The organism is Aneurinibacillus tyrosinisolvens (assembly GCF_001015055.1).
In the GTDB taxonomy this organism is placed as follows: domain Bacteria; phylum Bacillota; class Bacilli; order Aneurinibacillales; family Aneurinibacillaceae; genus Aneurinibacillus_A; species Aneurinibacillus_A tyrosinisolvens.
The window spans coordinates 1-51123 of record NZ_BBWZ01000037.1 but is presented as its reverse complement, the minus strand read 5'-3'; the positions used below and the strand labels follow the sequence as shown (position 1 = coordinate 51123).

Annotated in this window: 56 protein-coding genes and 4 pseudogenes; 47 read left to right on the top strand and 13 right to left on the bottom strand. The window is 38.9% G+C overall.

What is annotated here, in order from left to right; all coding sequences use genetic code 11:
• Positions 1 to 275: pseudogene (locus MBEAL2_RS33160) on the top strand (IS110 family transposase); the annotation flags it as partial.
• 504 nt (positions 276 to 779) lie between these two features.
• Here MBEAL2_RS33160 and MBEAL2_RS29630 read toward each other — a convergent pair.
• Positions 780 to 1205: a hypothetical protein gene (locus MBEAL2_RS29630; RefSeq protein ID WP_052947928.1), complete on the bottom strand. Its 426-nt coding sequence runs from the start codon at positions 1203 to 1205 to the stop codon at positions 780 to 782.
• A gap of 25 nt (positions 1206 to 1230) precedes the next feature.
• The gene (locus MBEAL2_RS32005; RefSeq protein ID WP_161798274.1) at positions 1231 to 1407 is read right to left on the bottom strand and encodes a hypothetical protein; all 177 of its coding nucleotides are present in this window, start codon (positions 1405 to 1407) and stop codon (positions 1231 to 1233) included.
• Positions 1408 to 1828: 421 nt separating this feature from the next.
• Here MBEAL2_RS32005 and MBEAL2_RS22655 point away from each other — a divergent pair, with 421 nt between their 5' ends.
• From MBEAL2_RS22655 to MBEAL2_RS22645, 3 genes are all read left to right on the top strand, one after another.
• On the top strand, positions 1829 to 2380 hold the full coding sequence (locus tag MBEAL2_RS22655) for a cupin domain-containing protein (protein WP_047154510.1): 552 nt from the start codon (positions 1829 to 1831) through the stop codon (positions 2378 to 2380).
• A gap of 231 nt (positions 2381 to 2611) precedes the next feature.
• Positions 2612 to 3082 carry a hypothetical protein gene (locus MBEAL2_RS22650; protein ID WP_047154509.1) on the top strand — a complete coding sequence of 157 codons (471 nt, stop codon included), beginning with the start codon at positions 2612 to 2614 and terminating at the stop codon, positions 3080 to 3082.
• Between the two features lie 184 nt (positions 3083 to 3266).
• The gene (locus MBEAL2_RS22645; RefSeq protein WP_047154508.1) at positions 3267 to 3728 is read left to right on the top strand and encodes a hypothetical protein; all 462 of its coding nucleotides are present in this window, start codon (positions 3267 to 3269) and stop codon (positions 3726 to 3728) included.
• A gap of 149 nt (positions 3729 to 3877) precedes the next feature.
• Here the strand turns inward: MBEAL2_RS22645 and MBEAL2_RS22640 are convergent.
• Positions 3878 to 5079: pseudogene (locus MBEAL2_RS22640) on the bottom strand (IS110 family RNA-guided transposase).
• Positions 5080 to 5645: 566 nt separating this feature from the next.
• Positions 5646 to 6458 carry a hypothetical protein gene (locus tag MBEAL2_RS22635; RefSeq protein WP_047154507.1) on the bottom strand — a complete coding sequence of 271 codons (813 nt, stop codon included), beginning with the start codon at positions 6456 to 6458 and terminating at the stop codon, positions 5646 to 5648.
• A gap of 312 nt (positions 6459 to 6770) precedes the next feature.
• Here MBEAL2_RS22635 and MBEAL2_RS22630 point away from each other — a divergent pair, with 312 nt between their 5' ends.
• The gene (locus tag MBEAL2_RS22630; protein ID WP_047154506.1) at positions 6771 to 7931 is read left to right on the top strand and encodes a cation:proton antiporter; all 1161 of its coding nucleotides are present in this window, start codon (positions 6771 to 6773) and stop codon (positions 7929 to 7931) included.
• 574 nt (positions 7932 to 8505) lie between these two features.
• Here the strand turns inward: MBEAL2_RS22630 and MBEAL2_RS22620 are convergent.
• Positions 8506 to 9618 (bottom strand): RNA-guided endonuclease TnpB family protein, encoded by a 1113-nt coding sequence (locus MBEAL2_RS22620; RefSeq protein WP_047154504.1) that lies wholly within the window; start codon positions 9616 to 9618, stop codon positions 8506 to 8508.
• 296 nt (positions 9619 to 9914) lie between these two features.
• Here MBEAL2_RS22620 and MBEAL2_RS22610 point away from each other — a divergent pair.
• The 8 genes and pseudogenes from MBEAL2_RS22610 (at position 9915) to MBEAL2_RS22585 (ending at position 15357) form a co-directional block, all read left to right on the top strand.
• A protein-coding gene (locus tag MBEAL2_RS22610) for an IS3 family transposase (RefSeq protein WP_152667892.1) occupies positions 9915 to 11065 on the top strand; the annotation gives its coding sequence in 2 pieces (ribosomal slippage) (positions 9915 to 10164 and positions 10164 to 11065; 1152 coding nt in all).
• Between the two features lie 100 nt (positions 11066 to 11165).
• The gene (locus MBEAL2_RS22605) at positions 11166 to 12392 is read left to right on the top strand and encodes a nucleotide sugar dehydrogenase (RefSeq protein WP_047154502.1); all 1227 of its coding nucleotides are present in this window, start codon (positions 11166 to 11168) and stop codon (positions 12390 to 12392) included.
• 207 nt (positions 12393 to 12599) lie between these two features.
• On the top strand, positions 12600 to 12842 hold the full coding sequence (locus tag MBEAL2_RS22600; protein ID WP_047154501.1) for a transposase: 243 nt from the start codon (positions 12600 to 12602) through the stop codon (positions 12840 to 12842).
• Between the two features lie 110 nt (positions 12843 to 12952).
• Positions 12953 to 13096 carry a transposase gene (locus MBEAL2_RS32000; RefSeq protein ID WP_161798273.1) on the top strand — a complete coding sequence of 48 codons (144 nt, stop codon included), beginning with the start codon at positions 12953 to 12955 and terminating at the stop codon, positions 13094 to 13096.
• Positions 13093 to 13242, top strand: a pseudogene (locus tag MBEAL2_RS34100) (IS3-like element ISCb3 family transposase); the annotation flags it as partial. The gene MBEAL2_RS32000 and the pseudogene MBEAL2_RS34100, both read left to right, overlap by 4 nt.
• 282 nt (positions 13243 to 13524) lie before the next feature.
• Positions 13525 to 13752 (top strand): hypothetical protein, encoded by a 228-nt coding sequence (locus MBEAL2_RS22595; protein ID WP_047154500.1) that lies wholly within the window; start codon positions 13525 to 13527, stop codon positions 13750 to 13752.
• A 29-nt stretch (positions 13753 to 13781) separates the two neighbouring features.
• Positions 13782 to 15062, top strand: a complete 1281-nt coding sequence (locus MBEAL2_RS22590; RefSeq protein ID WP_047154499.1) for an ArsB/NhaD family transporter — start codon at positions 13782 to 13784, stop codon at positions 15060 to 15062.
• Between the two features lie 16 nt (positions 15063 to 15078).
• Complete coding sequence (locus MBEAL2_RS22585) at positions 15079 to 15357, top strand: hypothetical protein (protein ID WP_047154498.1); 279 nt, start codon at positions 15079 to 15081, stop codon at positions 15355 to 15357.
• Positions 15358 to 15470: 113 nt separating this feature from the next.
• Here MBEAL2_RS22585 and MBEAL2_RS22580 read toward each other — a convergent pair whose 3' ends face one another.
• Positions 15471 to 16952, bottom strand: coding sequence for an alanine/glycine:cation symporter family protein (locus MBEAL2_RS22580; protein ID WP_173427735.1), 1482 nt, complete (start codon positions 16950 to 16952; stop codon positions 15471 to 15473).
• A gap of 320 nt (positions 16953 to 17272) precedes the next feature.
• Between MBEAL2_RS22580 and MBEAL2_RS22575 the strand changes: the two genes are divergently transcribed.
• Together MBEAL2_RS22575 and MBEAL2_RS33155 are read left to right on the top strand one after the other, a co-directional pair.
• Complete coding sequence (locus tag MBEAL2_RS22575; RefSeq protein ID WP_047154496.1) at positions 17273 to 18454, top strand: cation:proton antiporter; 1182 nt, start codon at positions 17273 to 17275, stop codon at positions 18452 to 18454.
• A gap of 92 nt (positions 18455 to 18546) precedes the next feature.
• Entirely contained in the window at positions 18547 to 18807 is a 261-nt protein-coding gene (locus MBEAL2_RS33155) for a DUF72 domain-containing protein (protein WP_082130103.1), read from the top strand.
• An 826-nt stretch (positions 18808 to 19633) separates the two neighbouring features.
• Here the strand turns inward: MBEAL2_RS33155 and MBEAL2_RS29625 are convergent.
• The gene (locus MBEAL2_RS29625; protein WP_052947927.1) at positions 19634 to 21469 is read right to left on the bottom strand and encodes a PAS domain S-box protein; all 1836 of its coding nucleotides are present in this window, start codon (positions 21467 to 21469) and stop codon (positions 19634 to 19636) included.
• 14 nt (positions 21470 to 21483) lie between these two features.
• Positions 21484 to 22644 (bottom strand): tyrosine-type recombinase/integrase, encoded by a 1161-nt coding sequence (locus MBEAL2_RS22560; RefSeq protein ID WP_052947926.1) that lies wholly within the window; start codon positions 22642 to 22644, stop codon positions 21484 to 21486.
• A gap of 431 nt (positions 22645 to 23075) precedes the next feature.
• Between MBEAL2_RS22560 and MBEAL2_RS22555 the strand changes: the two genes are divergently transcribed.
• The 13 genes from MBEAL2_RS22555 to MBEAL2_RS22495 all read left to right on the top strand — a co-directional run bounded on the left by MBEAL2_RS22555 (position 23076) and on the right by MBEAL2_RS22495 (position 29090).
• Entirely contained in the window at positions 23076 to 23600 is a 525-nt protein-coding gene (locus MBEAL2_RS22555) for a hypothetical protein (protein WP_047154494.1), read from the top strand.
• Between the two features lie 14 nt (positions 23601 to 23614).
• On the top strand, positions 23615 to 23854 hold the full coding sequence (locus MBEAL2_RS22550; RefSeq protein WP_047154493.1) for a hypothetical protein: 240 nt from the start codon (positions 23615 to 23617) through the stop codon (positions 23852 to 23854).
• Between the two features lie 6 nt (positions 23855 to 23860).
• Positions 23861 to 24082, top strand: a complete 222-nt coding sequence (locus MBEAL2_RS22545; protein ID WP_047154492.1) for a hypothetical protein — start codon at positions 23861 to 23863, stop codon at positions 24080 to 24082.
• A gap of 18 nt (positions 24083 to 24100) precedes the next feature.
• Positions 24101 to 24421: a hypothetical protein gene (locus MBEAL2_RS22540; protein ID WP_047154491.1), complete on the top strand. Its 321-nt coding sequence runs from the start codon at positions 24101 to 24103 to the stop codon at positions 24419 to 24421.
• Complete coding sequence (locus MBEAL2_RS22535) at positions 24399 to 24803, top strand: hypothetical protein (protein WP_047154490.1); 405 nt, start codon at positions 24399 to 24401, stop codon at positions 24801 to 24803. Before MBEAL2_RS22540 ends, MBEAL2_RS22535 begins: the two co-directional genes overlap by 23 nt.
• 68 nt (positions 24804 to 24871) lie before the next feature.
• Complete coding sequence (locus tag MBEAL2_RS22530) at positions 24872 to 25138, top strand: hypothetical protein (protein ID WP_047154489.1); 267 nt, start codon at positions 24872 to 24874, stop codon at positions 25136 to 25138.
• Positions 25139 to 25216: 78 nt separating this feature from the next.
• The gene (locus MBEAL2_RS29620; RefSeq protein WP_052947925.1) at positions 25217 to 26230 is read left to right on the top strand and encodes a helix-turn-helix domain-containing protein; all 1014 of its coding nucleotides are present in this window, start codon (positions 25217 to 25219) and stop codon (positions 26228 to 26230) included.
• Positions 26230 to 26634, top strand: coding sequence for a hypothetical protein (locus tag MBEAL2_RS22520; protein ID WP_047154488.1), 405 nt, complete (start codon positions 26230 to 26232; stop codon positions 26632 to 26634). Before MBEAL2_RS29620 ends, MBEAL2_RS22520 begins: the two co-directional genes overlap by 1 nt.
• 52 nt (positions 26635 to 26686) lie before the next feature.
• Entirely contained in the window at positions 26687 to 26914 is a 228-nt protein-coding gene (gene hfq, locus MBEAL2_RS22515) for an RNA chaperone Hfq (protein ID WP_047154487.1), read from the top strand.
• 31 nt (positions 26915 to 26945) lie between these two features.
• Entirely contained in the window at positions 26946 to 27191 is a 246-nt protein-coding gene (locus MBEAL2_RS22510; RefSeq protein WP_047154486.1) for a hypothetical protein, read from the top strand.
• 70 nt (positions 27192 to 27261) lie between these two features.
• Positions 27262 to 27579: a hypothetical protein gene (locus MBEAL2_RS22505; protein WP_047154485.1), complete on the top strand. Its 318-nt coding sequence runs from the start codon at positions 27262 to 27264 to the stop codon at positions 27577 to 27579.
• A gap of 299 nt (positions 27580 to 27878) precedes the next feature.
• Positions 27879 to 28355 carry a hypothetical protein gene (locus tag MBEAL2_RS22500; RefSeq protein ID WP_047154484.1) on the top strand — a complete coding sequence of 159 codons (477 nt, stop codon included), beginning with the start codon at positions 27879 to 27881 and terminating at the stop codon, positions 28353 to 28355.
• Between the two features lie 435 nt (positions 28356 to 28790).
• Complete coding sequence (locus tag MBEAL2_RS22495; RefSeq protein ID WP_047154483.1) at positions 28791 to 29090, top strand: hypothetical protein; 300 nt, start codon at positions 28791 to 28793, stop codon at positions 29088 to 29090.
• A 126-nt stretch (positions 29091 to 29216) separates the two neighbouring features.
• On the opposite strand, the gene MBEAL2_RS22490 is transcribed toward MBEAL2_RS22495, so the two are convergent.
• Positions 29217 to 29453: a hypothetical protein gene (locus MBEAL2_RS22490; RefSeq protein WP_047154482.1), complete on the bottom strand. Its 237-nt coding sequence runs from the start codon at positions 29451 to 29453 to the stop codon at positions 29217 to 29219.
• Positions 29454 to 29668: 215 nt separating this feature from the next.
• On the opposite strand from MBEAL2_RS22490, the gene MBEAL2_RS29615 reads away from it, so the two are divergent.
• Positions 29669 to 30550 carry a 3'-5' exonuclease gene (locus MBEAL2_RS29615; RefSeq protein ID WP_052947924.1) on the top strand — a complete coding sequence of 294 codons (882 nt, stop codon included), beginning with the start codon at positions 29669 to 29671 and terminating at the stop codon, positions 30548 to 30550.
• 231 nt (positions 30551 to 30781) lie between these two features.
• Positions 30782 to 31021, top strand: a complete 240-nt coding sequence (locus MBEAL2_RS22480; RefSeq protein WP_047154481.1) for a hypothetical protein — start codon at positions 30782 to 30784, stop codon at positions 31019 to 31021.
• A gap of 243 nt (positions 31022 to 31264) precedes the next feature.
• Here MBEAL2_RS22480 and MBEAL2_RS34095 read toward each other — a convergent pair whose 3' ends face one another.
• Positions 31265 to 31864, bottom strand: coding sequence for a recombinase family protein (locus tag MBEAL2_RS34095; protein ID WP_082130102.1), 600 nt, complete (start codon positions 31862 to 31864; stop codon positions 31265 to 31267).
• A gap of 12 nt (positions 31865 to 31876) precedes the next feature.
• Positions 31877 to 32536 carry a recombinase family protein gene (locus MBEAL2_RS22470; RefSeq protein ID WP_047154479.1) on the bottom strand — a complete coding sequence of 220 codons (660 nt, stop codon included), beginning with the start codon at positions 32534 to 32536 and terminating at the stop codon, positions 31877 to 31879.
• A gap of 1142 nt (positions 32537 to 33678) precedes the next feature.
• On the opposite strand from MBEAL2_RS22470, the gene MBEAL2_RS32485 reads away from it, so the two are divergent.
• Genes MBEAL2_RS32485 through MBEAL2_RS33150 form a run of 3 tightly spaced genes read left to right on the top strand, consistent with a single transcriptional unit; the run spans position 33679 to position 34257 of the window.
• Positions 33679 to 33858: a hypothetical protein gene (locus tag MBEAL2_RS32485; RefSeq protein ID WP_047154477.1), complete on the top strand. Its 180-nt coding sequence runs from the start codon at positions 33679 to 33681 to the stop codon at positions 33856 to 33858.
• On the top strand, positions 33830 to 34078 hold the full coding sequence (locus MBEAL2_RS34090; protein WP_369405522.1) for an N-6 DNA methylase: 249 nt from the start codon (positions 33830 to 33832) through the stop codon (positions 34076 to 34078). The genes MBEAL2_RS32485 and MBEAL2_RS34090 overlap by 29 nt, the downstream gene beginning before the upstream one ends.
• A complete protein-coding gene (locus tag MBEAL2_RS33150; protein ID WP_269082507.1) occupies positions 34030 to 34257 on the top strand; it encodes an N-6 DNA methylase in 228 nt (75 codons plus the stop codon). Before MBEAL2_RS34090 ends, MBEAL2_RS33150 begins: the two co-directional genes overlap by 49 nt.
• Here the strand turns inward: MBEAL2_RS33150 and MBEAL2_RS33145 are convergent.
• A pseudogene (locus MBEAL2_RS33145) lies at positions 34254 to 34433 on the bottom strand (IS110 family transposase); the annotation flags it as partial. The gene MBEAL2_RS33150 and the pseudogene MBEAL2_RS33145 sit on opposite strands and share 4 nt — an antisense overlap.
• A 179-nt stretch (positions 34434 to 34612) precedes the next feature.
• Here MBEAL2_RS33145 and MBEAL2_RS22455 point away from each other — a divergent pair.
• The 13 genes from MBEAL2_RS22455 to MBEAL2_RS22405 all read left to right on the top strand — a co-directional run bounded on the left by MBEAL2_RS22455 (position 34613) and on the right by MBEAL2_RS22405 (position 48287).
• On the top strand, positions 34613 to 37681 hold the full coding sequence (locus MBEAL2_RS22455; RefSeq protein WP_047154476.1) for an anti-phage-associated DUF499 domain-containing protein: 3069 nt from the start codon (positions 34613 to 34615) through the stop codon (positions 37679 to 37681).
• Positions 37678 to 38268, top strand: coding sequence for an anti-phage-associated DUF3780 domain-containing protein (locus MBEAL2_RS22450; RefSeq protein WP_047154475.1), 591 nt, complete (start codon positions 37678 to 37680; stop codon positions 38266 to 38268). Before MBEAL2_RS22455 ends, MBEAL2_RS22450 begins: the two co-directional genes overlap by 4 nt.
• A complete protein-coding gene (locus tag MBEAL2_RS22445) occupies positions 38268 to 41135 on the top strand; it encodes an anti-phage-associated DUF1156 domain-containing protein (RefSeq protein ID WP_047154474.1) in 2868 nt (955 codons plus the stop codon). The genes MBEAL2_RS22450 and MBEAL2_RS22445 overlap by 1 nt, the downstream gene beginning before the upstream one ends.
• Before the next feature lie 3 nt (positions 41136 to 41138).
• Positions 41139 to 43856: a phospholipase D-like domain-containing anti-phage protein gene (locus tag MBEAL2_RS22440; RefSeq protein WP_047154473.1), complete on the top strand. Its 2718-nt coding sequence runs from the start codon at positions 41139 to 41141 to the stop codon at positions 43854 to 43856.
• 549 nt (positions 43857 to 44405) lie between these two features.
• Positions 44406 to 44603, top strand: a complete 198-nt coding sequence (locus MBEAL2_RS22435) for a hypothetical protein (RefSeq protein ID WP_201780838.1) — start codon at positions 44406 to 44408, stop codon at positions 44601 to 44603.
• Between the two features lie 107 nt (positions 44604 to 44710).
• The gene (locus tag MBEAL2_RS22430; protein WP_047154471.1) at positions 44711 to 44983 is read left to right on the top strand and encodes a hypothetical protein; all 273 of its coding nucleotides are present in this window, start codon (positions 44711 to 44713) and stop codon (positions 44981 to 44983) included.
• A gap of 264 nt (positions 44984 to 45247) precedes the next feature.
• The gene (locus tag MBEAL2_RS32320; protein WP_173427734.1) at positions 45248 to 45406 is read left to right on the top strand and encodes a hypothetical protein; all 159 of its coding nucleotides are present in this window, start codon (positions 45248 to 45250) and stop codon (positions 45404 to 45406) included.
• A 29-nt stretch (positions 45407 to 45435) separates the two neighbouring features.
• A complete protein-coding gene (locus MBEAL2_RS22425) occupies positions 45436 to 45987 on the top strand; it encodes a hypothetical protein (RefSeq protein WP_047154470.1) in 552 nt (183 codons plus the stop codon).
• 41 nt (positions 45988 to 46028) lie between these two features.
• Positions 46029 to 46316, top strand: coding sequence for a hypothetical protein (locus MBEAL2_RS22420; protein WP_047154469.1), 288 nt, complete (start codon positions 46029 to 46031; stop codon positions 46314 to 46316).
• Between the two features lie 41 nt (positions 46317 to 46357).
• On the top strand, positions 46358 to 46507 hold the full coding sequence (locus tag MBEAL2_RS31995) for a hypothetical protein (RefSeq protein ID WP_161798272.1): 150 nt from the start codon (positions 46358 to 46360) through the stop codon (positions 46505 to 46507).
• A gap of 6 nt (positions 46508 to 46513) precedes the next feature.
• On the top strand, positions 46514 to 47125 hold the full coding sequence (locus MBEAL2_RS22415; protein ID WP_047154468.1) for an HI_0983 family protein: 612 nt from the start codon (positions 46514 to 46516) through the stop codon (positions 47123 to 47125).
• A 12-nt stretch (positions 47126 to 47137) separates the two neighbouring features.
• Complete coding sequence (locus MBEAL2_RS22410) at positions 47138 to 47467, top strand: hypothetical protein (RefSeq protein ID WP_047154467.1); 330 nt, start codon at positions 47138 to 47140, stop codon at positions 47465 to 47467.
• A 136-nt stretch (positions 47468 to 47603) separates the two neighbouring features.
• Complete coding sequence (locus MBEAL2_RS22405; RefSeq protein ID WP_047154466.1) at positions 47604 to 48287, top strand: hypothetical protein; 684 nt, start codon at positions 47604 to 47606, stop codon at positions 48285 to 48287.
• 358 nt (positions 48288 to 48645) lie between these two features.
• Here MBEAL2_RS22405 and MBEAL2_RS29610 read toward each other — a convergent pair whose 3' ends face one another.
• Complete coding sequence (locus MBEAL2_RS29610; RefSeq protein WP_052947923.1) at positions 48646 to 50145, bottom strand: hypothetical protein; 1500 nt, start codon at positions 50143 to 50145, stop codon at positions 48646 to 48648.
• A gap of 209 nt (positions 50146 to 50354) precedes the next feature.
• Between MBEAL2_RS29610 and MBEAL2_RS22395 the strand changes: the two genes are divergently transcribed.
• On the top strand, positions 50355 to 51029 hold the full coding sequence (locus tag MBEAL2_RS22395; RefSeq protein ID WP_047154465.1) for an RsfA family transcriptional regulator: 675 nt from the start codon (positions 50355 to 50357) through the stop codon (positions 51027 to 51029).
• Positions 51030 to 51123: the final 94 nt, after the last annotated feature.

Sequence of the window (51123 nt, the reverse complement as noted above, 5' to 3'; positions counted from 1 at the left end):
AAACTAAGATAACGAAGAGAGGTCGCAAGACCTTGAGAGCGCTCCTCTTCCGCGTCATTATGCCTTTGGTCGGCAAGAACACTGCTTTTAAAGCTCTTCACGCGTACTATACAACACGACCCAATAATCCTTTGAAAAAGATGCAGTCTCTCATCGCTTTGTGTAACAAGTTGATACGTGTGTTGTTTACCGTCGGTAAAAAGCAGTGTGAGTTTAGTGAAGAAAGAATGTTAAGGGACATCCCTCACATGGCACTCGCAAAGAGTGCAGCTTAACTTTTTTGTTTTCTGTCAGGTAATCAGACATTTGGAAGGTTTATAGATTTAGAAGACATTTGAAGCACGGATTAGTCAGTCATTAAACTATATTGCGGGCATAGACCCTGTCGGGCAGCATTACTGACATCCACCTCATGGAAAGGTTGGACGAAGGAATTTTGGAGCGAAGACTCTGTGAGACATGGGAGGGTTGACCTCCATGAGAAATGTGGACATCCATCATGCGACCATATATTAACTAATTATACATTTTTTGGATGAGAGTGGATAGGTAGGTGTGGCTTTTTTTGTCCTCCTCCTCCAATAATATCCTAATCTAACTTATAATTCCGATTAAAGATGGCCTTCTAAATCTGTATCACCTTAAAATCGTGAGAAAACAGAAGAAAATAAGAGAAATTCGTTTTTATATAGAGGGAGGATAGCGTAACAATATTAACAAAATGAACCTAATGTATACAAATAAAGCCACCCCTAAAGTTGGGCGGCTTTATTTGTGTGTTATTTCACTTTATTTTCATGTTTTTGTTTAAGCTGTAACTTTAGCTCGTCAACTGTAATTCCTTTTTCTTTAGCTTTCTGTTCAAGTTTTGCTTGTTGCTCTGACTTTTTTGCTTTCGCCTGGGCCTTTAATTGTGTTTTTAATTCATCAATTGAAATTCCTTTTTCTTTAGCAAGAGCTGTTAGCTTTGCAAGACGTTCCGCTTTCTTTGCTGTTATCTTTTCTTTTACTAATTGCTTCACTTGTTCAGGAGTTTTACCTGTTGTGTCAATTCCAAGTTTTTGAGCTAATTCAGCAACCATTTCATTATTTTTTTGCTGGTTTTCTTGCTTTTTAGCTGCTAACTTCTCTTTAATTTGAGCTTTAATCTGTTCAGGAGTTTTGCCTGTTACTTCGATACCGAGCTTTGCAGCTACCGCATTCAATTTAGCAAGTTGTTCTTTCTGTTTCTCAGCTTTTTTTAGCCTCGCGTTCTGCCTTGGCTTTTGCTTTTTGCTCTATTTTAACTTGTTTTTGATTTGCTTGTGCTGATGTTTGCTCCGCTGCGTATGCTCCAGAAGCTAAGGATACAAGAGCAATGCTCGTAGCAAGGGTTGTCCCGATGATTTTTTTAGAAATACTTTTCATGTTGAATTTACCTCCAATGGAATAGTTTTCTTGTGTAGTATACATCTTAATTATGTCAGTTTTATTACAAAGAAATATGAAATCTAAGAAATGGTATAAAAAATAAAGAGTTATTTATTTTGAGATGAAAAACAGGCATAGATCTCTGTAAAAAAGATAATTAGGATTTTTCAACGTATCAAGGCTATTCCATAAGGGAGCGACTTTATTGTTTTTGTGCCTTCTTGCTGAACTAACGGGCAGTTATCGCCAATAACTATAAATACATATGAGGGAAAATTGGATATCAATTGTTTGTATTTTTGTATTGTCGTCGTTTTATTAGGACACAGGCTCTTGTCCATTATTGCGCTTTTTGCATTCCTTTAAATAGGCAACTGCATAGGATAAAACGGTAAACAATTATGAGAGGAGAATGCATATGTACAATAATTCTTGCTATCACTATCAATGGCATAATCCAATGCATCACCACTGGAATAACAGTTGGAGTTATAATTGGAACCCTTATTATCACAATTGGAACAATAATAACTGGAATCCTTATTATGGAAACATCATATTAAAAGATTATGGAACAAGACCATTTGTAGTGAATATTGACCAAGCTACTAAGCAAAACAATACTTACCGTACTGCTTTATGGACAGGGAAAAACTTACAAGTGACTCTGATGAGTATTAATGTTGGAGATGACATCGGTTTAGAAGTCCACCCGACAACTGATCAATTCATACGGATTGAAGAAGGTCAGGGACTTGTTCAAATGGGTAATAGAAAAGATAATTTAGATTTTCAAGAAATGGCGTATGATGGGTATGCAATTATGATACCTGCTGGAAAATGGCACAATGTAACCAATACGGGTAATCAATCACTTAAAATTTACGTTATCTATGCACCGCCTGAGCATCCATATGGTACAGTTCACGAAACGAAAGCAATTGCAATGGCTTCTGAAAGAAACTACTAACATTAATCGAATGAAAAATGTATATAAGGATAGGTAAAAAGCTGTATTGTTTTACAGTCTTTGATATTCAGCTAAAGGGAATCGTTAAGGAAATATGGCTGTTTCGGCAGTCGTTTTTTATTTGCTGTGTTAACAGACATTTTAATTAAATAAGGGATACTATTTACGTTTTATCCCTTGCTAAAATTTGGTATTATTTTCTTGAGAATAAACGAAAAGAGGGTGAAGAAGGTGAAGGAAGCTAGGTTAATAAAAAATAACACATATCTACTCTTTGCAGTTGTACCACTCTCTATAGTTGGTTATCTCTTTGCTGTCTACGAGGAATCCCTGTTTTTTTTGTATGAGTGGTTTCTAACTTTACTCCTTGCTGGTTCCGTTATCTTATCAATAGTTAGCATTATTAAAATTAAAAGTGCATTAAAATGGATATCCATTTCATTTTTGGCTTTTCTTATTCAATTTTCTACATTGAGTCTATTTTTAGGGCCATTTACTTTTCGTGCCTTGTTTCCTTTGTTTTATGTTGTTGCTTTGTTATCTATTCTTATCTTTGTTATCACCCATAAAAAAGTTGATAAATTTAAGTCGTTACCTATAATCTTTATATTTCTCTCGATAATATTCTTATTTTATATGGTTACATTAAACAGTTTGTGGGGAGCAAATTTATCTTTAGGTTTGATTTTCCTAATAGAATGAAGATGATTCAATAAGGCTGTTTGGCCGCCTTTTATTTAATTATCGGGAGTTTAGTTAGAGAAAAGCTTATGAAGATAATCAAATATCTCAAACAAAGGAAGTATAAGATAAATAATCGCATAAGGAAATTATTGTAAAATGATTTGTTTTTATATAGAGTAAGAAATAAAAAGGGTGAGATAAGATGCAATGGAAACGTTTTGCCTTTCACTTTGTTTATTTGGTTGTCATAATCCTTGTGGTTTTTCAGGGACTAAAATTCGATGATCTACTTGACCAAAGAGCAAGAGAAACAATGGATAGGGACACTTTGTATTGGATTTATTTCACGCTATTTCCAATTCTGAACGGCTTATTACTTAAAATTGGTGGATTGGTTATAAAGGCAAAAAGAAAAGGAAAGTGGAGGATAGACTGGATAAAGGTAATTGTAATTGGAATACCAATGCTCTATATAACGTTGATACCCATGCTTTCTTTCACTTTATTTCTAGGAATTAATTTACCGTTTTCTGGATATATCATGACGATTGGAGGAGGTAAACTCACATTTATTAGTGGAACAATCGTTGGTTACGTTTTATTAGATAGTCTTTATAAGGAACTGATTACAACAGAGATACAAGAGAACCACATTACAAATTAATTGTATTTGTTAAGCTAAAACCAGCTAATAGTTTGTCAATATTTATCTCTAAAATTCTTAAAAAGTAATGCTATACTAAAAATGGGTATGCCAAATAACCTTTCCATCATTGAGTGGAAGGTTTTTCTTTTATTGATTTAATTTGGGATTTAAATTAAATCAAGGAAAGGTTCTTTGCTTTTTAGAATGGCATAAATCCAGTGAAGGAGCTTATTTATGCAGGCCACAACTGCGACTCTGTATGGTTTTCCTTCTTCACGTTTCTTGTCATAGAATTCTCGCAGCTTCTTACAGCCGGAACGTCGTAGACCGCACAGTACCGCAAGGTACAGTGTGTGCCGAAGGCGTTTGGAGCCTCGTTTTGTAATTCGATTGGCTGTGGAAGTGAATTTTCCTGACGAATAGACACTCGGATCGATGCCCGCATACGCCACTAATTTCTTCGCGTGGGTAAACCGATCGATTTCTCCGATTTCAGATAAAATCGTGGCCGCGATTTTCTTGCCGATGCCGGGAATCGATTGGATTATTTTATATTCTTCTACTTCTTCAGCCAGGGCATCAATCTGCTCGGTTAAGTTGGATAGGTGCTCCTGGTATTGGAGAAGTAGGTCGATGTAAAGTTTCAGGCTGATAAGGTGGCTTTGATAGGCCGTCTTCTGAAAAGGATTACGGTCTGCTGCAGCCATGATGAGATGTCCTTTTTCCTTAGCCCAACGCTCTGAACGGCTTGTACATAGGCAAGCGATTTTCTCTGTTATTTTTGTTTCTCCCGTATCCAAGATAGAGTGGAGGTAGGAAACGCTTGTAAGAAGAGAAGAGAAATCCGCGAAAACAAATCTCCAAACACCCCACAATATTCAGGGAATACTTGATCTAACACCGCATGGAACTGCAGTTTTGCTTGAACGTACATGGCCGTCAAGGACTCGAATTGTCTCGTCAAATGGCGAAGATTCAAGAGCCTTTCGCCTCTTTGTTTATGAATTTCGAATTCCTCTTTATAATACAGTTCACAGAGCTGATAAGCATCGACGGCGTCGGTCTTTACTTTACGCAGCGAAGACTTTTTGGCCTGGTTAGAAATCAATGGGTTCACCACAATATAGAAAATATCTTGTTCCGTAAGGAACTGAATAACAGCAGCCTGATAGTGTCCTGTTGACTCCAGGATGACAGTAGGTGATTGCCCTGTATGTGCTGTCACCTCCTGAATGAGACTCAAAAACTCACTAAGCCCTTCTTGTGTATGGAAAAATGAAAAGCTTTTACCGTAAGGTTTTCCTTTATTTAAAAAAGTTTGTCCCTGACTTTGTCCTTTGGATATATCCAGACCAATCACTGGATTCATCGATTTTCCCCCTTATGAAAAGATTTTTATTTGCCGGTACCCCTGTGCATTGCTTGCAGTTCCACAGCATCGCTAGTGATGCGAGATCATTGTCCCAACCAGCCTAAACATGGTTTCTACAAGTAGGGGGTGAACAGTTTTAGCGACGGGATGATATTCCCAGGGAATCGGTCGTCCTCCCCCGGCTACCGATATTTAGACCATGTAAATAAAAAATGGTCAACCAGAAAAAATTGGCTGACCTCATAATACGACGGGAATCGTTAGTTCAATAAAGCATAAAAAGCCACCCTGGGTGGCTTTTTATTATTTGGTCCCAAAATAAACAACGAACAATAACAGAGCCTAAAAATAAAAATTAGGTAAAGAAAAACGAGCCTTAGAAGCAATTTTAGAGGCTCGTTTAACGTATAGGGTGACACTTTTATACGCCCTAAAATAACTCATTTTTCCCAAACACTCGCTATTGTAGGACTCTCAGACAGAAGCGGCTTTTTCTAAAGAACACTTTCAATGTAGAACCATAGTAAATTAACGAACATATGCCTAACCTTCACATATTCCACTTAATTAATTTCAACCAAATTATCTCCAATAGGAATAGCTTTTTCCGCTAGTGAACGTCCAAAAATAATTTTCCATCCATCCTTATCTTTATATACAGGCAAAGTTTCTGTCATTGTTGCAGATGCAGATTTATTTTCAGTGGATACCAAAACTAAATTGTTTCCAACAACAGCTATACCCCGAATTTTCCCTTCACTAAAAAAGTCTTCTTTTTTAGATAGGTATTTTTTCAATTCAGCAGTATTGCTAAATAATACATCCCTACGGTATTTTGCCATTTCATCTATATTACCTTCTTCTCGAGCCTCAATATAATTTTTTACCGCTTGTTTTGCACTCTGTATAGGTTCATCCAACCTGCTTGTATTAAGTGGTCTAATATCCAATACAGATGGTATTCCAGTCACAAGTTTCCATTCGTTCTTTTCTTTGTATACAGGCGATGTGGTAATTAAAATTTTATCCTTGTATCTTGATTCATAGGATACGAATGCTAATGTATCGTCTATAACTTTGATATCTGTAATGATTGCATTAACCAACGGCTGTTTTTTACAAAGACTGCTATAAACCTCCCTTAGATTATTAATGGGGACAGCATATTTCGAATTCCTTATCATCCCATTTACGTCACCCAACTTTTGGGCGTGAAAAAAACGTACAACGGCTTCTTTTGCACTTTCTGTATCAACGCTGTTGCTACTTGAAGCACTTGATACAGAAGGTGTGGATTGATTTTTGTTGAAAAGAGTAAGCCCATTTATTAGTAAAACCAAGACAAACAAGAATACAGTATATTTGATTTTATTCATTGAATTAACCTCTCTTTTTTAGCAAATATTTACTTCCTTATTGTGTGGAAAAGAAAGGATGTTATTCACATTTTTAAGGATAACTTCATATGTTAAAAGAGATTTTTGTTTTTAGTAAAAACACATTGAAACCTTTTACGCTTTAAACCGTAGATAAAGGTAAGAAATCAATCTATGGATGATACTATTAGGAATCACTTTGCTTTTGGAGGAGCCTGTCACCAAGGGATACGTATGTCCCTTGGTGACAGGCTCTTTTTGCATTTTTTTAACATGCAAACAAATAATAGGGTGAAAAAAGGTGGTATTTGTGTGTTAATACTTCAATTAGCTATTATTTTAATTGCAGCAAAAATCGCGGGGGATATAAGCGTAAGATTAGGTCAGCCTTCTGTTCTTGGTAAGCTCTTAATTGGGATTGTGTTGGGACCCTCCGTTTTAGGAGTAGTGAATGATACAGAGATATTAGCAGAGTTTAGTCAAATTGGCGTGATTCTGCTGATGTTTATTGCAGGGTTAGAAACAGACGTTGATGAATTTAAACGGACCGGAAAATCCTCTACCTATGTAGGTGTCGCTGGGATTGTTGTTCCTCTTGCTTTTGGATATTTGGCTGGCATGATGCTGGGTCTTGCCTCGATAGAGTCTTGGTTTTTAGGATTATTGCTTTCAGCGACAAGTGTAAGTATTTCTGTTCAAGCCCTTAAGGAGATGGGAAAACTACAATCACGTGAAGGGGCAACCATTTTAGGAGCAGCTGTTATTGATGATGTTTTGGTCATCCTTGCCTTGGCATTTTTAATGAGCCTTGCGGGTGGAGATGTTAACCTGGGCATGGTGATACTAAAGAAAATCTTATTCTTCGCAGGAGCCATCCTTGTAGGCTGGAAAGTTGTACCTTGGTTTTTAAAAAAGTTTGCACCATTACAAGTAACAGAAGCGGTAATTTCATCTGCTTTAATTATCTGTTTTGTTTATGCATACGCAGCAGAATATACAGGGGTCGCTGCGATTATTGGAGCCTATATAGCAGGAGTCGCTATCAGTTTAACAGGTTATAAACATGAAGTTTTTGAAAAGGTTGAAACGATTAGTTACTCAATTTTTGTTCCTGTTTTCTTTACATCCATTGGTATCACTGCTGAGTTTAGTGGTATTACTGAAAATTTAAGTCTAATTGTGATATTGAGTGTTTTAGCTGTCTTAACCAAATTAATCGGTGGAACCATCGGTGCAAAAGCAGCTGGATTCCCCTGGAACAGCTCGCTGGGAATAGGTTCGGCTATGGTCTCCCGTGGTGAAGTTGCTCTCATTATCGCAGCGATTGGCTTGGAATCTAAGCTGTTGAGTCAGGATATGTTTGCTGTTATTGTTGTGGTGGTTCTTATTACAACCATTGTAACCCCACCCATGATGAAATGTTTTTTTGCAGGGAAAGGGGAAAAACCACATCTTTCTGAAAAACAGGCTTAATGTATTTATAACAAAAGGAAGGGGGGTTGAAAGGTTAGACCCAACTCTTCCTCCCCTCTTTTTTATAAGCCTTATTCTGGATTTTAAATTTCTGAACCATAAGTCGTTTAAGTGAACCCTTCGGGAATAAAATGTAGTTTAATACAATTAATCATTCTGATGAAATAACTAAGGTATAAGTTCATAAGAAAAAGTGGATTCTTAGGAGGTTTATGGGAAAGGAATTACCCTAATGCCCCTTTTTAATAAGAATTATCCCTAAAAGAAAAAAGAAAAGAGTTAACCAAAAACTTAACATAAGTAAGCTTCTTGGAACCAACGATTCTCCCATCATTACATGGTAGCTCATAAAAAACATTCGGCAAAGTAAGAGAATAAAGGAAAGTCCGAGAAGGATATAAGATTTGCGCATTCGATTCCTCCCATAGTATTTGATTTCATTATAGACTTTTGTGAACTACCCAGCACTTAAAACCTCACGGTTTTTGAATTGGGGGCTTCTCGACTTAGCGTTGCTTTTAGTAGCCAACGAAAACTGACCGAGCTATCCCTCTTGTTCCAAGAGTTCTTTCTGCTATGCTAACGCTAATAAGCGTAATCCTTCATATTTGATATTGATAGAAGCATTCCAGTCCCTGTCTGACACAAAACCACAATCACAGTGGAATATACGTTCGGAAAGGGATAAGGATTCCTTCACTTGAAGGCAACATGAACAAGTCTTGGATGATGGAAACCACTTATCTATCTTGATAAGCTTCTTCTCTTGCTCATCTAACTTGTATTGGAGAAGTGTCGTGAACATGCCCCATGCATGATCAGCAACGCTTTTGCCGAAATGGAAGGCTTGTGACATTCCCTTCATGTTGAGGTCTTCAATAACCACGCAATCATACCGTTTCGCTAATTTGTGCGATTCCTTATGTAGAAAGTCTTTTCGTTGGTTTGTAACTCTTTCATGTAGCTTCGCTACTTTCTGACGCTGTTTATGCCAACGATCAGATCCTTTCTTTCTGCGCGATAGAATACGTTGTTCCTTCGCCAATTTTTCCAAGGCTTGGCGATAGAAACGAGGGTAATTGGCTGTCTCACCTTCTTCGCTATCGACAAATAAGCCATTCATGGAAAAATCCAAACCAACAACAGCCTGTATTTCTTTTTGTATCGGTTGATGTTCGTATTCGGTGAGAATAGAAACATCGTATTTTCCTGTTTTTGTTCGAGAAACCGTACAAGACTTGATGATGTGGTGTGACGGAATTTCACGATGTTGTTTCATTTTTACAAGTTTCAGTTTCGGTAATTTGATATAGCCATCTAAAAGCATGATGTTTCCATTGACCACATGGGTTGTGTAGGATTGTCTCGCCTTACGGCTTTTGAACTTCGGAAATTTAGCACGACCAGAAAAGAAATTTTTGTATGATTTCTGCAAGTTGAGTTGAGCATTGGCCAACGCAAGGCTATCTACTTCTTTGAGCCATACAAACTCCTTTTTATACTTGGCAGGAGTAGGCGATTTTTGCTTCTTTAGCGTTTCTTTATTATCCTTAAATTGCTCATACGTTTCCTTTCGTTCCGAAAGCATTTTGTTGTAGACGAAACGGACACAACCGAAGGTTTTAGCAAGAAGTTGCTCTTGTTCTTGCGTTGGGTATAGGCGGAACTTATAGGCTTTGTTTGCCATATTGGATCCCCTCATTTCATCCCTTGATTTTCTATATACTGCTTTATCACTTCAATGGGCGAAAAAAAGAGACAGCTTTAGGCTACGCCTAACCGAAATTCATCTCCAACTTTCACTGGTGCTGTCGCACCTTCACGTTTAGAAGTGGGAGACTTCTTTCAGAGGGAAGTTAAAATTAAGTGAAAAACATAGGTGATTAGTATGCTAATTTTGGCTAATTAAATTGGAGCTAGTATAGTTTCATGGACACGTCTTAGTTAAGTCCTTAGAATACTACTTGAGAGGATGTGTCCGACTTGAAACAGAAGAACCCAGGTAAAAAGTATAATGAAGACTTTAAGAAAACGATTGTGGACCTCTATCATGCTGGTAGCTCGGCAAAGGAATTAAGCAGCGAATATGGCGTATCTGAAGTAACGATTTATAAGTGGATAAAAGAATTCACTCCTGTGGGAGGAGGGGAAGACTCGCTCACTCCGAAGGAAGTGGCTGCCATCCAAAAGGAAAACCTTCGGTTAAAACAGGAACTTGAAATCTTAAAAAAGGCTATGGCCATATTCGCCAAAAAGTAAAAGACGCAGAGCTTACCGTTTTTATTGAGGAGCATAAGAATCAGTATCCCATCCAGATGATGTGTGGGATATTAAAGATGCCAAGAAGTACTTACTATCAATCCTTACGGAAAACAGAATCCCCTCGTGAGAGGAAAAACAAAAAACTGACGAAGAAAATCCGACAAATCCATCTAGACAGTAATGAACGTTATGGCGCTCCCAAAATTCACCTGTCGTTAATTAATGATGGTTTCAAAGTCAGTCTAAAACGTGTGCAGCGTTTAATGAAGAAGGCGGACATCCGTTCCATCACAAAGAAGAAATATCGGCCCTATCCTTCAAAAGAAAAAGTTATACAATTGGGCAATCTGTTAAAGAGAGACTTTTCCACTCAGACCATCAATGAGAAATGGGTGACGGATATTACTTATATTCATACATTGAAGGATGGATGGTGCTATTTAGCTTCTGTTTTAGACCTGCACTCCAAGAAAATCGTGGGGTATTCTTTTTCTCGTTCTATGACGACCAATTTGGTGATTAAGGCAGTAGAAAACGCCTATCATACACAAAAGCCCGCTAAGGGCTTACTTCTTCACTCTGACTTAGGTTCGCAGTATACAAGCTGTGAGTTTATGAACTTCGTTCAATCGCTTGGGATGGTACAGTCCTTTAGCCAAAAGGGCTGCCCTTATGACAATGCCTGTATTGAGTCTTTTCATGCCATTTTAAAGAAGGAAGAAGTGAATCATATCCAGTACGCAGATTATACTTCTGCCAAACTCGCCATGTTTCAATTCATTGAAAGCTGGTACAACCGAAAAAGGATCCATAGCAGTTTAGGGTACCAAACACCACAGATGATAGAAAATCAAATCAAACAATCAGCCTAAAGCTTAACTCTTTTGTATCCAAGATATTGACTCAAATCCATACGCAAGATAACATATTATCCTGACTTATATTAAGTTGAATAAAATGGAGGAGAAAAACATGTCTTTAATTAATGTAATTGGTCTTGGGTATATAGGTTTACCCACAGCTTTAATGTTTGCAAAAAATGGGATTAAGGTAGTAGGAACTGATTATAATGTTAGTTTAGTAAATTCACTAAGAGAAGGTAAACTTACTTTTGAAGAGGAAGGATTAAAAGAATTATTTAATGACGCTCTTTTAAATGGAATTGAATTTACAACTGAATATCAAAAAACTCATACTTACATCATTGCAGTTCCAACTCCTTATCTCAAGGACAGTAAGAAACTCGATCCAAAGTATGTTATTTCAGCCGTAAATAGTGTTCTAGATGTCTGTGAAAAAGGTGCAGCATTAATTATAGAATCCACTATATCACCAGGGACAATTGATAAATATGTGCGCCCTGAAATTGAAAATAGAGGATTTGTCATTGGGGAAGAGATACATCTATTACATGCACCTGAAAGAATAATACCAGGTAACATGATCTATGAGCTTGAGCACAACTCAAGAACAATTGGAGCGGATAACCCTGAAATTGGTGAGAAAGTTAAAGGGCTATATTCTAATTTTTGTAAGGCGGAAATCGTTGTTACTGATATAAGATCAGCAGAAATGTCTAAGGTTGTAGAAAATACTTATCGAGATATTAACATTGCCTTTGCTAATGAATTAGCCAAGATTTGTCGAACTGATAATATGGATGTTTATGAGATTATTAGAATTGCAAATAAGCATCCACGAGTTAATATTTTACAACCAGGTCCAGGTGTTGGGGGGCATTGTATTTCAGTAGATCCATGGTTTTTAGTAGGGGATTATCCAGATTTGACAAACTTAATACTGACAGCTAGAAAAACAAATGATTCCATGCCTAGACATGTACTAGGTCGTATTAGAGATATTATGAGAGAGCATAATATTAAAGATATATCAAAAGTGGGGCTATATGGATTAGCATATAAAGAAAACGTTGACGATACAAGAGAAAGTCCTACCCTTCAATTGTTAGAAAGAATGGACGAGCATTTAGCATTTGGGGTGAAAATATTTGATCCTTTCGTAAAAAGTCGAATTGTAGATCATCAGTTTATGAACTTTGAGGACTTTCTAAATGAAATAGAAATTTTGGTGATTATGGTAGGACATAATCATATAAAAGAAAATATGGACTTAATTAAGAACAAGCTGGTTCTTGATACTAAAAACATTTGTACATTTAAGGGTTTATATAAACTATAAAAGTAAAATTGGTAGATAAGATGAAAAAAAATAATGGATTGTTTTAAAGTAATAAGAATTTCTGGATAGAAATAACAAATTAAGTATTCCTTTATATTACATAAATCTATGACAAGGGATATAAGGAAGAACTTCTGGAGTTAGTATAGTTTCATGGACACGTCTTAGTTAAGTCCTTACAATACTATTTGAGAGGATGTGTCCGACTTGAAACAGAAGAATCCAGGTAAAAAGTACAATGATGATTTTAAGAAAACGATTGTGGACCTCTACCATGCGGGTAGCTCAGCGAAAGAATTAAGCAGCGAATATGGCGTATCTGAAGTAACGATTTATAAATGGATAAAAGAATTCACTCCTGTGGGAGAAGGGGAAGACTCGCTCACCCCGAAGGAAGTAGCTGCCATCCAAAAGGAAAACCTTCGGTTAAAACAGGAACTTGAAATCTAAAAAAAGGCTATGGCCATATTCGCAAAAAAGTAAAGGACACAGAGCTTACCGTTTTTATTGAGGAACACAAGAATCAGTACCCCATCCAGATCATGTGTGGGGTATTGAGGATGCCAAGAAGCACCTACTATCAATCCTTACAGCAAACACAATCCCACCGTGAACGGGAAAACAAAAAACTGACGAAGAAAATCCGACAAATCCATCTAGACAGTAAGGAACGATATGGCACTCCCAAAATTCACCTGTCGTGAATCATATCCAGTACGCAGATTATACTTCTGCCAAACTCGCCATGTTTCAATTCATTGAAAGCTGGTACAATCGAAAAAGGATCCATAGCAGTTTAGGGTACCAAACACCACAAATGATAGAAAATCAAATCAAGCAATCAGCTTAAAACTTAACTTTTTTGTGTCCAAGATATTGACTCAAATCCAAATTTACCGGTAGAGGGTGTTAAGAGATAAAGAGATCGGGGAAAATTACTAAATATTTAGTTAAATTTATGTTTACAAATACTTTTTTGATTGTTATACTATTTAAAAGTAAATTGAATACACTTTCAAATTAGGAGGAGCCTGTCACCAGGGGCTCCTCTTTGCCATTTTTCCCGAATTTCCGGAGAAGGAGCCTGTGGTTGCAGGCTCCTTCTGTCATTTTATAGGGAAGGAGGGATTTTATGAAAGCCTTTAAAGTCATCGTTATTTCCATTGTTTTATTGCTATATTCATCACTTTCTATTTACAGCATCGGGGTGATGGACAGAGCAAACTCAAATACAATAACGCTTTTACTTGTGTTAGCGATTGTTTTGGGTGGATTTTTAGTTTCTTATTTTGTGCATTTCATAGCGGACTTAAAAGGAAAAAGCAGCACATCAAACAGAAGCATCGATAGAGACCAATGATAAAGATAAAAATGGAGTGAAATGCCCGTATGACGAATCAAGCTATGGTAGCGATTGGGATTTTCCTAATCACATATGCGTTTATCATCACTGAAAAAATACATCGAACGATTGTCGCTATGATAGGCGGCATTCTAATGGTAGGACTAGGGGTTGTTAGCCAGGAAACAGCGCTTCATCATATCGATTTTAATACACTGGGGCTATTAACCGGAATGATGATTATCGTCTCGATTACTGCGGAAACCGGACTTTTTAAATATATCGCCATCTGGTCAGCAAAAAAAGTAAAAGGTGACCCTCTAAGAGTTCTTATTGCTTTAGGGTTAATTACAGCCATTGGCTCTGCCTTCCTCGATAATGTGACGACGGTTCTCCTTATGGTTCCAGTGACATTCAGTATTACGAGACGGTTAAGTGTTTCACCGATGCCGTATTTACTCACCGAAATCTTTGCTTCTAACATCGGAGGGACCTCAACGCTTATTGGCGACCCGCCTAATATTATGATTGGAAGTGCTGTACCTGAACTTTCTTTTATGGCGTTTATTTATAATTTATCTGCGATTTCATTCCTCATTATGTTTGTGACCCTGGCTATTCTTGCTTTTTGGTACCGCAAAGAATTAAGGACAACGGAAGAATTAAAAGCAAACATTATGAATTTGAACGAAAAAGATGAAATTACGGATGTAAAGCTTTTGAAGAAGTCCTTGCTTGCCCTTGGTTTAACCATTATAGGCTTTTTCATTCATCAGATTATACATGTGGAGTCTGCAACCATCGCGCTGGCGGGTGCATTCTTTTTGCTTTTATTAACAGGGGAACATTATTTAGAAGATGCACTTACGAAGGTTGAATGGACCACGATTTTCTTCTTTATCGGTTTGTTTGTTTTGGTTTCCGGATTGATGGAAACAGGGGTGATATCTAAACTTGCCAGTTATGCTGTAGGTCTAACAGGGGGGGATTTAACCAAGGCAAGCATGCTTATTCTTTGGTTAAGTGCCATTGCATCCGCCTTTGTTGACAACATTCCCTTTGTCGCCACGATGATTCCTATGATTAAGGATATGGGAACCATGGGGATTACAAATTTAGAACCACTTTGGTGGAGCTTAGCATTAGGGGCTTGCTTAGGTGGAAATGGAACATTGATTGGAGCGAGTGCTAACGTTATTGTAGCCGGATTAGCTGCGAAAGAAGGACACCATATTTCATTTGTGAAATTTTTATTTATTGGTTTTCCCCTCATGATTTTATCGATTGTGATTTCCACCATCTATATCTATTTACGATATCTTCTTTAAAATAGGAGGACGCTTCATGAAGCTAATTTATGAATATAACCAAGATGATATGGAAGTTACTGAGAAGAAAAATGGCAAGGATACTGATTTTCAAATTAAAATTAAGAACACAGAATATTTGCCCGCAATTCATAAAGTTCGCTCGTTCTTTGACCATAACAAAATTCATACGGATGTCTTGTTTTATACATTGTCCAATAACACGTATCAAGTTATTGTTCGTGAAGATTACTATACTGATTTTATTACGACATTGTTTAAATATCATTTGGTCCTGCTCATCAGGTGGGAATAAAAATATGACAAATGATAAAAAGAGGGATAGCTAATTGGCTATCCCTCTTTTTATCATTAAAATTTCTTGGAAAAGCGATTTCATTCAGCATTTGTTTATATCCGGAAGAACTACTAAGAAGACAGGGACTTTCCTTTGTCCAGCTGCGATGATTCATGGTGTTTGTACTCTTTCTCCCAAAAATCAGCATCTTTGATACCTAACTTTACTGGATCAAACACAGGATTTTCCCCTTCTTTTTTCTGGCTTTCATAATCTTTTAATACCCGCAGCGCTGGCTTCGTGAGGAGTAAGATGGCAATAAGGTTTAACCATGCCATGCTTCCAACACCAATGTCTCCTAACGCCCAGGCTAGGGACGCTGTTTTTACACTGCCATAGAAGACAACAACTAATATAGCACCTTTTAAGGCATACTCTGACCAGACACGTTTTACTTTACGGTTAATATAGGCTAAGTTTGTTTCTGCCATGTAGTAATAAGCCATGATGGTAGTAAATGCAAAGAAAAAGAGAGCAACGGCAACAAAAGGAGCACCAAAACCAGGTAGCACTGATTCTATGGCTTGCTGTGTGTAAACAGGACCCGGTTCAACGTTCCCAAGATTATTTACAATAGGAGCTGCGCCTTCTGGTTTGACATTATACATACCTGTAATAAGAATCATAAACGCTGTTGCAGAACAAACAAACCAGGTATCAACATAGACCGAAAAAGCCTGTACTAGACCTTGCTTAGCTGGATGTGATACTTCTGCGGCTGAGGCTGCATGAGGCGCAGTGCCTTGTCCTGCTTCATTTGAGTAAATCCCCCGTTTTACTCCCCACATTACGGCTGAACCGAGAATGCCGCCAAAAGCAGCATCAGCACCGAATGCGCTGCTAAAAATAAGAGAGATTACAGCAGGCAATTCGGAGATGTTTGCGAGCACAATATATAAGGCAACTAAAATGTAACCTAATGCCATAAACGGTACAACGACCTCAGCCACACTCGCGATTCGTTTTACACCGCCGAAAATAATAATGGCAAGAAAAGCAATGAGAATAACCCCGGTAATAACAGGGCTAATTCCAAATGCGTTCTCAATTCCAGCGGCAATACTATTGGCTTGGACACCTGGAAGAAGGACGCCTGTTGCAAGCACGGTGACAATCGCAAACAATACAGCATACCATTTTATTTTCAATCCTTTCTCTATGTAGTACGCTGGACCTCCACGAAATTGACCATCTTGTTTCGTTTTGTAGACTTGTCCAAGGGCTGCTTCCACAAATGCAGACCCAGCTCCCAAGAATGCGATAAGCCACATCCAGAAGACAGAACCTGGTCCTCCAAACCCGATAGCAGTAGCCACACCTGCAATGTTTCCTGTTCCGACTCTTCCGGCGAGTGCTATAGTTAACGCCTGGAAAGAGGATACTCCCGCTTCAGAACTCTTGCTTTCAAACATGAGCCTTATCATTTCCTTAATGTGCCTTAGTTGAAGAAAACGAGTAGCGAGTGAATAGAATAGTCCTGTTCCTAAGCAAAGGTAAATCAACCCCTTACTCCAGATGATTCCATTTAACCAATTAACAAAATCCTCCAATATGACCCCTCCCTTTATAAATTTTGTTCATCAACCAATTATAAAATATTATAAATACTCTATAAACAATTAAAAATGGGTTATTGCATTAAAAGATATAACAAGAAACTAGTTCGACTAATGATTCTCTATATTCCTTCGGTATAGGTAAGCCCCTCTAAGAAATTAACAAAATTTATTTAAAATAACCCTGTTAAGTGTTGATTTTTTTATGAAACGAACGGGTAGAAGGTAAGGAAATCAATATAATTTGACGGGCTAAAAAGGATTTGTTAAGAGAATAATAAACATAATTACTGCGCATTTGAAAGAGGAGATGTAGAATGTTTTATGATTGGATTTTGTTATTAGCCATCGCTGTTGGAGTAACATTTATTGCGGATAAATTAAGGCAACCCTACCCAACTTTTCTTGTCATTGTAGGTTTAATCATTGGATTAGTTCCTATTCCAGCATTAGAAAATATTAAGCATTTTTCTACCAACGATGTTGTTTTCCAAACAGCAGTGATTATCATATTCTTAGCCGCCCTTTTAGGTGACGCAGCTTTAAAACTACCTTTGGACGAGTTAAGGGAAAATAAAAAACCGATATTATTGCTTGCATTTGTTGGGACATTCTTAACGTTCTTACTCGTATTAAGCCTTACATACTTGTTACTTCGCCTTCCTTTACAACAAGCTTTAATTTTTGGTTCATTAATGGCGGCAACAGACCCGGTATCAGTACTTAGCATTTTTAGGTCAATGGGACTTAACAAAAGATTATCCATTATCGTTGAGGGTGAAAGCTTGGCTAATGATGGGGTAGCCGTAGTATTGTTTAAAATTGCGCTTGTAACTACTGTTCTTACTTTAACCGGAGTTTCTCAAGGCCTGCTTATCTTTATCAAGGTTGTATGTGGGGGGATTGTGATTGGCGGTTTAGGTGGATTCCTTGCTTCTCGAATTACGTCAAGAATCGATAATCATTTAGTAGAAATTGGACTCTCCATTGTTCTTTTCTATGGTGCTTATGAGTTGGCAGAGCATTTCCACCTTTCTGGTGTGATTGCTGTCGTAACTGCTGGCTTAATACTTGGAACCTATGGTAAAAACATTGGGATGTCGGATTTAACGCATGAAAGGATGGATTCCTTCTGGGAAGTAGTTGCTTTTATTGCGAATATACTTATTTTTCTCATGGTGGGGTTACAGGTAGCTAATATCAGTTTTGCAGATAAGTGGATGTTAGTTGTAGGGAGTATATTGATTGTTCTCATCGCACGATTCATCGCTGTTTATGTCAGTCTTATTTTTGATAAAGGTGTTCCTAGACCCTGGAAGCACGTGATTGCTTGGGGAGGGTTAAAGGGTTCACTTTCAATTGCGTTAATCTTAAGTATCTCACCAACGTTCCCTGGTCGGGAGCTGTTGTTAGCTATGACGTTTACTAATGTTGTTTTTTCTTTATTGGTACAGGGAGTTACAATCAAGAAACTAGTTTCATTCCTTGGAGTGAAGTAATTTTCACAAGAGAAGTGGGTCCTAATAATTACCGGATATCACAGTAGTTTTTAATGCCAAACTGCCGGTTTTATTAGTTAACAAAACAATTGATGGGTGATGTTCCAGTAGCATTAGAATTTCGAAATCAAACGTGGTTTTCCTCATCAATGCTGGACAAAACCCTTGCTTTTATGGAACAGGAGGGCTGGATACACACGATTGTTGATGAGCCTCAGGTTGGAGAGGGCTCTCTCTACCCAACGCATTCTGAATCGACAATTATACGATTACATGGCCGCAATGCTGCTAGTCGGCTCAAATCAAATCAACCAAATTGGCGAGAAGTTCGGTATCTTTATAGATATAATTAAAATGAATTAAAAGAATGGTCTGTCCAACTTCATGATTTACAAAAAAATCCAAGGAATTGTGCATATTGTTTAATAATAATTCCGGTGGGGACGCATTGCCGAATGCAATAGAGTTGATGAAGATTTTAGGCACCCAAATAAAAGTTGAGATGCCGGTAGAGGTAGAACAATTAAACTTATTTGATCTAATCGAATAAGTTGTTATTTAAACAACTTAAAATTAAGTTGCTAAACTAATTTTAGAATAAGAACCCGCGACCACAATAAAGTGGTCTTTTTTTTGGAGAAAAAACAAAGAAATTTAAGAGAGTCATGTCATGTTACTAAATATACATTCATCAAAGTAAGTTAATGACATTTATGGTAATAATTAGTTAGAAAGCAATCATCAATCGTCTTTATACCTTTATTTTACCCAAATGAACTTGGGCGAAATAAAATATAATGTTTATATCAGTGACATTAAGATATTTTGCCCAAATAAATTGTGCCTATAAGATGCAATGACCAGTCAGAGAGCTTATATACCGGACACAAATTTCAACTATGCGGTTAATGAAATCCGCAAGAATAAAGGGAAGCAGTTCGATCCGGAGATTGCTGAGGCTTTCTTAAGACTTTTGGAAGTAGAAGGAGAAAATATTTTATCTCATCGATCATCACATCAAGAAAGTTTTGTTCTGGAAAACTCCATGTAAAGCCTTTGAAGAGTATCAACAATAGAAAGAGCCGATCTAATTTCATTAGTTCGGCTTTTCTTGTTTTCATTATATTAAGAAGCCAAAACAGCGAAAGAGTAATATAAGGAGCGTTTGTTCACATTAGTTCACTTTGGAAGAAATATTTCAAAGGAAGTTCCCTGTTCCGGGGTACTGGTCACGTTTATTTTTCCGTTGTGATTTTTGATAATGTTGTAGCTTACCATTAACCCCAATCCTGTACCTTTCTCTTTCGTGGTGTAGAAAGGCTCACCTAATTTCTTGATTTTTTCTGGCGGGATCCCACACCCCTGATCCGTAACACGTATGAGGATACCTTCCTTGTCTTGCTTTATTTGAACGTTAATGACGCCGCCTTCAAACATGGCTTCCATTGCATTTTTGAGAAGATTAATGAACACCTGCTTTAGTTGATTTTCTTCACAATTTATTAGAGGGAGGTCGCTATCATAGTCAATTTTAATTTCGATGTTTTTCATAATCGCTTGTGTGTCAAATAAAGCGACAGTATTTTGCATGATGGTTTCAATGTTATTTTTCTTAAATGTGTTGGTTTGTGGCTTGTGCAACATCAGGAATTCATTAATAATCAGCTCAATCCGCTCTACTTCTTCCAATATAAGCTTAATAAACTCCTTATTTCTATCATCTACTTGTTCATTAAATAACTGCATAAATCCCCGTATTACCGTTAGAGGATTTCGAACCTCATGAGCCACACCTGCTGCCAGGTTTCCAGCGATGGAAAGAGTATCGGCTTTCCGAAAAACCTCTTCCATCTTTTTTCTTTCTGTAATATTCCGGCTTACTCCCAAAGCGGAGGGTTTTCCTTTATATGTAATCGGAATAAAAATCGTCTCCATATCCATGATTTTGTTATCTAATGTCAATGCCTTGTATTCAAAGAGTCCCGAAACCTGTTTTTCTCTTTGTGCCTTTTCTTCAAACATTCTTAAATTATCCCTGTCGTTCTTCTCGATAAAAAGGGAAGTTCTTTTTCCTATGAGTTCTTTGGGTTCATCTGCTCCTAGCATAGAAGCTCCTGCTTTATTGATAAAAGTGAATACCCCGTCAGTGGAGATCGCTACTTTATCTGGGAGATTTGCAATTAACAGACGATACCGTTCTTCACTTTCTTCAAGCTTCTCCTGTGTTTGTTTGAGCTCGTGCATATCTAGGAAAGTAGAAACGACCCCCGTTGGAGGACCATTGGGTGTGCTAAAAAAAGGTTCATAGTTCGCTAAAATCCAACGATGTGAACTTTGATCCAAACCACGCACTCCTGTTACAAAGCTTCGAATCGGTTTCCCTGTACGGAGAGCAACATGAAAGGGGATCTGTTCATCAGGAATCACCGTACCGTCTCTTTCGATAAATTCCCAAGCACATTGTTCTAAATGGGGAGGCTCAAGTTCTTCCCTCTTTACCCCCAATATGTCACAAGCCCCTTCATTAACATGCAAAATAAGACCCTTACTATCTCGCACAATAATTCCGCCCGTAATTGCATTATAAAGACTCTGGTATCGTTGTTCACTTTCTTTTAGTTTTTGTTCCATTGTCTTTCGCATGGTAATATCTCGACAGACGACTTGAACAGCTGGTTTACCATTATAAAATACCGGAGTTGAACTTACTTCGACATCAACAAGTGTGCCGTCAAACCTGATTACTTTTCCGTCAATCAGCCCAACCGGATTGTTCTCTTTGAGAATATATCGAAACCTTTCTCTTGCACGCTGTTCAAACTCCTCGGCTACAATGTCAAACATCGGCTTACCGATGACTTCCTCCTTAGAAAAAGCTCCAAGAAGTTGTACCCCGGCTTGATTTATATACACAATTTTTTCGTCACAGTGAATGATTATCGTTTCTGCGGAAGATTCCACAATCCGTCGATACAGCTCTAGTTCTTCGTACATTTCTTGATTAAAATATTCCATTTTTTCTTCCCCTTTTAGTATCGACTTTCATCCAGTTTCAACGCTGCGTTATTTTCCCGCTTAAGTAAACGGTCTAAATAAATTTGTGTGGTGCGGATATCGCTATGGCCGAGTGTTTGTTGAATGTAGCTGGTATTGGCTCCGGCCCGTAAACATTCTGCTGCAAAATAATGCCGAAAGGTGTGCGGTGTAATCCTGCTGGTGCGATGCTTAAGAAAAGGAAAATCGGTTTGCTCAATGATACGGGTAACGTATTCACTTAAATACTTGTAGTTATATGCCTTCCCTTTATTTGTTGTAAAGATAGGGGTATCATCTTCTGGATTCAATTGTGTAGGTAATCCACGACGAGCACGAAAAGCTTGAATACGTTCAAATACGTTATGAAATAGGATGGCTTCCCGTTCTTTTCTTCCTTTTCCTATAACCCTCACGAAATACTTCCCTATATGAGCATCGTACCTGAGCGAGCCCCAGGTTAGCTTACTTAATTCCTGAATTCTCAAGCCAGTAAGAGCTAATACGGACAGCAAGGCATAATTAATAGGGTGGTCTTTATAAAAATCTAATAACATTTTCACTTCCTCATAAGCCAGTTCCCTCACCGGGCGATCCTCAATCCGCAGCTCCTCACTTAAAAAAGCCGAATGAATCTCTTCTTTTATATAATCGACTGACTTGAGCCAAGTGAAAAATGATTTAAGGACATTAACTTTTCGGTTCCTGGTCGCTGGTGAATATCCTGTCTTGATTATCTCATTTTTCTGTTCCCTCTGTACGGTTTTCAACATAGCCTGGTATTCACGAAGATGTCTTTTTTCAACCAAAGGAAGAATCCGCGTATTTTTGTTCATTGGAAGAAATTCTTCATGCTGGCGCAGAAAGAAGTAGAAGTGCAAGAGGTCGCGGGCATACTCCGCTTTTGTTTGCTTTGTTCTATTTTTTGTTTCATCAGCATGTGTTTTTTGGTTCACATAAAAGTACATTATGTCGCTATCTTGAAAGTGGTCATAAGGATTTACCCGTTTCTGCTCAAAAGCTTCAATCCTTTCCATATAAGCAGGATACAATGAACCATCCACTATTTTCTTTGCAACCTGGCGAATCGCTTTCTCCGCCTCTTTATCATAGGTAGTAATTATTTTATCGGAAGATATAGCTGATAGATCATTCACTGGATAATAACACCTATCTTTCTATTTAACTAGTTAGTAATTGAAAAGATATTTAACTTTATTCTATATCTCTCAATTTATGAAAAACAAGATAGAAAACAAAGATGGCATATTTATATACTAAACAATAAATTATGTTATCAATTATGTAGAGGGTAGGATACTAAGCTGCAAGAAAAACGCGCCCTTTTTCATGTATATAATAAATTATTCGATTCATAATTTTATAACCATAATTATTCATCCTAAATAATTTATTAACTGATTGAGTAATTATAAATATAATGCGGTTGATTTTTTGATAGTTAAGCAAACATCATAATATAATAAATATATAAATAGATGAAATAAATGAGAAGTGATGAATAAAAGTAAATAGTTGTTCTATCAGTTTCTAATTAGCTAGATTGTGAAGGAGGACAAGCAATAGAATGAATCAGATATCTATGGAACATGTGATGTTGATTGGATTTTATAAGAAAGGCATGAGTAAAGCACCTTTCCCTGGCTATGTAGATTCTTTTTTACAACGCATTGTAAACTATGGAACCCCGAACCTCCTAACCGAAAGAGGACATCCCATCCTTGCTCGATATAACGGCTTAAGCCTTGTCATGCTGGACTCAGGATACAGTGAATGGCACGACGCTTCATGCGGGACCGTCCAAACCGTATCCACCGAAGAATACTTTTACATCATGCACATGTACCGCTTCGTTAAAAATGAAAATGCAAAGCTTAATACATATGAGCGACCGATATGCGGGCATTGCAAAAAAGCTTTTGAGAACCCGATGCAATACGGCAAACATATACGACAAAACCCGGATTGTAGGGAACATTACCACAGAAATAGACCGGCTGTTACACCTGCATCTCCAATCTGTGAAATCAAGCAGAAGGCGATGGAGGAATATCAGAGACAGCCGTTCAAGCAGGGCGTTATGAGCTATTAATGAAGGAGGATACGATGGACGCATTTACATATGAAGGAATGGTATTTAAACCATTAAGAAAGTTAGTCGGTAAGGAGTCGGATTTTTCCTCGATATCGAACAGACTGAATAATATCGGATTGACTCCGGCTAATTGGAATTATGAAAGATTTTATCAGATTGCCAAAGCAGCGCAGGCAGATGATTATGATTTGTTTGAGATAAATGGGAAAGTAGTCATTCCATCACTGAATTATTTATTCGAATATAGGTAGTTCTTGATGGAATCGATAACCAAAGCACCGCTATGTATGTCCGTTCCGTTCCCCTTACAAGAGAATGAAGGCTTGCGGTTAGATTTACGGTTTCATAAGCCTTATATTCCAGAACCACTACCTGACGTAAAAGAACTTTGGGAAGAAATACAGCAATTGAATAAAGAATCAGAGAAAGCCACGCAAGATTTATTGCACTCATTACGCCGACTATATCCGGCTACCTAACAATTGGGGGTTTTGTACATGAATGAATATCAAAAAATGTTCCTGGCTCACTTAAATATGATGATTGATTACCATGACCGTCTGGATATATCTCCGAGAGAAAAATTGGAAGGACTCGTTTTTTCCTTCCTCACTGCACTGGATGGCAGCGGAACAGTTGGAGGGGAGATTTACGGTTTCTCCCTGCGCCCCATGAATATTGAAGGAGAACCTATCGACGTTGAGCTTGCAGGTGACTTACATGAACATCTTCGGGATCCGGAAGTTTTAATTCCCTTGCTCTTTAATGAAGAAACGATGAAAAGGGGGAATACCGATGAAAGCGCCGAAGGAATATAAACATCGGCTCTCCACGGAACAGCTTATGGAGTCCTTTGCGGAAGGAAAGTTGGTCGTTGACCTCATTAGGCAATATATTATAGAAGCGTTTGACGAGAGGCCCGTTGTTCAGCACCCTTATTACCAAAAGAAAAAGGAATATTATCTTGAGCAACTGGAAGCGGGGAAGGCGGAATACTTCATTCGGGTATACAAGAAAAGTATCCGTGACCGTAAGGAATGCTATGAAATTAAGTGTCGTTTTAATGGGTTAGGATTTAACATCACGCTAGAGTTTATGGAAAATGAAAAAGTGAGGACAGCATTATATAACGCGACCGCATCCTATAGAAAAGCGTTCTTTGATATGATAAAAGAGCGAAAGAAATCCGCTACAAGTTGAAAATCACCGGGGATCTGCGGTTAACAGATCCCCCATTTATATAGAAACTACTACTAGGAGTAGATAATATGAATTATGAAATTGGACAAATTCTTTATAGCATTGGGAAGCAAAAAGGACTATGGAAGGTCAATGTCACACCCTATTTTTTTAATGGGCTGTTGGAAAAAGACGATGTGAGTTTACAATTCGTGGAGAATATCACCATTCCCTATAAATCCGATTCTAAACGGACACTGGTGAAGAAAAAGAAAACAGATGTTTTCCTTACACCGGAGGAAGCAGAAAAAGAGTGTGAATCTCGAAATGAAGCAATATTCTCTGGCCTTGCTTAGTTGCAAAGCCCGCTAGGATGATTCCGGCGGGTCGTTTTGTTATATGTTACGAATGAAAGTAATGAGGGGTGAATAGCAATGGAGACGATTCTTGAAGAAGTGAAAGAACAATTAAACACAAAAGAAGTCGCACAAATGCTTGGGGTAACGGAGCAAACCATTTATAACTATGTGAAAAGTGGAGAGCTCAAGCCTTTAAATGCAGATTGGGCCATTGATGGCACGTATTATTTCCAAACGGAAGCGGTTGAGAAATTACGGGTTCATTTTGAAAAACCAGGCTTAGATACAAAGGAAGTTGCCGACAGGCTCGGGGTCACAATCAACACAGTCGCTAAATATATCAAGCAAGGGAAATTAAAAGGGATAAAACAAGAATACCGGGGAAAAGAACGCTATTTTATCACCGAAGAAGATTTATCCGCCTTCATGAGTAACCACTTTGTCCAACGTGATACAAGACAAGTGATTTTTATGCCGGATACCAAATATCATTTATATCAATTGTTTATACATCCTGAAACAAAGATAGTGGGTCGCCTGCTTGAAATAGGGAACCGCCAGGAGGGTTGGCTTGTTACGGAAAATGGGGAAAGGATTGCGGTAAATCGATTAAACGAAGCGGGTTTTAAGCCGATGCGTACCATAGATAAAGTGACTCCATCTACCAAAAAGGGGTATGCGGTATTCCAAATTCCAAAACCTCACCATGTTAAAAGCCATTTATATAAAATTTTGGATATGTTGTTTTGGGAAGCTGGTGCACAGAATCTTAAGGTTGCTGAAATCGGAGATAACATCAAGGTTGAGGTTAAACCGATACTCCTTGAAAAAGAAACAGCTGCACGCTATGAGGAGGAGCTAGACCTATTAGCTCGTTATATTGTCGCTGGGAAAGTGGAGAAGCGCCCAGGCGGCATGCTCATTAACAGTAACGTCAAATCGATTCAGGCTTATGTAGATGAAGGGATGAAGAAAGACTTATTAGAAATTGCAGCTAAACAAGAAATCACACTGGAAGAACTGGTTGCGGAGATGTTGAAAGAAGGGCTATCCCGTTATCGCTCTCAATCAGGAAAGGACATTATATAGTGGAAGAAAACGAGAAGCGGATTGGATTAGGGTCCACTCGCATTTATGGTTATATATATAATGAAGAAGGACGTTCTCCGGCCATTCAACTAGAACTAGATACAAAACAACTAGCTTCTTTTTTATTAAGAACCAAAACAGCTCACAAAGTAACGTTCCGCAATCATTTAGATGGTTTGGAGTTAAGTACCCTGCCTGACTCCAACGGACTTATTGATTACTGCGCGGATCAGGACTTCTTAGGAAAACTTCAACCGTTGCTGTTGCTTATGCAGCATGGTGAATTGGAATTAGAGGATGTGATTATCTACTCCTGGGGCGTTCCTAAAGAAACTCTTGAATATGTGGGTGGGGAAACAGGGATGCGTAATTGGATTAATGATATGTTTAATGTTAACCTTTAACCTGGGATGAGGCCGTGGAGCTAAAACATAGTAGAGGAGAAAATAATACACGATGGAAAATATTCAAGATACGTTCCTTAATAATTATCGGAAAGAAAAGAAAGTCGTCACCATCTTTACGGTGAATGGATTTCAAGTGAAAGGTGTAATCAAAGCATTCGATAGGTTTGTGATTGCCATTGATTCGTTTGGCAAACAACAGGTTATTTATAAGCATGCAGTATCCACGATTGTCGAGGGAACGGATACATCTAAAGGTAAAGCAACAGCAAAAGTATAATAAACGAAGAAACAATGGAGGAAAAATTTGTTTGAATAGCAAAAAACATTTTGACCGACTAACCAATCCTAGTGATTACGTAAAAGAAAGCTGTGAAACTTGTAAATTTAACTTTGGTGACATTTGTGCAGCCCATGATAGTTTATATGGATATGGTAGTGAAATAACCGATTACACCGCTGTTTGTGATGAATGGGATATTTCCTTAGAAGCCTTTTCAGAAGAACGGGATCGATATTATGAAACGGGTATCCCCAAAAAACCCAAACGTATTTGAGTAGTCCCAAAACTACAGCAAACGATAACAGAGGTTATGTAAAAATAAAATATTAAGGGGTGGATATTACGTGGAAACTTCAATTAATGGCACAAAAACAATTTCTGAAATAGAAAAAGAACTTTATCAGTTTTTTTCTGAGGACAATAGAGGTATCCAAATGACGTATCAAATTATAGGTGAACCTGATTCTTCACGGGCAGTTTTTTATCATAATGAGATAATAGGTGAATATTCTATTGAACTATTTTCAAAGCATAACAAACTCCCGTATGACGACTATAGACATAGCGAATTGAGCTCTTTAATTAGTCATATTCACCAGCGGCACCCAAACTTATTGTACATTTACGATTCTTGCTTTGTAGGTGGAAATACGGAAGAGTAAAACTAAATGTAATCAAGTTGTCGATGTAATAATTCGTGGAATATGTAAGGAGGTAATAGATGGGCGCAGCTTAATACCAGCTGAGCCTTTTTTGATGCTGAAATAAAAGGAATTTGTGGCATGTGGGGAACAGAATCCATCTGCGGCTAATAGATGCTAATGGATACTAATGCTGCGGCTATTAGCGTCTGCTATTGCGGCTAATAAAGGAATCCAGAAAAAATTAACCCTTACGCTTTTTTGCGACCGACTTTTTCCCCTTTTATACTAAAGGTAAGAACGTAGAGAGGGGAAATGGAATGAAGCCAGCATTTAAAGTTACAATCAATAAAGGAGTAATTACTGAGAGGCATTTGCGGGCTGCCGATGTGGAGGATGCCCTGCATACCGCGTCAATGCGTTTTGATGGTGTCCCTGTAAAAGCGCAACCGGCCGACATTTCAGACGGGAACATGAAAGTCGCTGATATGGAACATGATAAAATTTACCGCCTGATTGCACCCTCGGACTGGACAAATGATGTATTAGATTTTCAACGTAAAGGAAGTTATATTAACGTTTCTATTATCGGTGGCGACTTCGAAAGACCGGTTAGGTTTTGGTTCGATAGAAGCGCAGTTCTCTTACTGGAAGGTTCGCAAGAGTACATAGAAAAAGAAGAAAACTGGACATTAGATGATTTAATGGTCATCGCTTATGACGTGTACCATGAGGCGGCTATTTACAAAGAATTGCCTCCGCAATTTACTGGAAAAGTAGGCGAAAGTCATATCTAAATTAAACGAGCTGTATTCTTTTAGAATGCAGCTTTTTATTTTGATGTAACTTGCTTATCTCTACCATACATTTTTAACACATTTTATTCAACTGGTTTTTTGTTAGTTAAAAGTATATTGTTTTTACTCTAATATACTCAGCATTTAAAGCAGGAAAAGTTACTATCATGTTTTTTTGTCTAAAAAGCCAGTATTCTTAAGGACTTTACCTCATAAAAAATGGGATAGTAAAGTTTACAGTACACAATGATAGTACAATCATCGTCTACTGCAAAGCCTACTGTCACGCTTTACCGCAAAGCGCACTATCATGGTCTGCTATCATTTACTACTGCAAATCGTACTATCATATTTATTGCTTGCTTTTTTGCCTGATTACGATGATTCCCTTACCATAAAAGTAACGTAATCGTTCCCTTAAAGGAGGCTCATTGAATGAGAAATAACAGGTATTATATCGGCGTAAAGAAGGATAGTTCCGTCACTGAATATGGGTGGATTTATGTTCGTTCGGCAAAGGGATTATTGGATTTGAAGGATGGGGAAATCCCGCTATATGATGGTCTATCAAATAGCATGACGGAAGCTCATAAACGTTCAGACGTTGCAAAAATTACCGAGGGTGAATACAATGCCATTTTCAGTAAAAATGTAGATGGGGAAGATTATAGTGACTTGCTTAAGCAAACCATAACGGTAGCATTGGAAAGGAAAGAGAGGGTAACTAACCAGTAGTTTCCTTATCGACGGGCTATTGGTTCGGCATTAATACGAAGCACGCTAAATATACCTGACGGGATACTTGCGTGCTTCTTTGTTTTTGAAAGGAATGGTCAGTAGGTATAAAAGAGTCCAGGTAATCTAGTTCTTTAATTGATTAAAGTAACCATCCATTACTCTTCGAAAAGCATTATCGCCGGTCAATTCAGTAATGGTTTGTGCGGCTTCTTGCATCTCCGGATTTTCTTGTATACCCAATTCTTTTAAGCACGCTTGAAGCAGAGTTGTAATTTCCTCTTTTGAGGCATTGTTTCCAACTGCTTTAATAATGGCTACTCTTGTGTGTTGTGTATGATTGATTGCATTTGATTTATTCATGATTTGTTCCCTCTTTTCTTTTCTATTTTAACAAAGACGCTTGCCCGTTGGTTAGGCAAACCCTTCCAAAATGATAAAAGAATAATCAAACAAACCTGTAGATAGTTCGGATATGGGCTTGTGGAGCTATTTCCATCTGAAAGGATTGTTTTGGAAGGAGATTTCCTTGTTATCTTAGAATGTTACAGTAACAAAAATGAATAGGGGCTGATGATATGAGTATATCTTTACTAGAGCTGCCTAAAATCAATGGATGGTCGGAACTTCCTGAAAACCTTAAAACAAAAACCATGCTATCGAAAATGGGATTAAAGCCTGGTGGGGAGCCCAAAGCGCGTATCTTTCTCTACGTTAACAGCATTTGGACACCTTTGTACCATCTGAATGAAGCGGTGCCCAAGCGAAAATCTTCTCCTGAGCAATTAGAAGCACTCGCTAAAGGGCGGGAAAAGCAGCGTTTAAAACGGACATGCTCGGAGTGCGGTGAGGAGTATAAAGAAAAGGAACTCGTTGAGCAAACATGTGCCTTCTGCCGGGAACGAAGATACCGTGACATAATGATAGAAAAAGGAAGGTCTATTTTTCAAGAGTGGGACCGAATAAATGACTGGTTGATTTTAGATGTGGAAACAACCGGTTTAGATGAAGAAGCAGAAATAATAGAAATTGGTGTGATAGATAGCCAGGAGAATATTCTTTTTGAATCACTCATAAAGCCTACCATTCCTATTCCAGAAGAAGCCACATATATTCATGGGATTACGAACGAAGCGGTAGCAGAAGCTCCTAACTGGTCCGAGGTATGGCCGAAACTTCAATCCGTTCTGGCAGGGCGGTTAATCCTCATTTCTAACGAGGAGTTTGATAAGAGGATGGTTATGCAAACATGTGGGAAGTGGGGAATTCAAGAACCTGCTTTGCAAACGGCGTGTGTAATGGAAACGTACCGCTTATATGAAGGAGTAGATCGCTGGACTTCCTTAGATGATATCCGTTTTTATGAGAGGCTTGAGAAGAGTCAGGGGCGCTCACGTCGCTCGATTGGAGACTGCCTTACTGTATTAGAGCTGATACGAAAAATCGGAAATGATGTTTGAGTGCCGCTTATGTGGCACTTTTTTTAATAATTTCTACTAAACTGTTGGATCTTCGTTTAAATAGGTTTTTAAATATCCATAATGTAATATAAGAGAACTTTTTAGGCATCGTGGCAGCCGAACAGTCATCATTACAATACACCAAGAAAACCATGTGATAGGTTTTACTATGTGTTTTTTTATTCTGATTGGATAATCATTCTTTCCAAGTATAAAAAAGGAGTGAGTTTCATGGCAAAGGTTACACGGGAATTAAATTATCGTGGAAATTCAAAGTTAAAAACACTCCATCTTTTGATTCAGGAATTCAGCGAAGAGGAACTAAAAGAAATTTTTACTGAAAGGGAGTACATAATCCTCCATTTATATTATCCCAAGACATATAAATTACCGAATAAATTTTATGAAAAAGCCTATATATCAAGGTTTCTAAAAGATAAAGGATATATTTATTCTTTAGTACATATTTAAAGTTCGGTAATCCATCCAATCTCCACTAATATTTTTCGGAAATCTATCCAATATTTAAAAATGGAAAAACACGATATTCCACCTCGATTTTTGATTGTAAGGGAAAAGAAATGTTCACTTTGTTAATGAATGCAAGACAAAGCGTGCGCATTTCGGTTGGATTTAAAAAATCGGGTTGAACATACCTAAAATGAGATATAGTCTGTAAGATAGAATCTCCTCTGAGTAAAAAGTCAACTTCTTCTAAAGCAGAATTGACTTCAACAGACTTTTTTTCAATCTCTTTTTTCGCGTAGAATAATACTTGCTTCCACACCTCTGAATTAGATTGGGAAACTGACGTTCATTATACAAATTACGTTCTTGCTTTTGCCTAATTTCCTCCTGTTCTATTCTTAGTGAATTACGGTATTTTTTAAGACGCTTTTGTGTAAGTGATTCTGCCTTTATTAGTAGCGGACTCAAGTTTTCTTTAAGATTATAGATTACATCTTCGTGTAGTTCGTATGCATCTATTCGTCCTTTACAAATTGAACAAGAATAATTAAGGTATCTACCTTTATAGCCAGAAGGACTGGTATCCTTTGGCTTTAATTCTACAAGGCAAGTTTTACAATGTACAATGTTGCGCAGAAGAAATGGAGTGTCCATTTTTCCAATACGCTTTTTATTTTCTCGTATTTTATCTTTAAGCATCCACAAATGACTAGGAACTAGAGGTGGATAATAGCCTTCCATAATGGTGAAACTACCCAATGGCTTTGGTTTGCTATTATGTATATCGTTTCGTACATTCCAGGTTAAATCACCAATATACGCTCGATTATGTAAGATGTGGTCTATTGTACTTGTTCCCTATGCATTTTTTTCAGGAGATAAAATTCCTGCTTGGTTTAAGACATCTGCAATCTTTTGGTTACTATATCCCCACGATGCTAAAAAGAAAATAAATAATACAACATTACTGTTTTCATTTTGAATAATCCCATCGTTATTTTGACTATATCCAAAAGGAAGCCTAGCCCCAGGTCGAACCGGGTTATTACCATTAGAGATGGATAATAGCTTAGCTTGTGCGTCTTTTGCTCGAGAAGATTTGATTTCAGATTCCTGACGCGAAAAGATTAGTCGAAGTTGTGTCATCGGGTCACCAAAATCGAGCTTATTTCCTGATGAAGCATCAAATACTACACAAGTAGGGTGGACTTCGATAATTTGATCATATATAACAAGCTGAAAATCAGAAATTTGCCGAGTAAGCCGAGAAGGATCATAAACAAAGATAGCATCTATACGTTGGTCAATTACAAAATCCCGCAATTGAATTAAACCCGGACGTTTCCCTGCCTCTTGATTAAATCCACTTACTGCCTCATCGACAAAAAAGTTTTGGATGTAATAACCATGTTTTTCTGCACATTGTAAAATATGAGTTTTTTGCATCTCAACAGAATGATTGTCTATTTGTTTATGGCTAGAAAATCTGATGTACCCAACTCCCAGGTTAATTTCCACAGTATTCAACTCCATTTTCAATAAACTCTGCAAAATAGGCTTCGAATATAACTGATTCATCTGAAACAAATGTATTTTTGAATAATAATTTGTATAGTTGTTTTACCTGGTAATCTGCTAGTCGACTTCCGTAAATTGATTCCTTGATTGTACTGATGAGACATTGTATATCCTGTTTCAACAAGGTAAGGCTTTCTTTATTGTGCTTTATTTTTTCATATTCTTCATTTAGAGAACTGATTTCCTTTAGATGATTATTTAAAGATGAAGAGTCTTCCGTACATGTGTAATTTAGAATAATGTATATTTATCTTCAAAAAAGATAAAAAGGTTCTTACTTCTCCCAAGCAGACAACAAATAAAATAATCATTAAAAATCAAGTCGTAATTTAAATTTCTTGCTATATAAATTGATTTTGAGAATTCAACTTCCGTGTATAAAAGGAATTTTTGTTCATATTGCGCCTAAGAATCTTTCGGGAAAGGGAGCATAGAAAGAGAGTTACAAAAAGGTGTAAACAGTTTGACACTTACTTTGTTGAAGTGATAACTATTTTTAAGGAATGGATATAACAATATTTGAAATGTAGCTAATTGTACTATGGAAAATAACGATTATCTTGAGTAAAAATCGGAGAATTACATATGAATAATCTGAGATATGGATTTATTCAAACACTCGGAGTCATTTCAGAAAATGTCAAAGGGTGAAAAAGGAACTAAACGTTGTGAGTCCAAATGGTAATTATCCCAAATTTTATCTCCGCGATTGGTCCCCAATCATGATAAAATGAGGGTGGAATAAGACTTATCCATATAGATTTAACGGCCTTAAAACAAATGCTGCAAGAAACGAATTTTCGAATTTACAGTGTAATTCATTAATATTTTAAACATTACTATTCTTAGTTAATAGATTTATATACTGTTATGTACTGGAATTTATTTGAAGGTTTATATAATAGTAAAAAATTTAGAATTATATAGCTTACTTTAGTCAATCTGTGGTGAACCTAGAGGTGGGATGGGCTTCAGGTCAATACAAGGATTACGTATTGGTAATGCTTTTTGCTAAATATATAGCGATAAATATGCAGACATGCCTTTTGCCCCTATTACGGTACTAAAGGGGGTAAATTTTAATGATATGGTTGCCAAATATTAGTTATGATATTAATAAAAAATTTATCGGGCCAATAGCGAAAGCTAATAATCTATCTGACATACCTGGCTTTAATGATGTAAACAAACTTGGCAGCGGTAAGAAAATAGTTGACCGCCTGACGAACCTTATTGCCATTTTTGAGCGTAAAAGAACTTGACTTTAGTAAACATCATACTGACGGTGATAATCTTCTTGGAGATGTCTATGAGTATCTAATGCGTCATTTTGCAGCTAAAAGTGGAAAGAGCAAAGGCCAATTTTACACGCCTGCAGAAGTTAGCCGGGTCATGGCTGAGATTATTGGAGCAAATCGTTCTAATATAAATGCATGGACGACTGTCTACGATCAAAACTGGGTTCAGGATTTTTGCTTTTAAAAATGGCGGATGAACCAGAAAAAAGAACCTCGTTATATGAACAAGAGAAAGATGCAGCTACTACAGGATTGGCACGTATGAACATGATTTTACATAACATCCCTTTGGAAGAAATCGAGAAAGGAAATATTCTTACTAATCCGCTCTTTTTCAATATGATTAGGTTAATTTACATCTAGACCCATGAAAATGATTCCTTATATTTTAAAAGGGCATAAATCGAGTGAAGTAGTTTATTGGCACAAGCAATAATTGTAACTCTAAACGGTTTTCCTTCTTCTCGTTTGCTTTAGTAGAATTTTTTTGATTTTTCATTATGTGGGTCTTTAATTCCACACAGAACCGCCATATACAAAGTGAAAGGCGATCAAAGAACGCATAGCGATGAAGCAGAGAAGGGAGTCGCTATTGAGCGGTTGCGAGAAAAAATTCAGCAAATACAAGAGCGACGCTATGCAATGCCACGCTAAAGCGATAAAAAATATAGATAAAAAAGTGGAAGATATTATAATCCACTAAATAAAGGAGCTTATAATGAAAACAATCAAATCTGCATGTGAATTACAACCCAAGGCCCTTGAAATAAATGTTGGTGATCAGATCGAGCAACTGGATCAGATTATTCATGATACCAACGGGCAGGAATACTTTAAGAAAACGTTCATTACAGATGGAATGAAGACTCTCCTTTCTAAAGGTATGGCACGTCTTGCTGGAAAGTCAAACGATACTGTATTCCATCTTAAACAAGCCATGGGTGGAGGTAAAACGCACTTGATGGTTGGATTTGGACTCCTGGCACAAGATAAGGCCCTCCGGGAGACACAAATAGGCTCTATGCCATATCAGTCGGATTTTAATTCGGCGAAGATAGCCGCTTTTAATGGACGTAACAATCCTCATACATATTTCTGGGGAGAAATTGCTCGTCAGTTAGGCAAAGAGAGTCTCTTCAGGGAATATTGGGAATCAGGTGCAAAGGCTCCTGATGAACAGTCATGGATAAATCTGTTCGATGGTGAAGAGCCCATTCTTATTCTCTTGGATGAGATGCCTCCATATTTCCATTATTACAGCACTCAGGCTTTAGGGCATGGAACGATTGCCGACGTGGTTACCAGAGCATTTTCTAATATGCTGACTGCAGCTCAAAAAAAGAAAAATGTCTGTATTGTTGTATCTGATCTGGAGGCCGCCTACGATACTGGCGGGAAGTTAATCCAACGTGCTCTTGATGATGCTACACAGGAGCTGGGGCGTGCGGAAGTTTCTATTACTCCGGTTAATCTGGAATCTAATGAAATCTATCAAATTCTTCGCAAACGTCTCTTTCTTCCGTTGCCGGATAAAAGTGAGATAGCAGAAGTTGCCTCAGCCTATGCGTCAAGGCTGGCAGAAGCAGCAAAGGCAAAAACAGTTGAAAGAAGCGCTGAGGCTTTGGCTAACGAGATTGAATCAACCTATCCCTTCCATCCAAGCTTCAAAAGTATTATTGCTCTGTTTAAGGAAAATGAAAAGTTCAAACAGACGCGTGGTTTGATGGAGTTGGTTTCGCGTCTTTTGAAATCCGTCTGGGAAAGCAGTGAAGACGTGTATCTGATTGGTGCTCAGCATTTTGACCTCTCCATCCACGATGTTCGTGAGAAGCTGGCCGAAATTTCTGAGATGCGGGATGTGATTGCAAGAGACCTCTGGGATTCCACTGATAGCGCCCATGCACAAATCATCGACATCAACAGCGGGAATCATTATGCAAAACAGGTAGGAACTCTTTTGCTCACGGCCAGCCTTTCAACTGCCGTCAACTCTGTAAAAGGGCTCACTACAAGTGAGATGCTTGAATGCTTGATCGACCCTAATCACCAAGGAAGCGGTTATCTAACTGCATTTAGTGAACTTCAAAAATCCGCCTGGTATTTACATCAGACCCAGGAAGGACGTAACTATTTCAGTCGTCAGGAAAATTTAACGAAAAAGCTTCAGGGGTATGCGGATAAAGCTCCACAAAACAAGGTAGATGAACTGATACGCCATCGCCTTGAAGAGATGTATAGACCGGTAACTAAAGAAGCATATGAAAAAGTGTTACCTCTGCCTGAAATGGATGAGGCAGAGGCTGTTCTTAAAACAGGACGGGCACTTTTGGTTATCAGTCCAGATGGGAAGACCCCTCCGGGTGTGGTTGCCAATTTTTTCAAGGGTCTGGTAAACAAAAATAATGTACTGGTTTTGACTGGCGACAAGTCATCTATTGCCAGCATCGAAAAAGCCGCCCGCCATGTCTATGCCGTAACTAAAGCGGATAAAGAAATTCAGGATTCACATCCGCAGCGAAAAGAGTTGGATGAAAAGAAAGCTCAATATGAACAGGATTTCCAAACCACCGTTCTTTCGGTTTTCGACAAACTTTTCTTCCCGGGAAACAATCGGGGGGAAGATGTGCTTCGACCGAAAGCACTCGATAGTACGTATCCGTCAAATGAACCCTACAATGGCGAACGGCAGGTTGTAAAAACGCTGACTTCTGATCCCATTAAATTGTATACCCAGATTACCGAAAACTTTGATGCTCTTCGCGCCAGAGCAGAGTCGTTGCTTTTCGGCTCTCAGAATGAGGTACGCAAGACTGACTTGCTGGACAAAATGAAGCAGAAGACTCAGATGCCGTGGCTACCAACTCGTGGATTTGATCAACTGGCCATTGAAGCGTACCAGCGTGGTGTATGGGAAGATTTGGGTAATGGCTACATCACGAAAAAGCCAAAACCAAAAACAACAGAGGTTATTATTAGCGAAGACTCTTCTCCGGATGATTTGGGTACAGTGCGCTTGAAAATTGATGTAGTGAATGCAGGCAACAGTCCACGAATCCACTATGCAGAAGACGGTGATGTTTCCGAAAACAGTCCGGTACTGAGTGATAATCCATTGGCAACCAAAGCGCTGCGTGTTCAGTTTCTAGCCGTTGATCCTACTGGAAAAAACCTGACTGGTGCCCCTAAGACATGGGAGAACCATCTAACACTACGTAATCGATTCAACGAAGCTTCCCGAACAGTAGAGTTGTTTGTCGCACCGAAAGGTTCTATTAAGTACACTTTGGACGGTTCCGAAGCCCGAAATGGAATAGACTATACAGGTCCCATTCAATTGGGAGATGAAGAAACGACAGTTTATGTCTTTGCCGAGTGTGATGGACTTGAGGAAAAGCGGAACTTTACCTTTCCTAAGTCTGGCTCCAAGGAAGTTCCCATTATTAAAGAGGTCCCTGCGATTTTGTATAGCCCGTCTCCCAAACGATTGGATAGTTCCTCGAAAACGTATGAGGGGCTGAAGATGGCTAAGGAGAAAGGCATCGAATTTGAACAGGTGACGCTGATGGTGGGCTCTGCACCAAAAGCGATCCATCTTTCCCTTGGTGAAATTAAGATTAGTGCAGATTTTATTAAAACGGAGCTGGCACATCTTCAAACTCTCCTTAGTCCCGATGCACCTGTGGTTATGACATTTAAAAAAGCCTATACGCCTACCGGTTATGATTTGGAGCAATTCGCCAAGCAACTCGGTATCGAGATAGGTAATGGAGAGGTGGAACAAAAATGAGTGAAACTACAGATTTTGGAGCGCCAACAGAATTTGGTATGCACCATTTTTATGTGGAAATTCCCGCAGCTCCGCGGGATGCTATCTGTATTTATGAAGATTTCGGCTTTGACGGCGATGAAGCTCGCCGTGAAACGGTTGAATGCAGATTAGTTTTGGCTCGTGAGCTTTGGACCAAAATCCGGGATGATGCCAGACGAGACTTTAATACACGCTTAAAAAACAAAAAACAAAGTACCGGCAGTTGGACAACCGGAAAAGTCAAGTTGGACCGCTTTCTGGGTAGAGAGTTGTGCGTCCTTGGCTGGGCAGCCGAGCATGCCTCACCTGATGAGTGCCTTGTAATATGCCAAAAGTGGTTGGCATTGCGTCCCGAGGAGCGCTGGTGGCTTTACAGCAAAACTGCCTCGGAAGCTGGGCATGACAATCAGTCCGACCGAGGTTGGCGTAAAGCACTCTACTGTGCATTATCTGATGGTTCCAATATTAAGCTGGCACCTAAGATAAAAACAAAGACAAAAAAAGAGAAACTAGAACAAAAAGAGACGCTGTCTCTTTTTGATTTCGTGGAAAAGGGAGATATCTGATGGCATTAGCACCATTTGAATGGAAAGACAAACCTGCACTGATTGAACATCTCTTTCCAGTGCAGAAAATATCTGCCGAAAGCTATAAGGAGCAGATGGCGGGATCAGGTAAAACTCTCACTGCACTAGGAAGTTACTGGAAAGGTAGGAAGCCACTTATCCTGAACAAAGCTTGCATACTAGGTTCATTGCTCCCTGCCACTGGGGATCGGCTTAAAGATCTGGAAATATTTGAACTTTTGATGGGGATGGACTTAGAGTCTATGCAAAAACGGCTTGAAGAAAAACTTCCTGCATCAAAAAGAGATACTGTCGGTGAATTTTTAGTCCTTCCATATAATGAGCAGGTTAAGAGCGCAAAACGTCCTGAAGAGGTTGGCGAACACCTTTTCCTGCATGTTTGGGATCGAGTGAATAAACACCTTGGCACTTCAGTAACTTCATTTCCTGAACTTGTAGAACAGATAGGGATTGCTCGCTTTGGGCGGCGTCCAAGGGTTGCTGATGTCTTCTCTGGTTCTGGTCAGATACCTTTTGAGGCGGCAAGACTTGGCTGTGATGTCTATGCCTCTGATCTTAACCCTATTGCCTGCCTGCTCACTTGGGGTGGATTTAATATCGTTGGAGCCAGTAGAGAGAAACGCGCTGAGATTGAAAAGGCTAAGAAGAAGCTTTCAGAGCAGGTGCAAAAAGAGATTGATACGCTAGATGTTGAAACAGATGGCAAAGGCTGGCGTGCTAAGGTTTATCTTTACTGTGTTGAAGTAAAATGTCCTGAAACTGGTTGGATGGTACCATTATTGCCAGACAGAATTATTAGCAAAGGATATGGGGTTATTGCAGAATTAATCCCCAATCACTCTGATAAGCGCTACGACATTGAAGTGCGATATGTTAATTCTTCCGAAGAAATGAACGCAGCTCAGGTTGGCACAATTCAAGGTGGTAATGTTGTTCATTCACCTGATGGAGTTACCCAATATCGGATAAATATAAAAACCATTCGAGGAGATTATAAAGAAGGTAAAGAAAACAAAAACCGCCTGCGATTATGGGAAAAGTCAGACTTCATACCCCTTTCTGATGATATTTTCCAGGAACGTCTTTACTGTGTGCAATGGATGAAAAAGAAGCCAAAAGGAAAAAAATACAATTATGAATTTCGCTCAGTCACATATGAGGATCTAGAGCGAGAACAAAAAGTTATTAACTATGTCCGTGAGCATCTGGAGGAGTGGCAGGAAAAGGGCTATATACCCGATATGGTCATTGAAAAGGGATATAACACCGATCAGCCGATTCGCGAACGTGGCTGGACCCATTGGCACCATTTGTTTAATCCGAGGCACCTACTCTATCTCGGAGTCATAAAGAAAAATATTGAAAATCCACTTATATACCCACTATTTCCATCAATTTTGGATTTCTCTAGTAAATTAAGTAGATGGACAACATCGGGTGCTAGAATCGCAAAAGATGACAGTGGTAAGCAAATCGGTGGGGCGAGCAATAACACTTCTAATGTTTTTTATAATCAGGCACTTAATACATTCTATAATTGGGGTTGCCGTTCTTTATTGGACTTATTCGCTGTATTGGACAAGCCTATAAAAAGCATACCATTCACATCTAACACAAAGGTCGGAAATGGTTTTGCCTCAGAAATTCAAATTGAAAATGATATATATATAACCGATCCCCCATACGGAGATGCTGTTAAATATGAAGAAATTACCGAGTACTTTATTGCCTGGCTGCGAAAGAATCCTCCCAAGGAATTTGGACACTGGACCTGGGACAGCCGTCGCTCTCTTGCAATCAAAGGAGAGGATGAGCTTCCGCAGATGGTGGCTTCCTACCGTAAGATGACCCAAAACATGCCGGACAATGGCATTCAGGTTTTAATGTTTACCCATCAAAGTGGGGTTATCTGGGCAGACATGGCAAATATCATCTGGGCCAGTGGCTTGCAAGTGACGGCGGCTTGGTATGTGGTAACAGAAACCGACTCCGCTATACGTCAAGGAGCAAATGTTAAGGGAACCATTATTCTGATTCTCCGCAAGCGTCATCAAGAATTGGAAACTTTCCGAGATGATCTGGGTTGGGAAATTGAAGAAGCGGTTAAAGAGCAGGTGGAGTCGTTGATTGGACTGGATAAAAAGGTACGGGCCCAGGGTTCCGAAGGGCTCTACACTGATGCTGATTTGCAGATGGCCGGATATGCTGCCGCTCTGAAAGTCCTGACTGCCTATTCCCGTATTGATGGCAAGGACATGATCACCGAGGCCGAAGCCCCTCGCCAAAAAGGCAAAAAGACCTTTGTCGATGAACTAATCGAATTTGCAGTCCAGACCGCTGTCCAGTTCCTTGTCCCGGTGGGATTTGAAAAAAGTGAATGGCAAAAACTGCAGGCTGTGGAGCGGTTTTATCTCAAAATGGCGGAGATGGAGCATCAAGGTGCTAAAACATTGGATAACTATCAGAACTTCGCCAAAGCCTTCAAAGTCCATCACTTTGACCAGTTGATGAGCGACACCTCCAAAGCCAACTCTGCACGTTTGAAGCTATCGACCGAGTTTAAAAGCTCCATGATGTCCGGAAATGCTGAAATTGCGGGGACACCGCTGCGAGCCTTACTCTACGCTCTCTTTGAACTCTCCAAAGAGGTGGAAGTAGATGATGTGCTACTCCACTTGATGGAGAACTGTCCCAACTATCTGCCCAACAAAACCCTGCTCTCCAAAATGGCAGACTATCTGGCAGAAAAACGGGAAGGCCTTAAAGGCACGAAAGCCTTCAACCCTGAGCTGGAAGCAAGCTGCGCACGCGTACTCGCGGAATCTATAAGAAACCAGAGGTTATAAGATATGACCTTAAAGCGTTTTTCATCTCGAACGGAAAGATTGGATACTGATTTTTTGGCTGAAGCTCTGAAAGGTGCATCAAAGTATTTCCGTATTGCAGGCTATTTCAGAAGTTCTATTTTCGAGCTGGTTGGTGAGGAAATTGCTCAAATTCCAGAAGTGAAGATTATTTGTAATTCCGAACTGGACATGGCTGACTTTCAGGTGGCAACAGGACGTAATGCAGCCCTTAAAGAAAGCTGGAATGAAGTGGATGTGGAAGCAGAAGCGTTCTTGAAAAAGGAGCGTTATCAGATTCTCGACCAGTTATTGCAGTCGGGTAATGTGGAAATCCGAATTGTGCCGAGAGAGCGCCTGTTTCTGCATGGCAAAGCGGGATCTATACACTATCCGGATGGCAGCCGTAAGTCGTTCATTGGATCTGTAAACGAGTCGAAAAGTGCCTTTTCCCACAACTATGAACTGATATGGCAGGATGACGATGAGGAAAGCGCTGACTGGGTAGAGAAAGAGTTCTGGGCTTTGTGGAATGACGGTGTTCCTCTGCCGGAAGCCATTTTGGCAGAAATCAATCGAGTGGCTAATCGCCGGGAGGTCACGGTAGAAGTATTGAAACCCGATGAGATCCCGGCTGCTGCTATGGCGGAAGCTCCAATATATAGGGCTGGAGAACAACTGCAGCCATGGCAGCGTTCCTTTGTAACCATGTTTTTGGAGCACCGGGAAACATACGGTAAAGCCCGGTTGCTCCTGGCCGACGAGGTTGGGGTTGGTAAAACACTCTCAATGGCAACCAGTGCTCTGGTGAGTGCCCTTCTTGAAGATGGTCCGGTTCTCATTCTTGCTCCGTCCACGTTAACGATTCAGTGGCAGGTTGAGATGATGGATAAGCTGGGGATTCCTGCAGCAGTCTGGTCTTCTCAAAAAAAAGTGTGGCTTGGTGTTGAGGGTCAGATATTATCCCCACGCGGAGATGCATCTTCTATAAGAAAATGTCCATACAGAATTGCCATCGTTTCGACTGGATTGATTATGCATCAGCGGGAGAAAGCTATCTTTATCAAAGAAGCAGGAATGCTCCTTAAAAATCGATTTGGGACAGTCATTCTGGATGAAGCACACAAAGCACGAGCAAGAGGTGGACTTGGTGATAAAGCATTCGAGCCCAACAATCTTCTCGCTTTTATGCAGCAAATCGGAAGGCGTACTCGGCATTTGATACTGGGTACTGCGACTCCCATTCAAACGGACGTTCGAGAACTCTGGGACCTCTTGGGCATCCTGAATAGCGGTGCAGAGTTTGTTCTTGGCGATTCATTATCTCCTTGGCGAGACCATGAACAAGCAATTCCACTGGTGACTGGTAAAAGCCAAGTCACTTCCGAGCAAGAGGCCTGGCAGTGGTTAAGCAATCCACTGCCTCCGGCTAATGAACATCATATTGTCCAGCAGATTCGCGATTATTTGGTGATTGACTCCCATTCTTTCTTTTGCGCACACCGGTATGAAGATCTGGACTATATGATTCAGAATATATGGCTTTCTGAGTGTCTGGACCCCAGATTCTTCAAAGAAAATAACCCTGTATTACGTCATACCGTTTTAAGAAAGCGAAAACAGCTTGAAGAAGATGGTCTGTTAGAAAAAGTCGGGGTTAATACGCATCCGGTAACCCGAAACCTTGCCCAGTATCAGTCTCGCTTTGTTGGCTTGGGAATCCCAACCAATACGCCCTTTCAGGTTGCATATGAAAAAGCCGAAGAGTTTAGCAAGCTGCTTCAATTCAGAACCAAAGCTGGCGGCTTCATGAAATCGTTGATGCTTCAGCGTATTTGTTCAAGTTTTGCCTCCGGTTTGAAAACCGCACAGAAGATGCTAAAGCACTCTATTTCAGATGAGGATGAGGACCACATCGAAAAAGTAGAACACATCCTTTCTGAGATGACTCCCGCAGAAGTAGCCTGTCTCAAAGAAATAGAGACGCAGCTTTCACGCGCTGAAGCCGTAGATTCTAAACTCAATACAGTGAAGTGGTTCTTAACTGAATTCAGGACTGATGGGAAAACATGGCTTGAACACGGCTGTATTATCTTCAGCCAATACTATGACACTGCAGAATGGATCGCCAAAGAGCTGGCCAAATCTTTCAAAGGTGAAGTTGTGGGAGTATATGCGGGTGTTGGAAAAAGTGGACTTTTCCGAGGCGAGCAGTTTAACAATGTCGAACGTGAAGTCATAAAGGCTGCTGTTAGAACCCGTGAGATCCGGCTGGTAGTAGCAACCGATGCGGCCTGCGAAGGATTGAACCTTCAAACATTAGGCACCTTGATTAACATTGATCTTCCTTGGAATCCGTCTCGGCTTGAGCAACGATTGGGTAGAATCAAGCGGTTCGGTCAGGCTCGTAAGTTTGTCGACATGCTCAATCTTGTCTACAGCGAAACTCAGGATGAGAAGGTTTACAACGTATTATCAGAACGCCTGCGTGACACCTATGACATATTCGGCAGCCTCCCTGACACAATTGATGATGAATGGATTCAAAACGAAGAAGAGCTTAAAAACCGAATGGACGAATATATGCACGAAAGAAAAAAGGCTCAGGACGCTTTTACTGTGAAGTATCGTGGAACCATTGATCCTAAGGCACATCTATGGGAACGATGTGCGTCTGTTTTATCTCGTCGTGACATTGTACGCAAACTCAGTGAGCCTTGGTAATAAGAGCCATATCCGCACGTTCTGTACTCTGGGGGTGGGGTGCGGTAATTTTAAGAAACTAGAAATCACACTCGGTTTTGAAGAAAGAGTGAGGGAACAACCAATAACCGAATCATACATAACCTAACATATTGGGTCCGGATTGGGTCCGAATGCTAAAAATCGGACTCAATTTCCCTTAATTCTACTTAACCTAATTCTAATAGAATTTAATTAAATCAAGGGTTTCACAACTCTACAAATATAACAAAATGACTTTTGGAAGTAAGAAAGCAAATAAGCACAAAACGGTAAGCGTCTAATTTTACATCTTGTGAAAGTTTTTCGATGGTATTTAAAAATAGCACTTGATTCATTCTAATATCCCCTGCAATAACTTATTATTTGTTGGGTTTCATAGTTTTTTACTTACCTACAGTTAACGTTTCATATCCAACTATTTAGTAGTATGGGCATGCATGTAATCATTCAAACTTTTTTATGGAATGGGAGGTCGCTAAATTAAAGCAATATGAATATGAAAATAAAATAAAAGAGTTAGGGATAAATTTGGAACGACTCGATATTGTCATTGGGAGAAAAACGAATGTACCCTTTTCAAAAGGGTGTTACTATGACGGTGGGCAATGGAATTTGTACGATGTGGATGAACGACAAAACTTCGTTGTTACACAAAGAGGAAGTGAGGAAGAAATCTTCCGTTGGCTATATATGATCACGCTAGGTTTAGCAAAAGCCCGCAAATAAGGGTATCCTTATCGCGGGCTTTTTGCTTTTTATGCCAGGATTTTTTGCGGAAGTATCCCTGCCCGCCTACAATTAAGATAAGAAATTGATTTGAAAGGGTGAGATATATGGGGGAACAAGTACGTTATTTCATTAATGCCTATAAGCATGACGAGGACCACCTCTGGGTTTATATTCACAGAAAGGGTATGAGGGAATCAGAAGATGAAATAGAACTATACAGCGAGTTTCAACGATTTGACCATGTAGGTTCCAGGGATTCTTACATAGAGATTTCTGAAAAGGAGTATATGGAACTCGGTGAGTTGGTGGGGAGCGACGAGATGATGGACAAATATTTTGAGAAAGCGATGCAAATTATTAGTCTTAAAAAGCACTAGTGTCACGATTTTATGTGACGCTTACCCCGTTTTGGTGATAGTTGACCCTGTTTCTGTGATAGTTTAAATCCAATAAGCACAGGGCTCAAAATAAGTAAAAATAACTAAGTTATCATTGTAAACGTTACTCTCATATGCTATAAATAGAATACAAGTTATTTGAATACATTTACATTTACATAAAATTTTAACTGCGGAAGTACCGCATTTATTCTTAACGGGATAAGTGTCGGTACTTTTTTGCATTTCAGGAGGAAATAACCGATGGTGGATAAAGAGAACGCTGTTTTACCGTTAGATAAAGCGGTCAATACATTTATAGTTGAGGATCCAAATGGCTTCGGTAAAGGTATTTTATACGGAATTGGGCTTAGTATCCCTTTATGGATTTCGCTCATTGGCTGGTTCCGATTTTTGATTTAAAAGCACATTTAATCTCAAGGGAATAGAGGATGAAAAAGATGAATGTAATGAACAATCAAATTATCAATTGCCCTCTCTGTGGGTGTACATATATAAAAAATGACCCAAGTGAACGTGTTTCTCATGGATACAGACATAAGAAAATCCTTACTTACAATAATCGTCATGCAGGCGGTCCGTTGTGGCCCATTTATCTATTCGAAACAGAAAGAGAAAATGAAACAAGGACAGCACAAGATATTCTGTGTAAGGTAAATTCCAGTAAAGAAGAGAAATTTCTAGCTGCAATTACACTTTTCCGGATTCAGTGGATCGAATCCTTTGAATCCGTTCTATTAAGCAAATCATTACCGAAAACACTTGGAAGCCATCCCAACTTTCCGAGCTACCTCTTATTGTTCATTAAAGCAAAGAGGTATGACGAAAACCTTATCACAGCTGAAATTACTGACTGGCTGGTTGAGTGGGCAGAAGAGAGAGGGGGGAGAACCGAGGGGATTCGTTGGAAGCATCGAGGAGGTTCCCAGGCACTTACAAACAGAAATAAATCACTAATGACGCCAACTATGATTGTAGGATAACGACAGTATCTACAATAAGAAAGTAGAAGGAAGGAACAGACATGAAAGAAGAAATACAGTTTTCATCGACAATCGAAGTTGAAATATATCATCAGGACAGCGGGACAACACCCGATATATCTTATGAGTATGGTTCAACCCTTCAAGAAATCCTGACTATTTGCTCACAAGAAAACCTTGAGAAAATTCGAGAGCAATATAATGCCAAGAAAGTCATAATAGGAAGAATCGAGCTGGTTAGCCTATCACCGGACGAAGAAATCAAATGTCGGGATAACCGTTATACACTTGAAATCACATCAGAGGGAATGGTCATGAAATTAGCGTAAGGGGGATCTATCTCTCTAAGTTATAATAGGAGGCGAGTTTAGTGTTTAAACGCAAAGGTACCGTTCTTAAGAACAAATGGCATCGTTTTTGGTTGGGATATCATGCGGTGATTTTAGAAGGTTGTCTGGATGAAGCTGAAAGCAAAAAAATCGAACAAAAGATTTTATATCATGAATTAAGGTGTGGGTGATAGGCTATGAAAATCGGTACTACTGTTGTTGTGGCCGCTATGCTTTCTGTTACTGCTGGATTCTACTTTTATTCTGAAAATAAAACAGTAGAAAACCAAAAAGCCGAAGCGAGAGTGGTTCAACCGTCTGAAAGTGCACAGGTAGGGCAAACGGAGCCAAAGCAGATGGATAAGGTAAAAGTGGAAATGGTGAAAGTCGGCTTTGATAACCGTTCCTGGAAAGAGGGGTTTCGAGACATCAATGAGCAATCCCAAATGATTGAGTACGTTTTATCTAATGAAACGGTTCATAATTGGTCTGAGTTAGTCACGGTACAGTACTTCCCGGGCGCTCGTAATCCGCAACAGCTTTTTGATGTAACGAAGGATAAGGTCAAGCAATTAGGTATTCAATCAGAATTTAAATTGGTCAATCAGACAGAAAAAGAGCTCGTATATGGCTGGTATGTTGAGGATCAGCCGAAAAAAGGAATTCCAGCTCAAGTCGAAATCTCTAGAATCATTCAGGTGGACGAAGGAACGTATTGGTTACACTATGCGATTAAATCTAAGGATCCATCTAAAAAAGGAATAGATGATTGGACAAATAGATTATCAGCTGTAAAAATCTCGGAGTAGAGGGGATATTCAATGAATTGGTTTTCGTGGCTGTCACTAGGTTATTGGTTAGGGGGAGGGCAGAATAATAATAATTCCAACTTTAATTTAGGGTGTCTATCTATCATAATTTTCGTCCTAGCTGCTGAATACATACTACCGGAATGGTTGGGTTACTTTATCAGTCCTGGCCGCCTAATTGGGTTTGAGCCGCTTAGAATCATTGTGACATTAATCATTGGTGGACTATACCTATTTTTAAGCCGTAAAGCAAAAAAAGTTCCTTTAAAGTACATTTTGTTCTTTATCGGTGTTAGCAATTTGTTCTATGCATTGATTATGCCGTTTGATTCTCGTTTTTAGTCACTATAATCCTTCCCTGTATAAAATCTAAGGGCTGCATTTTTTGCCGTATCGTAACTTGTGTGGAATACTTATCCATGCAATCAGTTATCTTCTTATTTACTGATACAGAACTTATGAGAAGGGGATTATACATATGAAGAAAACAATGAGTATCATTATGGCTGCATCAATCACATTAGGAACAGCAATCACACCAGTTTTGGCATCTCCTACCCAGGTATATGCTGAGACAGCGCTTCTACCAAAATTGGATGCTATAAACCACAACTTAGAAATAGCAAAAGGTGGTATTGATTTATACCAGAATGCATTAGATAAATTCGAAAAATTAAAAAATGATGATCCACTAGTTAATGCAGCTATGTTAAGCCAGGCATACGCCGGATATAAAATAGCTGCTGCAAAATTAAACAAGTCCCTTGAAGACATGCTTAAACTTCCCTGGTCCACTGAAAACAGGAAATTTTTTATCGATAACTATAACAATAGTATAGGCGGATTTACAGGCGTAAAACTAGAAAATCCATTAATAACATTAAGAGATGATGAAGTGAAAGAATACCTAAGCAACGTCACGAAAGAAAAAGTTTATAAGGATGGGTTTGGTATTCCAAGTGATAAGCTTGCTGGCGAGATAGCAAAAGCTGACGTGGATTTAGCTATGGCTAAAGGGCTTGGCGAAAAGTTAACGGCATCATTTGAGGCCGTGAAAAAACATTCCACCCGTATTGTAGATTTCCTCTTAAAAGATGGTGTAGAAGAGACTCCTGAACAGAACCCATTAAGTTCTCCATGGTATAGAGAGTACTGTAATTAATAATGTTCTCCCATTATTATCTTTAGTGAGATTCTTTTGCATAAAACCTACTAAAAATCCCGGCCAATAAATAACCGGGATTTCTTTTACCCTTTCATAATTTTGTAATTATCCACAGAAAACCTTTCAGCTCTACATTAGTAAACAGATGTAATAACAGAGGGGGAATTTGTTATTTACCAAAGGGGAAAAACGGATGTTATTTTATTAGACATGGTTATAACTAAAAAGATAAAAGTTATTCCCCCTAGTTATATGGTTATTTTTATTACTAAAACAACAAAAAACAGCAAGCGTATGGATGCGTCCCTTACTTGCTGTTCGCTATATCTTTATTTCAATTTCTGGGTAACTAGTTTTATCCGAGTTTATGATTTAATTGTTTTGCGATATACTTAATCAACTCGCCAACCGGATACTCCATGATTTTCTTGCTCTGGTTAAATCCTATCTCATTTTTCAACATTAAATCACATAGCTGTTCTACCGTCATTTCTCCGCGGTGAATCTTATTATAGTTTGCAATAACAAAGCTTCGCCACTCTTCTTTAGAAGAGGTAAAATAACTCTCCCCATCAATTTTTCTCTTCATCACCTCTTCCCGCATTTTTTGCCTTTCCTTTTCCGATTTATGCTGTTTATTCTCTTTCAAGGTTTTCTCTCTTTGTATTCTAGCTATTTCTACAGAAGTGTAGTGTCGATCTGGATTTAACCCTAATTCCAATAGAAGCATTCGCCTTTTTAAATCCTCATTCATTTTCTCAGGTGTTCTCATGTCCTGGCGTTTCTCAAGATAAGAAGGATATATCTGACTTCTTGGCACTGTTTTTTCTCTTTCTCTTACATCGATACTTTGTTGATCAGCACGTTGTTGTTGCCTCTTTTTCTCCTCTTGTTCTTTCGTTTCCTTTACAAACACTTTAAACTTATGTCTGGTTTGTTCCATAACTTTAGTTTCATTCATAGAGGCAAATAAAAAATCGCTTCGCTCATCGTTCAAGGTAAACATTCGTTCCATGGAAAGCAGAAAGGGGGATTCAACAATGTAACCCCATTTTGGATTGCCTATAATGGGGATGGTCCTGGTAATATACGCTATCCGTTCATCGATATTTAAATACAGAAGGCTTTTCACATCATAAGGATACAGGTTCCGACCAGTATACTTTGATAGGTACTCCCCGCCTTCCTCTTGATGCAGATTCTCAAATTCGCTTTTCCACATCCGGTCGAACATGGTTTCTCTCAACATTCGATGTTCTGCTGTACATAGGGAGAGAAAGTTTTCATTCGAAGTCGTTAACCATTTATGGTCAATGAAGAAGTATGGAACAAAGCCTTGTTTTTTATACTGAGCCAAACGTTCTTCCAATAAGCCCAAGTATGTAGAACTTTCTTTTAACCCTGTTACATAGTCAATACACCATTCTCGTCCATCGGGAAAAAGCAGCACAAAGTCAGGGATTCTTTTTAAAATACGATTGTACGTATAACCATCTACCACCTTAACTCCGTAAGGCTTCATCTGGCCCTCCAGATAGGTGCGTAATATCATCTTACCGACAAGATGTTTGGTAGGATGTTCCTGGTTCTTTCTTTGCCCTACATATGCTTTATAATTAACGTCCCCCGCACAAATTTCCTTGCTTTCATGCTTAAAGTGGCAGGTTTTTTTATTGAGTACCATGATTAAAGGGCTTTCACAACATGAACATTGTAGAGCTCGCTTGTCTGAATGTCCTCTGTACTCCTTAGTTAACTTTTCTTTGATTTCTTCCCAAGTCAGTCCCTTGATTACTAACTTTTGTTTCTCTTCCTCTATATGAATCATTTCATCTACCAGTTTTGCAGATTCCACCCCTGCTCACCACCGTATAGTTTGATTTTATACTTTTATTTTAACAAATATTGCAACTATTTTAATATTAGAAAGTGAATTTCCCCATTCGTTTAAAGAAAAAAAAGATTGGATATACTATTTTACTAGAAAATAATTCTATAAATACTAGCAAGTGGATAAAGATAATAATAACCACTTAGCGTATTTAAGAAAACGGAGGGATTAACATGACAGCAACACGTCAAGATGCCTGGACTCCCGATGATGATTTGCTACTAGCGGAGGTTTCGCTTCGTTATATTCGAGACGGTGGTACGCAGTTGGCCGCTTTTGAAGAGGTGGGTATGCGTCTTGGGAGGACCGCTGCCGCATGTGGATTTCGTTGGAATAGTGCCATTCGTAAGAATTATGAAAGCGCTATTCAACTTGCAAAAACCCAGCGTCAGGAACGAAAAAGAGCAAAAAGAAAAGTTCGAGAGGACGTACATGTTGAATATCAAGAAAACACAAGTTCAATGGAAAGTGAAGGCTCCACCGCTGTTCCAGCTGTAGCTTCACGTAGTAATGAGATGGAAGAAGAACTATCTTTTGAAGTGGTGATTCGATTCCTTCGCAACCAAAAAGATGCCATGAAACGTATGAAGCATGCTGATAAAGAACTTGAAGCTAGAACAAGAGAAGTAGAGCAGCTGCGGGCGGAAAATGAGGAGTTAAAGAAAGAGTTATCACTCGCAAAAGCCGACCATCAGGTTGTAAATGATGACTATAGGGCTTTGATTCAAATTATGGATCGGGCACGCAAACTAGCGATTCTGGGCGATGCAGAAGAGGTCGATATGAAGCCCAGATTTAAGATGGATGCTAACGGAAATTTAGAACGAGTCAATCACGGAAAATTATGAAAGTATTCGTTAAGGTCTAAAATGAGAAAGGGATAATATAGCTGTTACTTATCAAAGAGCTATGTATGAATCGTAAAAAAGCAGCCTGTTGGTA

What these genes read in the sequence shown, in the direction of transcription:
- MBEAL2_RS22405 (WP_047154466.1), top strand. Translation starts at nt 47,604, where the DNA reads ATGAAGAAAACAATGAGTATCATTATGGCTGCATCAATCACATTAGGA.
- MBEAL2_RS32005 (WP_161798274.1), bottom strand. Translation starts at nt 1,407, where the DNA reads ATGAAAAGTATTTCTAAAAAAATCATCGGGACAACCCTTGCTACGAGC.
- MBEAL2_RS22655 (WP_047154510.1), top strand. Translation starts at nt 1,829, where the DNA reads ATGTACAATAATTCTTGCTATCACTATCAATGGCATAATCCAATGCAT.
- MBEAL2_RS22575 (WP_047154496.1), top strand. Translation starts at nt 17,273, where the DNA reads ATGTTTTATGATTGGATTTTGTTATTAGCCATCGCTGTTGGAGTAACA.
- MBEAL2_RS32485 (WP_047154477.1), top strand. Translation starts at nt 33,679, where the DNA reads ATGATATGGTTGCCAAATATTAGTTATGATATTAATAAAAAATTTATC.
- MBEAL2_RS22555 (WP_047154494.1), top strand. Translation starts at nt 23,076, where the DNA reads ATGAATCAGATATCTATGGAACATGTGATGTTGATTGGATTTTATAAG.
- MBEAL2_RS22420 (WP_047154469.1), top strand. Translation starts at nt 46,029, where the DNA reads ATGAAAGAAGAAATACAGTTTTCATCGACAATCGAAGTTGAAATATAT.
- MBEAL2_RS22450 (WP_047154475.1), top strand. Translation starts at nt 37,678, where the DNA reads ATGAGTGAAACTACAGATTTTGGAGCGCCAACAGAATTTGGTATGCAC.
- MBEAL2_RS22620 (WP_047154504.1), bottom strand. Translation starts at nt 9,618, where the DNA reads ATGGCAAACAAAGCCTATAAGTTCCGCCTATACCCAACGCAAGAACAA.
- MBEAL2_RS22415 (WP_047154468.1), top strand. Translation starts at nt 46,514, where the DNA reads ATGAAAATCGGTACTACTGTTGTTGTGGCCGCTATGCTTTCTGTTACT.
- MBEAL2_RS22410 (WP_047154467.1), top strand. Translation starts at nt 47,138, where the DNA reads ATGAATTGGTTTTCGTGGCTGTCACTAGGTTATTGGTTAGGGGGAGGG.
- MBEAL2_RS22530 (WP_047154489.1), top strand. Translation starts at nt 24,872, where the DNA reads ATGAATTATGAAATTGGACAAATTCTTTATAGCATTGGGAAGCAAAAA.
- MBEAL2_RS22550 (WP_047154493.1), top strand. Translation starts at nt 23,615, where the DNA reads ATGGACGCATTTACATATGAAGGAATGGTATTTAAACCATTAAGAAAG.
- MBEAL2_RS29625 (WP_052947927.1), bottom strand. Translation starts at nt 21,469, where the DNA reads ATGGAATATTTTAATCAAGAAATGTACGAAGAACTAGAGCTGTATCGA.
- MBEAL2_RS33150 (WP_269082507.1), top strand. Translation starts at nt 34,030, where the DNA reads ATGGACGACTGTCTACGATCAAAACTGGGTTCAGGATTTTTGCTTTTA.
- hfq (WP_047154487.1), top strand. Translation starts at nt 26,687, where the DNA reads ATGGAAAATATTCAAGATACGTTCCTTAATAATTATCGGAAAGAAAAG.
- MBEAL2_RS22545 (WP_047154492.1), top strand. Translation starts at nt 23,861, where the DNA reads ATGGAATCGATAACCAAAGCACCGCTATGTATGTCCGTTCCGTTCCCC.
- MBEAL2_RS22495 (WP_047154483.1), top strand. Translation starts at nt 28,791, where the DNA reads ATGAGAAATAACAGGTATTATATCGGCGTAAAGAAGGATAGTTCCGTC.
- MBEAL2_RS33155 (WP_082130103.1), top strand. Translation starts at nt 18,547, where the DNA reads ATGGGTGATGTTCCAGTAGCATTAGAATTTCGAAATCAAACGTGGTTT.
- MBEAL2_RS22645 (WP_047154508.1), top strand. Translation starts at nt 3,267, where the DNA reads ATGCAATGGAAACGTTTTGCCTTTCACTTTGTTTATTTGGTTGTCATA.
- MBEAL2_RS22425 (WP_047154470.1), top strand. Translation starts at nt 45,436, where the DNA reads ATGAAAAAGATGAATGTAATGAACAATCAAATTATCAATTGCCCTCTC.
- MBEAL2_RS29615 (WP_052947924.1), top strand. Translation starts at nt 29,669, where the DNA reads ATGAGTATATCTTTACTAGAGCTGCCTAAAATCAATGGATGGTCGGAA.
- MBEAL2_RS22395 (WP_047154465.1), top strand. Translation starts at nt 50,355, where the DNA reads ATGACAGCAACACGTCAAGATGCCTGGACTCCCGATGATGATTTGCTA.
- MBEAL2_RS32320 (WP_173427734.1), top strand. Translation starts at nt 45,248, where the DNA reads ATGGTGGATAAAGAGAACGCTGTTTTACCGTTAGATAAAGCGGTCAAT.
- MBEAL2_RS22430 (WP_047154471.1), top strand. Translation starts at nt 44,711, where the DNA reads ATGGGGGAACAAGTACGTTATTTCATTAATGCCTATAAGCATGACGAG.
- MBEAL2_RS22445 (WP_047154474.1), top strand. Translation starts at nt 38,268, where the DNA reads ATGGCATTAGCACCATTTGAATGGAAAGACAAACCTGCACTGATTGAA.
- MBEAL2_RS22490 (WP_047154482.1), bottom strand. Translation starts at nt 29,453, where the DNA reads ATGAATAAATCAAATGCAATCAATCATACACAACACACAAGAGTAGCC.
- MBEAL2_RS22595 (WP_047154500.1), top strand. Translation starts at nt 13,525, where the DNA reads ATGAAAGCCTTTAAAGTCATCGTTATTTCCATTGTTTTATTGCTATAT.
- MBEAL2_RS22585 (WP_047154498.1), top strand. Translation starts at nt 15,079, where the DNA reads ATGAAGCTAATTTATGAATATAACCAAGATGATATGGAAGTTACTGAG.
- MBEAL2_RS22480 (WP_047154481.1), top strand. Translation starts at nt 30,782, where the DNA reads ATGGCAAAGGTTACACGGGAATTAAATTATCGTGGAAATTCAAAGTTA.
- MBEAL2_RS22535 (WP_047154490.1), top strand. Translation starts at nt 24,399, where the DNA reads ATGAAAGCGCCGAAGGAATATAAACATCGGCTCTCCACGGAACAGCTT.
- MBEAL2_RS22500 (WP_047154484.1), top strand. Translation starts at nt 27,879, where the DNA reads ATGAAGCCAGCATTTAAAGTTACAATCAATAAAGGAGTAATTACTGAG.
- MBEAL2_RS22590 (WP_047154499.1), top strand. Translation starts at nt 13,782, where the DNA reads ATGACGAATCAAGCTATGGTAGCGATTGGGATTTTCCTAATCACATAT.
- MBEAL2_RS22605 (WP_047154502.1), top strand. Translation starts at nt 11,166, where the DNA reads ATGTCTTTAATTAATGTAATTGGTCTTGGGTATATAGGTTTACCCACA.
- MBEAL2_RS22455 (WP_047154476.1), top strand. Translation starts at nt 34,613, where the DNA reads ATGAAAACAATCAAATCTGCATGTGAATTACAACCCAAGGCCCTTGAA.
- MBEAL2_RS22540 (WP_047154491.1), top strand. Translation starts at nt 24,101, where the DNA reads ATGAATGAATATCAAAAAATGTTCCTGGCTCACTTAAATATGATGATT.
- MBEAL2_RS29620 (WP_052947925.1), top strand. Translation starts at nt 25,217, where the DNA reads ATGGAGACGATTCTTGAAGAAGTGAAAGAACAATTAAACACAAAAGAA.
- MBEAL2_RS22635 (WP_047154507.1), bottom strand. Translation starts at nt 6,458, where the DNA reads ATGAATAAAATCAAATATACTGTATTCTTGTTTGTCTTGGTTTTACTA.
- MBEAL2_RS22440 (WP_047154473.1), top strand. Translation starts at nt 41,139, where the DNA reads ATGACCTTAAAGCGTTTTTCATCTCGAACGGAAAGATTGGATACTGAT.
- MBEAL2_RS32000 (WP_161798273.1), top strand. Translation starts at nt 12,953, where the DNA reads ATGCCAAGAAGCACCTACTATCAATCCTTACAGCAAACACAATCCCAC.